45 protein-coding genes and 2 tRNA genes (2 of these 47 only partly in view) are annotated in these 57671 nt (G+C 35.1%); 22 read left to right on the top strand and 25 right to left on the bottom strand.

Annotation, left to right across the window (positions count from 1 at the left end; translation table 11 throughout):
* The 4 genes from guaB to R1X58_RS01110 form a co-directional block, all read left to right on the top strand.
* On the top strand, positions 1-207 hold the end of the coding sequence (gene guaB, locus R1X58_RS01125; protein WP_240571400.1) for an IMP dehydrogenase. 1266 nt of this gene lie to the left of the window's left edge; 207 of the gene's 1473 nt are visible here — the last part of the coding sequence; its start codon lies beyond the left edge, outside the window; the stop codon is at positions 205-207.
* A 181-nt stretch (positions 208-388) separates the two neighbouring features.
* A complete protein-coding gene (locus R1X58_RS01120; RefSeq protein WP_240571397.1) occupies positions 389-2767 on the top strand; it encodes a TonB-dependent receptor in 2379 nt (792 codons plus the stop codon).
* Between the two features lie 71 nt (positions 2768-2838).
* Entirely contained in the window at positions 2839-3999 is a 1161-nt protein-coding gene (locus R1X58_RS01115; RefSeq protein WP_240571394.1) for a PepSY-associated TM helix domain-containing protein, read from the top strand.
* Between the two features lie 195 nt (positions 4000-4194).
* Entirely contained in the window at positions 4195-4845 is a 651-nt protein-coding gene (locus R1X58_RS01110; protein WP_240571391.1) for a sterol desaturase family protein, read from the top strand.
* Between the two features lies 1 nt (position 4846).
* On the opposite strand, the gene R1X58_RS01105 is transcribed toward R1X58_RS01110, so the two are convergent.
* Complete coding sequence (locus tag R1X58_RS01105) at positions 4847-5083, bottom strand: hypothetical protein (RefSeq protein ID WP_240571388.1); 237 nt, start codon at positions 5081-5083, stop codon at positions 4847-4849.
* A gap of 147 nt (positions 5084-5230) precedes the next feature.
* Between R1X58_RS01105 and R1X58_RS01100 the strand changes: the two genes are divergently transcribed.
* The 9 genes from R1X58_RS01100 to mqo all read left to right on the top strand — a co-directional run bounded on the left by R1X58_RS01100 (position 5231) and on the right by mqo (position 19541).
* Positions 5231-7189, top strand: coding sequence for a peptidylprolyl isomerase (locus tag R1X58_RS01100; RefSeq protein WP_240571385.1), 1959 nt, complete (start codon positions 5231-5233; stop codon positions 7187-7189).
* Between the two features lie 41 nt (positions 7190-7230).
* Positions 7231-8046, top strand: coding sequence for a peptidylprolyl isomerase (locus R1X58_RS01095; protein WP_258225959.1), 816 nt, complete (start codon positions 7231-7233; stop codon positions 8044-8046).
* Positions 8009-9457, top strand: a complete 1449-nt coding sequence (locus R1X58_RS01090) for a peptidylprolyl isomerase (RefSeq protein WP_240571380.1) — start codon at positions 8009-8011, stop codon at positions 9455-9457. The genes R1X58_RS01095 and R1X58_RS01090 overlap by 38 nt, the downstream gene beginning before the upstream one ends.
* A gap of 3 nt (positions 9458-9460) precedes the next feature.
* On the top strand, positions 9461-10414 hold the full coding sequence (locus R1X58_RS01085) for an AAA family ATPase (RefSeq protein ID WP_240571378.1): 954 nt from the start codon (positions 9461-9463) through the stop codon (positions 10412-10414).
* A gap of 13 nt (positions 10415-10427) precedes the next feature.
* On the top strand, positions 10428-11570 hold the full coding sequence (locus R1X58_RS01080) for an acyltransferase family protein (RefSeq protein WP_317293016.1): 1143 nt from the start codon (positions 10428-10430) through the stop codon (positions 11568-11570).
* Positions 11571-11843: 273 nt separating this feature from the next.
* Complete coding sequence (locus R1X58_RS01075; RefSeq protein WP_240572661.1) at positions 11844-14636, top strand: bifunctional aconitate hydratase 2/2-methylisocitrate dehydratase; 2793 nt, start codon at positions 11844-11846, stop codon at positions 14634-14636.
* Between the two features lie 220 nt (positions 14637-14856).
* Complete coding sequence (locus R1X58_RS01070) at positions 14857-17124, top strand: aconitate hydratase (protein WP_240571375.1); 2268 nt, start codon at positions 14857-14859, stop codon at positions 17122-17124.
* A 107-nt stretch (positions 17125-17231) separates the two neighbouring features.
* On the top strand, positions 17232-18005 hold the full coding sequence (gene mazG / locus R1X58_RS01065; RefSeq protein WP_240571372.1) for a nucleoside triphosphate pyrophosphohydrolase: 774 nt from the start codon (positions 17232-17234) through the stop codon (positions 18003-18005).
* Positions 18006-18176: 171 nt separating this feature from the next.
* Positions 18177-19541: a malate dehydrogenase (quinone) gene (gene mqo, locus R1X58_RS01060; protein WP_240571370.1), complete on the top strand. Its 1365-nt coding sequence runs from the start codon at positions 18177-18179 to the stop codon at positions 19539-19541.
* 64 nt (positions 19542-19605) lie between these two features.
* On the opposite strand, the gene R1X58_RS01055 is transcribed toward mqo, so the two are convergent.
* The 12 genes from R1X58_RS01055 to R1X58_RS01000 form a co-directional block, all read right to left on the bottom strand.
* Positions 19606-21579, bottom strand: a complete 1974-nt coding sequence (locus R1X58_RS01055) for a DUF349 domain-containing protein (RefSeq protein ID WP_240571368.1) — start codon at positions 21577-21579, stop codon at positions 19606-19608.
* Between the two features lie 128 nt (positions 21580-21707).
* Positions 21708-22451, bottom strand: coding sequence for a shikimate dehydrogenase family protein (locus tag R1X58_RS01050; protein WP_240571366.1), 744 nt, complete (start codon positions 22449-22451; stop codon positions 21708-21710).
* Positions 22444-23463 carry a DUF368 domain-containing protein gene (locus R1X58_RS01045; protein ID WP_240571364.1) on the bottom strand — a complete coding sequence of 340 codons (1020 nt, stop codon included), beginning with the start codon at positions 23461-23463 and terminating at the stop codon, positions 22444-22446. The genes R1X58_RS01050 and R1X58_RS01045 overlap by 8 nt, the downstream gene beginning before the upstream one ends.
* The gene (locus tag R1X58_RS01040; RefSeq protein WP_240572660.1) at positions 23464-24384 is read right to left on the bottom strand and encodes a DUF368 domain-containing protein; all 921 of its coding nucleotides are present in this window, start codon (positions 24382-24384) and stop codon (positions 23464-23466) included.
* Positions 24385-24435: 51 nt separating this feature from the next.
* On the bottom strand, positions 24436-25824 hold the full coding sequence (locus R1X58_RS01035; protein WP_240571362.1) for a tetratricopeptide repeat protein: 1389 nt from the start codon (positions 25822-25824) through the stop codon (positions 24436-24438).
* Positions 25825-25978: 154 nt separating this feature from the next.
* On the bottom strand, positions 25979-27163 hold the full coding sequence (locus tag R1X58_RS01030) for an aspartate aminotransferase family protein (protein WP_240571361.1): 1185 nt from the start codon (positions 27161-27163) through the stop codon (positions 25979-25981).
* An 8-nt stretch (positions 27164-27171) separates the two neighbouring features.
* Complete coding sequence (locus R1X58_RS01025; protein WP_317293003.1) at positions 27172-29301, bottom strand: OstA-like protein; 2130 nt, start codon at positions 29299-29301, stop codon at positions 27172-27174.
* A gap of 167 nt (positions 29302-29468) precedes the next feature.
* Complete coding sequence (locus R1X58_RS01020) at positions 29469-30701, bottom strand: M48 family metallopeptidase (RefSeq protein WP_240571356.1); 1233 nt, start codon at positions 30699-30701, stop codon at positions 29469-29471.
* 4 nt (positions 30702-30705) lie between these two features.
* Entirely contained in the window at positions 30706-31503 is a 798-nt protein-coding gene (locus tag R1X58_RS01015) for a TrmH family RNA methyltransferase (RefSeq protein WP_240571354.1), read from the bottom strand.
* 73 nt (positions 31504-31576) lie between these two features.
* Positions 31577-32878, bottom strand: coding sequence for an amidohydrolase family protein (locus R1X58_RS01010; protein ID WP_240571351.1), 1302 nt, complete (start codon positions 32876-32878; stop codon positions 31577-31579).
* A gap of 10 nt (positions 32879-32888) precedes the next feature.
* Positions 32889-35858: an amidohydrolase family protein gene (locus tag R1X58_RS01005; RefSeq protein WP_240571348.1), complete on the bottom strand. Its 2970-nt coding sequence runs from the start codon at positions 35856-35858 to the stop codon at positions 32889-32891.
* Between the two features lie 76 nt (positions 35859-35934).
* Positions 35935-37002 (bottom strand): DUF3810 domain-containing protein, encoded by a 1068-nt coding sequence (locus tag R1X58_RS01000; RefSeq protein WP_240571346.1) that lies wholly within the window; start codon positions 37000-37002, stop codon positions 35935-35937.
* Between the two features lie 180 nt (positions 37003-37182).
* Between R1X58_RS01000 and R1X58_RS00995 the strand changes: the two genes are divergently transcribed.
* Positions 37183-38646, top strand: a complete 1464-nt coding sequence (locus tag R1X58_RS00995) for an aminoacyl-histidine dipeptidase (protein WP_240571344.1) — start codon at positions 37183-37185, stop codon at positions 38644-38646.
* 178 nt (positions 38647-38824) lie between these two features.
* Here R1X58_RS00995 and yidD read toward each other — a convergent pair whose 3' ends face one another.
* The 5 genes from yidD to R1X58_RS00970 all read right to left on the bottom strand — a co-directional run bounded on the left by yidD (position 38825) and on the right by R1X58_RS00970 (position 44252).
* Complete coding sequence (yidD, locus tag R1X58_RS00990; RefSeq protein ID WP_240571342.1) at positions 38825-39046, bottom strand: membrane protein insertion efficiency factor YidD; 222 nt, start codon at positions 39044-39046, stop codon at positions 38825-38827.
* A 101-nt stretch (positions 39047-39147) separates the two neighbouring features.
* Positions 39148-40629 (bottom strand): cysteine--tRNA ligase, encoded by a 1482-nt coding sequence (cysS, locus tag R1X58_RS00985; protein ID WP_240571340.1) that lies wholly within the window; start codon positions 40627-40629, stop codon positions 39148-39150.
* A gap of 31 nt (positions 40630-40660) precedes the next feature.
* On the bottom strand, positions 40661-41338 hold the full coding sequence (folE, locus tag R1X58_RS00980) for a GTP cyclohydrolase I FolE (RefSeq protein WP_240571338.1): 678 nt from the start codon (positions 41336-41338) through the stop codon (positions 40661-40663).
* Between the two features lie 219 nt (positions 41339-41557).
* Entirely contained in the window at positions 41558-43075 is a 1518-nt protein-coding gene (locus R1X58_RS00975; protein ID WP_240571336.1) for an OmpP1/FadL family transporter, read from the bottom strand.
* Positions 43076-43103: 28 nt separating this feature from the next.
* Positions 43104-44252, bottom strand: coding sequence for a hypothetical protein (locus R1X58_RS00970; RefSeq protein WP_240572692.1), 1149 nt, complete (start codon positions 44250-44252; stop codon positions 43104-43106).
* Positions 44253-44351: 99 nt separating this feature from the next.
* Between R1X58_RS00970 and proS the strand changes: the two genes are divergently transcribed.
* The 5 genes from proS to R1X58_RS00945 all read left to right on the top strand — a co-directional run bounded on the left by proS (position 44352) and on the right by R1X58_RS00945 (position 47056).
* Complete coding sequence (proS, locus tag R1X58_RS00965; protein ID WP_240571334.1) at positions 44352-45830, top strand: proline--tRNA ligase; 1479 nt, start codon at positions 44352-44354, stop codon at positions 45828-45830.
* A gap of 149 nt (positions 45831-45979) precedes the next feature.
* Positions 45980-46051: transfer RNA gene (locus R1X58_RS00960), tRNA-Glu, on the top strand.
* Positions 46052-46149: 98 nt separating this feature from the next.
* Positions 46150-46221, top strand: a tRNA-Glu gene (locus R1X58_RS00955).
* 27 nt (positions 46222-46248) lie between these two features.
* Complete coding sequence (gene rpsT / locus R1X58_RS00950) at positions 46249-46500, top strand: 30S ribosomal protein S20 (protein ID WP_240571332.1); 252 nt, start codon at positions 46249-46251, stop codon at positions 46498-46500.
* 199 nt (positions 46501-46699) lie between these two features.
* Positions 46700-47056: a hypothetical protein gene (locus R1X58_RS00945; RefSeq protein WP_240571330.1), complete on the top strand. Its 357-nt coding sequence runs from the start codon at positions 46700-46702 to the stop codon at positions 47054-47056.
* A gap of 75 nt (positions 47057-47131) precedes the next feature.
* Here R1X58_RS00945 and rho read toward each other — a convergent pair whose 3' ends face one another.
* Positions 47132-48805 carry a transcription termination factor Rho gene (gene rho, locus R1X58_RS00940; RefSeq protein ID WP_240571328.1) on the bottom strand — a complete coding sequence of 558 codons (1674 nt, stop codon included), beginning with the start codon at positions 48803-48805 and terminating at the stop codon, positions 47132-47134.
* A 198-nt stretch (positions 48806-49003) separates the two neighbouring features.
* Between rho and R1X58_RS00935 the strand changes: the two genes are divergently transcribed.
* Positions 49004-49414 (top strand): DUF4293 domain-containing protein, encoded by a 411-nt coding sequence (locus R1X58_RS00935; protein WP_240571325.1) that lies wholly within the window; start codon positions 49004-49006, stop codon positions 49412-49414.
* Between the two features lie 224 nt (positions 49415-49638).
* Here the strand turns inward: R1X58_RS00935 and R1X58_RS00930 are convergent, their stop codons facing one another.
* The 4 genes from R1X58_RS00930 to R1X58_RS00915 form a co-directional block, all read right to left on the bottom strand.
* Complete coding sequence (locus R1X58_RS00930) at positions 49639-50136, bottom strand: metallophosphoesterase family protein (protein WP_240571323.1); 498 nt, start codon at positions 50134-50136, stop codon at positions 49639-49641.
* Between the two features lie 605 nt (positions 50137-50741).
* Positions 50742-51725, bottom strand: coding sequence for an ABC transporter permease (locus R1X58_RS00925; RefSeq protein ID WP_240571322.1), 984 nt, complete (start codon positions 51723-51725; stop codon positions 50742-50744).
* Between the two features lie 8 nt (positions 51726-51733).
* Positions 51734-52690, bottom strand: coding sequence for an ABC transporter ATP-binding protein (locus R1X58_RS00920; RefSeq protein WP_240571319.1), 957 nt, complete (start codon positions 52688-52690; stop codon positions 51734-51736).
* Positions 52691-52696: 6 nt separating this feature from the next.
* Positions 52697-53566, bottom strand: coding sequence for a COG1470 family protein (locus tag R1X58_RS00915; protein ID WP_240571317.1), 870 nt, complete (start codon positions 53564-53566; stop codon positions 52697-52699).
* A 534-nt stretch (positions 53567-54100) separates the two neighbouring features.
* Between R1X58_RS00915 and truA the strand changes: the two genes are divergently transcribed.
* Positions 54101-54844 (top strand): tRNA pseudouridine(38-40) synthase TruA, encoded by a 744-nt coding sequence (gene truA, locus R1X58_RS00910; RefSeq protein ID WP_240571314.1) that lies wholly within the window; start codon positions 54101-54103, stop codon positions 54842-54844.
* Entirely contained in the window at positions 54844-56613 is a 1770-nt protein-coding gene (locus tag R1X58_RS00905) for an ABC transporter ATP-binding protein (RefSeq protein WP_240571312.1), read from the top strand. Before truA ends, R1X58_RS00905 begins: the two co-directional genes overlap by 1 nt.
* On the opposite strand, the gene R1X58_RS00900 is transcribed toward R1X58_RS00905, so the two are convergent.
* Both R1X58_RS00900 and folP read right to left on the bottom strand, forming a co-directional pair.
* A complete protein-coding gene (locus R1X58_RS00900; protein ID WP_240571311.1) occupies positions 56610-57395 on the bottom strand; it encodes a diadenylate cyclase in 786 nt (261 codons plus the stop codon). The genes R1X58_RS00905 and R1X58_RS00900 overlap by 4 nt on opposite strands.
* 35 nt (positions 57396-57430) lie before the next feature.
* Positions 57431-57671, bottom strand: the 3' end of a protein-coding gene (gene folP, locus R1X58_RS00895) for a dihydropteroate synthase (protein ID WP_240571309.1). 584 nt of this gene lie beyond the right edge of the window; only the last 241 of its 825 coding nucleotides appear in the window; the start codon falls outside the window, past its right edge — the gene reads right to left on this strand; the stop codon is at positions 57431-57433.

Raw genomic sequence — 57671 nt, 5'->3', positions numbered from 1 at the left:
GGACGTGTACCTTACAAAGGTGATTTATACGAAAGTATTCACCAATTTATAGGTGGTTTACGTGCAGGTATGGGATACTGTGGGGCTAAAGATATCGAGACTTTAAAAGAAAAAGGTCAATTTGTAAAAATTACAGCAAGTGGTATTAACGAAAGTCACCCACACGATGTAACAATCACTAAAGAATCACCTAACTACTCAAGATAGTTGAATCGAAATATTTATAGAAAGAACCCGGCAAGTAATTGTCGGGTTTTTTTATGCAATAACATATTGTTGGTTTTCATTTAGTTATGATTTTTATTTGTATTTAGTCTAAATAAGTTTTGTTTTGAAAGATTTGGATGATATATTTGCTTGCAATTTAAAATCAATCTAAATAATAATCATGTTTAATAAATTAAGTTTATTTCTGATTTTGGCAGTACAAATGTCATTTTCACAATCTAAAATAGTAGGAACAATATTTGATTCGAATAAGGATACCGTTGCTTTTGCTAATATTTTATTGTCTGGTACAAACACAGGAACTTCTACAGACAACGCTGGTGTTTTTGAATTTAAGAACCTTTCGGCTGGCTCATATACCATAAAAGTTAGTTTTGTTGGCTATAAGCAAACAACTAAAACTGTAGTGTTAGAAGATAATCAAACTTTAAAGTTGTCTATTACTTTAGAGACCGATTCAGATTTAGAAGAAATTGAACTTTTTGGAAATCGATTCGAGCACCCTGATAAAATTGAAGCCTTAACAAGGTTACCATTGGAACCTTACGAGCAAATTCAGAGTATTTCCATTATATCAGATAAAGTAATTACGCAACAAGGAAATTTAACCATTTCAGATGCTACGAAAAATGTGCCTGGGGTATACACGTTTGCAACTTACGGAAACAAGAGAGAGAGTATGTCTTCTCGTGGATTCAGAGGAATTCCAATATTAAAAAATGGGGTGCGTGTACATTCAGATTTTAGAGGAACCGGAATTTTAACAGATATGCAGGGTGTTGATAATATTCAGGTATTAAAAGGAGCGGCGGCTATTACACAAGGGGTTGCAACCGACTTAGGGAGTCCGGGTGGTGTTATAAACATTGTAACCAAAACGCCTAAATATTATTTTGGTGGTAATGTATCTCAACGTATTGGTAGCTTTGGACAAGCCCGAACAACTTTCGATGTTTACGGTCCTTTAGCAAAAACGGAAAATGTAGCCTTTAGAGTTAATGGGGCATTAGAACGTGCCGATGGTTTTAGAGATGGCATTTCTTCTGATCGTTTTTATATCAATCCATCTTTACAATGGAAAGTAGATAGTAAATCGACCATTACTTTAGAAATGGATTATATGGATGATAGCAGAACACCGGATTTAGGAACGGTAAATTTAGCAGGTAATGATACCAATGCAATTTACGATTTGCCATATGATCAGTTTTTAGGTTATTCAAACGATAAATCATTAACTACAAATAGTACATATTCTGTGCGTTTTGACAGGGCATTAACCGAAAAGTTAACGTTGAAAGCTGCTTATTTTAAATCAGATTTAGATCTTGATGATAAAGGAGCAAGCTTAGGAAGCGTGGTAAATGACGAATTTGGAGATCCCATTTACAATCAACGTAAACGTGGTTATTCAGTTTCTACAAGAAAAGATGCCAATAGCGTTTTGCAATTCGATTTAGTAGGAGATGAATTAAAAACAGGAAGTGTCTCTCATAGTTTTCAGGTTGGATTCGATTATAGAACAACCAAGTATAGTACAAAATCTCAGCGTATAACGACAATAGATACTATAGATGTATTTACTTCAGTAAATCATGTGTTACCCGATAACTTAAACTTTGGAAGTACTAGTTTAGCAGGATCAAAATCAAGAGCTTTAGGTTTTGTAGCACAAGATGTTATTACTTTTAATAATTGGGTAAAAACCTTCTTGGGGCTTCGTTATAGTAAAACACAAACAATTGCAGCAACCGAAACAACTGAGAGCGATGCTATAAATCCTTTAGTTGGTGCTATTTTTACACCAGTTAAAAATGCAAATCTGTTTGTATCCTACACAAACAGTTCTTACCCCAGAACAGGAACTCGTTTAGATGTTAACGGAAATCAGTTAGGTAATGAGCGTTTCGATCAGTTTGAAACAGGGATAAAAACCAATTGGTTAGATAGCCGTTTACGTTTCAACTTTACATTCTTTAAGATAAATAACAAGGATATTAATTTACCGGTTTACGATGAAAACTGGGTAGCAACCGGATATTATCAAAAAGGAGGTAACGACGAAAGAAAAGGCGTAGAGGTTGAGCTTAGCGGGCATATATTAGACAATTTAGAGGTGATAACCGGTTATTCTTATATTGATGCGCAGTACAAGGAACACACATCGTACGTTTATGGTTCGGCGCCTTTAAATACACCTAAGCATACCTTTAATGCTTATGCAAACTATAAGTTTAAAAAGAAATTAGATGGTTTATCTTTGGGAGCAGGAATTTATTACACTGGTGAAAGACCTATTAATGATTGGAGTTCAGGAGCTGTTACTCACGAAGGTATTGTACCAAACCAGGAGCCATTTAATGTTGATGCTTACACACAGGTAAATGCTCAGGTAGCATACAACTTTAATCGCCATTGGAATTTCAGATTTATACTAAACAATATTTTTGACGAAATTGGTTATAACGCCTATAGAACGAGTTATATTAACCAAACCGATCCAAGAAATTTTGCAGGTATGTTAACATATTCATTTTAATTAGTAAATATTTAGTCACTCAGAGTGTAATCTTTTTAAGGTTACACTTTGTGTGTTTATAGCTTTTATGTATGTCAAAAAAAGGAACCTACAGTTTTAGAAAGTTAATTAACGATATTCACTTGTGGTTGGGAATAGCCAGTGGAATTGTTATTTTTTTTGTGTGTTTTAGTGGAACAATTCTTGCATTTGAGCATGAGATTAAAGATGCTTTTTCTTCATCAATAAAAGTTCAACCGAAAGGGGATAGGGTCTCTGTAGAAGAACTTATAAGTTCGTTACGAACATCAAATTTGGGTTTTGTAACTGGGTTAACAATTCCGAGCGATTCAGATGAACCTTATGAGTTTTCAGTAAAGAAGGACTTAAAGGAACGTCGTGGTTCAACAGTATTGGTTAACCCTTATACTTCAGAAATTCATAAAGTAGAAAAATCTGGAGCAGACAACTTTCTAATGGTTATGTTTAAATTGCATAGATGGCTGTTGTTAGATATTAATGTAGGCCGTCCAATTGTAGGCATTGCAACCATTATCTTTTTAATATTATCGGTTTCTGGGTTGGTATTATGGTTTCCTAAAAAAATAAAATGGAAACTGATAAAACAAGGATTTAAAATTAAAACCGATGCGAACTGGAAACGTATCAATCATGATTTGCATAATACTTTAGGGTTTTATTCCTGTATTTTTATCCTTATTATGGCAATAACAGGATTATGCTGGTCTTTTGAAGGTTATAGAGAAGGATTGGGCAATTTGATAGGAGCAAAGATTTTTGATCGTGGTGGAATTGATTACAAAGCAGAAAATAATGAGGGGATAGTTCTAACTATTGATGAAGCTATTGCTAATGCCAACACAATCCTGAACTACGACGGAGAGCTTTCTGTTGGTTTTCCAGATAAGCGTAATTACTATTACCGATTTTCTAAAGTAGCTGATGCCAACTGGTCTCCGGTCGTATCAGATAAATTGTATTTGGATGTTTCGGGAAACGTATTAAAAGTAGAACGGTTTGATGAGAAGCCTTTAAATACACAAATAGCGTCTTTAATACGACCTATTCATACCGGAGAAATCTACGGAACATTTTCTAAGATAATATACTTTTTGGCTTGTTTAATAGGCACCAGTCTACCTGTAACAGGAACAATAATTTGGATTAATAAGTTGAAGAAGAAAAATAAAAGAAAGCAGAAGGTAACTCCGGTTTTACGTAAAGTTGTTTAAAGCTTGAATTAGCTTAGTTTTTATATTAAAGGCTTCTGTTTTTACAGAGGCCTTTTTTTATCCATAATTTTAAGAATCGTTATTTCGTTGATTTTGTTATCTTTAAGAGAGGTAAAATTAAAAGTTATGAAATGAGCTAAAATGATTATTAGCGAATTACATCTGACAGATAAATAATAATAAAAATTTAAACAGATGAAACAACACAGAGTAACCACAGATTTTTCTACCGGTCAGGCACAAATATTTAAAAATCCTTTTTTAGAACGGTTAACTAAAACCAATCCTGCCTCAAACATTGTTATTTATGGTATTACTATTCTACTTCTGGGGTATCTGGCTATAGGTGTTATTGGGCTTTCAGTAATAAGTTTTATAACTTTATTTTGCATCGGTTTTGTTTCCTGGACCTTGGCCGAGTATTTACTTCACAGGTATTTATTTCATTGGTATAACGACTGGAAATGGACAAAACGTTTTCATTTCATAATGCATGGTTCCCATCATGAATATCCAAAAGACAAAGAGCGTTTATTAATGCCTCCAGTTCCAGGACTAATTTTAGCCTCGTTACTTTTCTGTATTTTCTATGTTTTGTTTTGGGTATTTGGGGTTTCAAAATACACTTTCGGGTATTTTCCTGGTTTCTTTTTGGGGTACTTAATGTATTCGTTTGTACACAGAGCTATTCATGTAAAACGACCACCAAAACGATTTAAATACTTATGGCTCCATCATAATTTACATCATTACCAGTATCCAGATAAAGCATATGGTGTATCTAATACATTTTGGGATAAGGTTTTTGGTACTATGCCACCTAAACCAAGGCGCAAAGACGCATAATTTATCCTTGGTAAACTTGTCCTCTGTGTGGTTTCAAAGCATCTCTAAGCGGTTTCATCTTGTCTTCATCAACCACCAGATAGGCAATGGCATGAAATTCATTTACGACTTCAAAACCAGTTAAGATGTTTTCTAATTTTTCAATTTGAACATATTCTTTTAAATGAATATTATGATGTTCGGCTGTTTTATGTGCTGCAGGGCCTCTAAAGTCCCATATTAATTTAAGTCTGCGCATGAATTTTATGCAATAAAAATGAATGCCGAAAGTTAAAAAGATATAATTAAAATAGCACTTAAAATATATCTTTTCAAAGCTTACTTAAAGCAACTTGCATTATAGCATTATATTAGTATTTTTGTTGCTATGGTTTAAATTTTTAATATGAATATAAAGTATATTTTTGTTTTATTCTTCACTTTGTTTTTACCTCAGGTAAAGGCCCAAACATCTAAAGAAGACGTGTTATTTACAGTCGATAGTGAACCCGTTACAGCTTCTGAATTTATAAGGGTTTACAATAAGAATTTAGATTTAGTACAGGATGAATCTCAAAAAGATGTTGACGAGTATTTGAAACTTTTTACCAATTACAAATTAAAGTTAAAAGAAGCCAGAGCTTTAAAGTTAGATGAAAAGCCATCTTACATTCGGGAATTATCGAATTATAAGAAGCAATTGGCAAACAGTTATATTACCGACAATAAGGTAACCGATGAGTTGGTAGAGGAAGCTTACAATAGGGTGTCTTACGACGTAAAGGCCAGTCATATTCTCATTAAATTACCTGAGCATGCCAGTCCGAGTGATACACTTGTAGCTTATAACGATATCATAAAACTTCGGGACCGAGCTTTAGCTGAAGGTTTTGAAAAGGTAAGAGAAGAAGTGCATAACGGACAAACCATTTACGGAGAAGATCTAGATTGGTTTTCTGGTTTTAAAATGGTGTACAAGTTTGAAAACGCGGCTTACAATACACCAGTAGGAGAAATTTCGATGCCGTTTAGAACGCGTTTTGGTTATCATATTGTATCTGTTCAGGATAAACGTAAGTCTAGAGGTGAGCGCACTGTGGCTCATATTATGATTTTCCAAAAAAAGGAAGATGCTAATCAGGAACAATCTGCTGAAAGAATTCAGGATATTTATAAAAAACTACAACAAGGTGAAACTTTTGAAACCTTAGCAAAACAATTTTCAGAAGATAAAAGTACGGCTTCAAATGGTGGACGATTAACACCTATAAGCAGCGGACAGCTTAATTCAAAAGAGTTTGAGGATACGGTATTTGGATTAGAGGAAGTTGGTGATATTTCAGAACCCATAAAAACAGAATACGGTTGGCACATTATAAAATTGTTAAATAAAAAACCAATCGCAAGTTTTGAAGATATGCGTCCGGAACTGGAACAAATGGTTAAGCGTGACGAACGTTCAAAGTTAATTGATGAAGCGTTGTATGCTAAGTTAAGAGCTAAGTACGGCGTATCAGAAGAACAACCTGCTTTACCATATTTTGTAGGACTTTTAAATGACGATTATTATAAATTATCATGGAAGCTTCCTGTCGCTTTTGAGGCGAATAAGCCTTTGGTTAAAATTGGAGATGAACAATTGTTATTTGTTGATTTTGGTAATTTCTTAGTTAAAAATCAACATTACAACAGAAGCGCAGATACTTTTGAAAATATTGTAAATCAAGCTTATGAAAGTTTCTTAAATACTAATTTGGTTAAATATCAGGAAGAGCATTTAGAAGAAGAGGATGAAGATTTTGCGCATATTGTAGGTGAGTATCGCGATGGTTTATTGTTATTCGATTTAATGGAGTCTACCATTTGGGATGCAGCTAAAACAGATTCTTTAGGAGTTAGAAATTTTTATGAATCTCATAAAGCTAAGTATATAGCGCCAGAAAAGATTGATGCTGTTGTAGCGTCTTCAGCCCAACAAAAAACACTTAAGAAAGTATCAAAATTAATAGAACAAGGTATGTCTGTTGAAGATATTAAGGCTTTAGTGAATAGTAATGATAAAATAGATGTTATCTTTACAGAGGAAATTATGGATGCTGGCCATCAGGTGTTACCAGAGAACTTTGAATTTAAAAAAGGGGTGTCTAAAATTTACAAGCACAACGATGCGTTTGTATTAGTGAATGTAAAAGATATAATTCCGGAAACTCAAAGAACATTCGAGGAATCAAAAGGGTTAGTGCTTAGCGATTATCAAACCTATAAGGAGGAACAATGGGTAGCCGAATTGGCTGCAAAATATCCTGTAGAGGTAAACCAGGAGGTTTTAAATCAGGTAAAATCTCAACTAAAACTAAATAAGTAAATCAAGTGCGTTTTAAAAGTCTCTCGATATTAGTGTTGCTTTTGGCAACCTCGTGTCATTTCTTTAAAGAAGTCGATGACCGTATCCCTGTTGCACGAGTTAATGAAAGCTATTTGTATTACGACGATATTAAAGATTTAGTATCTGAAGGTACTTCAAAAGAAGACAGTACTTTAGTGGTTCAGAATTACATTAATCAATGGGCAACGCAACAGTTATTGGTCGATGGAGCAAAGCTTAATTTAAGTGAAGCAACACAAAATAATTTCAACAAGCTGGTTAATCAGTATAAAAACGATTTGTACACCAAAGCTTATGTTGAGGCTTTAGTGGCGAGAAGTATCGATTCTGTGATTTCAAAAGAGGAAGCAGAAACCTATTATAATATAAATAAGGATGCTTTTAAACTGAATGAAGAATTAATTAAGTTTAGATATATTCATATTGATGAAAATATGAATAATTATAAATCTGTAGTTGAGCGGTTTAAACGTTTTAATGATAAAGATAAGCGCGTACTAGACTCCTTGTCTATTCAGTTTAAATCGTATTCACTTAACGATTCCATTTGGATTAAGGCCAGTCAGGTGGTTAAAAAAATTACAGCAATTACCCCGGAAAATAAAGATCAACTGTTAAAAAAATCTAATTTTGTGCAGCTCAAAGATTCATTAGGAGTATATTTGATGCAGGTGAACGATGTGTTATTGCCTAAAGATACGGCACCGTTGGAATATGTAAAACCAACCATCGATCAAATTGTAATCAACAAAAGAAAGCTCGAGCTTATTCGAAAATTAGAAAAAGATATAACTAAAGATGCCATTACAAATAAACAATTCGAAATCTATAAATAATTTGAAACACATATTGGGTTTATGCATAGCATTACTTGGGGCACAGGTAATGGTTGCTCAGGAAATCATTGAAGACGAAGTTAAGGAAGAGGTAAAGGAAGCAGCTCCTGCAAACCAAAATGCTAAAAAAGTAGATGGCGTTGCTGCTGTAGTTGGAGACTATATTTTATTAGATTCAGATGTCGATAAGGCTTATGTGCAATTACAGGCACAGGGTGTAAATACCAAAGATATTGGTCGTTGCGAATTGTTTGGTAAACTTTTAGAAGATAAATTATACGCACATCACGCCATTCAGGATAGTATTGTGGTGTCTGATGCGCAAATCAGACAAAATGTAGATTATCAAATCGAACAGTTTTTACAGTCTACAAATGGTTCTATGGAGGCTTTGTTGAAGTTCTATAATAAAGATGATGAGCAAAGTTTTAGAGATGAGATGTTCGAAATCAATAAAGCGAACATGTTAGCTCAGGAAATGCAGAAAAAGATTGTTGGTGAAATTGAAATTACTCCAGAAGAAGTTCGTGAGTTTTTCAATAAAATTCCAAAAGATCAGCGTCCGACATTTGGTACTGAGTTGAAAGTAGCTCAGATTGTAGCAGAGCCTAAAGTGGCTGAAGAGGAAAGGCAACGTGTAATCAATCGTTTAAAAGAATTTAAAAGAGATATTTTAGAAAACGGATCAAGTTTCCGTTCTAAAGCCGTTTTATATTCAGAAGATCCGGGTTCTGCCAGTAAGGGAGGAAAGTATACCTTGAACAGAAATCAGCCTCGAATGGTTAGAGAGTTCAGACAGGTAGCTTTTGCGCTTCAGGAAGGTGAGATTTCAGAACCTTTTAAAACGGATTATGGTTATCACATTATTTACTGTGAAAAAGTTAGAGGACAGGAACGAGATGTAGCACATATCTTATTAACACCAAAAGTATCAGACGAGGCGATTAAAGAAGCTAAAGAACGTTTGGAAAAAGTAAGACAGCGTATTGTTGATGGCGAGATTTCTTTTGCCGATGCTGCAAGAGAAGCCAGTGATGAAAAAGAAACCAGAGGTGATGGCGGACAGTTAATTAATCCGGCAACACAAGATTATAATTTTGAATTAACCAGAATGGATACCGAGTTATATACTCAGATTCAAAATTTAAAAGATAACGAGGTAAGTTTGGTATATAAAGAAGAAGATCGTACAGGCGGTGTTAAGTTTAAAATACTAATGGTTACCGATAGGATTGATGAGCATGAAGCAAACTATGCCCGCGATTATTTAAAAATAAAACAATTAGCTTTAGACGAAAAGAAAATTGATGCTATTGCTAAATGGCAACAGGAAAAAATCATGGATACTTACATAAAAATTAGTGGTGAGTATAGAGATTGTAACTTTTCTAGTAACTGGTTAAAAAAATAATATATGTCAGATGTTTCCGCTATTGAACAATTTGTAAAGCAGTATAAAGATTTAAAAACCGAAATCGCTAAGATCATTGTTGGTCAGGACGAGGTTGTAAATCAAATATTAATTTCCATTTTTTCTGGCGGACATTCACTTTTAATTGGTGTGCCTGGACTAGCCAAAACTTTAATGGTTAATACCATTGCTCAGGCGTTAGGTTTAGATTTTAAACGTATTCAATTTACGCCTGATTTAATGCCAAGTGATATTTTAGGTAGTGAAATCTTAGATGAAGACCGTCACTTTAAGTTTATTAAAGGTCCTATTTTTTCGAATATTATCTTAGCCGATGAGATAAACAGAACGCCACCAAAAACACAAGCAGCTTTATTGGAAGCTATGCAGGAGCGTGCGGTAACTGTGGCTGGGCATCACTACAAATTAGATTTACCATATTTTGTTTTAGCAACACAAAACCCGATTGAGCAGGAGGGAACGTATCCGTTACCCGAAGCACAGTTAGACCGTTTTATGTTCGCCATTAATTTAGATTACCCAACGTTTGAGGAGGAAGTAGAAGTTGTAAAATCGACAACAACAGACTCTAAAAAGGAAATCAAGGCTTTATTTACTGCAAAGCAGATTATCGATTTCCAGCAATTAATTCGTCGTATTCCTGTTGCCGATAATGTGGTTGAATATGCCGTAACCATGGTTGGGAAAACAAGACCAAATTCAGAATCTGCCATAGATTTAGTTAAAAATTATATCGATTGGGGTGCTGGACCTAGAGCTTCTCAAAATTTAATATTGGCGGCAAAAACCCATGCAGCCATTCACGGTAAATTTTCACCGGATATTGAAAATGTACAGGCTGTGGCTAATGGTATCTTACGTCATAGAATTATCAAGAACTATAAAGCTGAAGCGGAAGGTATTACCGAAGATCAAATCATCAAGAGTTTGTTTTAAAATCTAAATATAGATATCTATTACTATAGATAATAAGCATAGAGTTTTTGGATTAGATGCAATTCGGGCATCAGCCATTTTATTAGTTTTATTTTCACATTCAACAATATTATTATTTCCTAATCAGGATAGTTTACTACTTACTATAATTAGATTTTTCGGGACTATAGGAGTAGATTTGTTTTTTGTTTTAAGTGGATTTCTAATTGGTGGTATCATTTTAAAACAAATAGATTTAGGAAAAACCTCATGGAATGATTTCTTGTATTTTTGGATAAGGCGCTGGTTCAGGACTCTTCCAAATTACTTTTTGGTATTAGCTTTAAATGTGCTTTTATTATTTCTGTTTACTGGTGAAATTTTAAAAGGAATAGGAAACTATTTTTTATTTTTGCAAAACTTCTCAAATCCACAACCCGATTTTTTTACTGAATCCTGGAGTTTGTCCATTGAAGAATATGCTTATATCATAGGGCCACTACTACTGTTTTTAACTTTTAATTCTTTTAAATCGGTTTCAAAAAAGTATTTGTTTATTGGAATTACAGGGTTTGTCATTATTAGCTCAGGAGTTTTAAGGTATCAATTTCATTTAAATCAAAAGATTGATTCGGCTGAGATGTGGAGTAGCGCTTTGAGAAAAGTTGTTATTTACCGAATAGATAGTATTTATTATGGGTTTGTTTTAGTATATGTAATGAAGCAGTTTAAAAGTTATTTTAAGAGATATAATTTACTGTTATTTATGGTGGGAGTTATTTTGTTTTCAGGAATACACGTTTTAATTTACTTCAATAACTTAACACCTGTAAATACTCCTTTGTTTTTTAATGTATTTTACCTGCCATTAATTTCTATTAGTTTACTGTTGTTTTTTCCTTCTATAATAGAAATTGATATTCAAGGCTACGTAAAAATACTTACTACTAAATTAAGTATTATATCTTATGCTCTTTATTTGCTTAATTATTCAGTGGTTTTGTTAAGTATTCAACATATTGGCAGTATTTGTGAAGCTTCAATGATAATTAAAATCATAACTTTGCTGACTTATTGGGGATTGTCTTTTTATTTAAGTCATTTGTTATATACGTATTTCGAAAAACCAATGACGAATTTAAGAGATAAACCATTTTTTAAAAGAATATTGAATTAAGTGTAGTTACCAAAAAAGCATTTTTTTATTGAATTTCATTAAAAAATTTCAAACCATACTTAATAATTATAACACAATAATAATTAAGTATTATTCGGTATTGTATTCCTTGTTTTATTTTTAAAACTTTGTATTAATTCAGTACTTTTGCGAGGCTAAAGAAAAAACTAAGTTAAACGGCTTTAAAACAATATATAGGGGCTGTAATCAGATAATCTGAACTACAGTATAGCGTTTTTAAAGAGCCAAAAAATTGAAATGACTTCTAATAATATGAATATGTACAACGATTACATCAAGGAAATCGAAGAACGAAAAGCTCAGGGACTTCACCCAAAACCAATTGATGGAGCTGATTTATTAAGCGAGATTATTGAACAAATTAAGGATTTGAACAACGCAAATCGTGAAGATTCGCTTAAATTTTTTATTTACAATGTGGTGCCGGGAACTACTGGTGCAGCTGGTGTAAAAGCAAAGTTTTTAAAAGAGATTATTCTTGGTAATGCTGTTGTTGAAGAAATTACTCCAACCTTCGCTTTTGAATTGTTATCGCACATGAAAGGTGGACCTTCTATTGAGGTACTTTTAGATTTAGCTTTAGGAAACGACGAAGCTATCGCTAAGCAAGCTGCTGAAGTTTTAAAAACTCAGGTTTTCTTATATGATGCAGATACTAATCGTTTAGAAGAAGCTTATAAAGGAGGGAATGCTGTTGCTAAAGATTTGTTAGAGAGCTACGCTAAAGCTGAATTCTTTACTAATCTTCCGGAGGTTGACGAAAAAATCGAAATCGTTACGTTTATCGCAGGTACAGGTGATATTTCAACAGATTTGTTATCACCAGGAGCAGATGCGCATTCAAGATCAGATAGAGAATTACACGGTCAGTGTATTTTCGAACACAATAAAGAGATGCAGAATGAATTAACTGCATTAAAACAACAACACCCAGACAAACGCGTGATGTTAATCGCAGAGAAAGGTACCATGGGAGTGGGATCTTCAAGAATGTCTGGTGTGAATAACGTAGCGTTATGGACAGGTATTCAGGCGAGTCCGTATGTGCCGTTTATTAATATCGCTCCAATCATTGCCGGAACAAATGGTATTTCTCCAATTTTCTTAACAACTGTTGGGGTAACTGGTGGTATTGGTATCGACCTTAAAAACTGGGTTAAGAAAACCGATGAAGCTGGTAATACCGTTTTAGATGAAAATGGAGATCCTGTTTTAGAACAAGCGTATTCTGTTGAAACAGGAACGGTACTTACAATTAATACAAAAGAGAAAAAATTATACAACGGCGACGTTGAATTAAAAGATATTTCTACTGCATTAACACCGCAAAAAGTGGAGTTCATTAAGGCTGGTGGTTCTTATGCTGTCGTTTTTGGTAAAAAATTACAAACTATTGCAGCAGGTATTTTAGGTATTGAGGCGCCAACGGTTTATGCACCTTCTAAAGAAATTTCTGTTGAAGGACAAGGTTTAACTGCTGTAGAGAAAATTTTCAACAAAAATGCTGTTGGAACAACGCCAGGTAAAACATTACATGCGGGTTCAGATGTTCGTGTTGAAGTAAATATTGTAGGATCTCAGGATACTACTGGATTAATGACGTCTCAGGAATTAGAAGCGATGGCGGCTACAGTTATTTCTCCAATAGTTGATGGTGCTTACCAATCGGGATGTCACACGGCTTCTGTTTGGGATAACAAGTCAAAAGCGAACATTCCTAAATTAATGAAGTTTATGAATGACTTCGGATTAATCACAGCGCGCGATCCTAAAGGAGAATACCACGCCATGACCGACGTTATTCACAAAGTATTAAACGATATTACAATCGACGACTGGGCCATCATCATTGGTGGTGACTCACATACACGTATGTCTAAAGGTGTGGCTTTCGGTGCCGATTCAGGAACTGTGGCGTTAGCTTTAGCAACGGGTGAAGCAACGATGCCAATTCCGCAGTCGGTAAAAGTGACCTTCAAAGGTGAAATGAAACCTTATATGGATTTCCGTGATGTGGTACACGCAACACAACAACAAATGTTAAAGCAATTTGGTGGTGAAAACGTATTCCAAGGTCGTGTAATTGAAGTGCACATAGGTACCTTAACATCAGATCAGGCCTTTACATTTACCGATTGGACGGCTGAAATGAAAGCCAAAGCATCTATCTGTATTTCAGAAGATGAAACCTTAATCGAATCGTTAGAAATCGCAAGAGATCGTATCCAAATCATGATTGATAAAGGTATGGATAATGCAAAACAAGTGCTTCAAGGACTTATTGATAAAGCAAATGCAAGAATTGAGGAAATTAAATCTGGAGAGAAACCAGCTTTACGTCCTGATGCTAACGCGAATTATTTTGCTGAAGTAGTTATCGATTTAGATGAAATCGTTGAGCCAATGATCGCCGATCCAGACGTAAACAACGATGACGTTTCTAAGCGTTATACACACGATACGATTCGTCCGTTATCTTTCTACGGCGGTACTAAGCAGGTAGATTTAGGTTTCGTAGGATCTTGTATGGTTCACAAAGGCGATATGAAGATTTTAGCTCAGATGTTAAAAAATATCGAAGCGCAACAAGGGAAAGTTGAATTTAAAGCGCCTCTAGTAGTTGCACCTCCAACATATAACATTGTTGATGAGTTAAAAGCTGAAGGTGACTGGGAAGTATTACAAAAATATTCAGGATTTGAATTCGATGATAATGAACCAAAAGGTTTAGCTCGTACTAAATACGAAAACATGCTTTACTTAGAGCGTCCGGGTTGTAACTTATGTATGGGTAACCAAGAGAAAGCTGAACCGGGAGATACTGTAATGGCAACATCAACTCGTTTATTCCAAGGTCGTGTGGTTAAGGATTCAGGAGAGAAAAAAGGAGAATCTTTATTATCATCTACTCCGGTAGTGGTATTATCTACAATTTTAGGTAGAACACCAAATATTGAAGAGTATCAAGCGGCTGTTGAGGGTATTGTTTTAACGAAGTTTAAACCACCTCACAAACAATTGAGTACTGCTGCGGTAGCATACTAAATAAAGGATAATTAGATATTTCAGAATATCTCAAAAATAAGTAGAAAAGGAGCCTGGATTTTATTCAGGCTCTTTTTTTATGGATTTTTAGGGGAAAATTTTCGTATTTCAGCTTTCTAAAATCAGTATAAATAGGCTAATATTTAGTTAATTAGTAAGTCCTGTCGCGATATTTTTAATAAATTAGAGGGAATTTAAACAATTTAAATAAAGAAAAAATATGGCATTTGATATTGAAATGATTAAAGGCGTTTATTCCCGAATGGCCGAGCGTGTTGATGCTGCTCGTAAAGTGGTGGGTAAACCTTTAACGCTTTCTGAGAAAATATTGTATAATCACCTATGGGATGGGAATCCAACCACCGCATTTACAAGAGGTAAAGATTATGTCGATTTCGCTCCAGATAGAATCGCATGTCAGGATGCAACTGCGCAAATGGCGTTACTACAATTTATGCAAGCCGGAAAAAGTAAAGTTGCTGTGCCTACAACCGTACATTGTGATCACTTAATTCAAGCCAAAGATGGAGCTGCAGCCGATTTAAGACAAGCGAATAGTGTGAGTAGTGAAGTATTTAATTTTTTGGAATCTGTTTCAAATAAATATGGCATTGGTTTTTGGAAACCGGGTGCAGGAATCATTCATCAGGTGGTTTTAGAAAATTATGCATTTCCTGGCGGAATGATGATTGGTACCGATTCACATACTGTTAATGCAGGCGGATTAGGAATGGTCGCTATTGGTGTTGGTGGTGCCGATGCCGTTGATGTTATGGCAGGTATGGCTTGGGAGCTTAAATTCCCTAAGCTTATTGGTGTGAAATTAACCGGTAAATTATCCGGGTGGACAGCACCGAAAGATGTGATTTTAAAAGTGGCTGAAATTCTTACCGTAAAAGGAGGGACAGGAGCTATCGTTGAATATTTCGGACCAGGAGCAACTGCCATGTCGTGTACCGGTAAAGGAACCATTTGTAATATGGGCGCCGAAATTGGTGCAACGACATCTACTTTTGGTTACGATGAATCTATGGAGCGTTATCTACGTTCTACCGAAAGAGCCGATGTTGCTGATGCAGCTAACAAAGTTAAAGAATACTTGACTGCCGACCCAGAAGTTTATGCCAATCCAGAGCAGTATTTCGATCAGGTGATTGAAATTAACTTATCGGAATTAAATCCGTTATTAAATGGACCTTTCACACCAGATTTATCAACTCCTGCAGGAAAAGAAATGGGAGAGAAGGCCAAAGCTAATGATTGGCCAATTGTGGTCGAGTGGGGCTTAATAGGGTCTTGTACCAATTCTTCGTATGAAGATTTATCGCGTGCCTCATCAATTGCTCAACAAGCCATTGATAAGGGTGTTAAAATGAAAGCTGAATTAGGTATTAATCCAGGGTCAGAGCAAGTGAGATACACGGCAGAACGCGATGGTATTCTTGAAGTTTTTGAAAAATTAGACGCTAAAATTTTTACGAATGCCTGCGGACCATGTATAGGGCAGTGGGCACGTTACAGCGATCCGAAAAATGCACCAAAAAACAGTATCGTGCATTCATTCAACCGAAACTTTGCCAAACGTGCCGATGGTAACCCGAATACGCATGCTTTTGTAGCTTCACCCGAATTAACAGCCGCGATTGCTATTGCGGGTCGATTGGATTTTAATCCGATGACCGATAAATTAATCAACGAAGAAGGAGAAGAAGTCATGTTCGATGAGCCAACAGGATGGGAGTTACCACCAAAAGGTTTCGAAGTTAAAGATAATGGCTATATCGAACCTGAGGCAGATGGTAGTCATGTTCAGGTGATTGTAGATCCAAAATCTGAAAGATTACAATTATTAACGCCATTCACGCCAATTGGTGATGATATTAAAGGCGCCAAATTATTAATAAAAGCCTTCGGAAAATGTACAACTGACCATATTTCTATGGCGGGTCCTTGGTTACGTTTCCGTGGTCATTTAGATAATATTTCTAATAACTGTTTAATTGGTGCCGTAAACGCTTATAACCAACAAACAAACTTTGTTAAAAATCAATTAACGGGTGAGTATGGTGGAGTACCAGATGTACAACGTCAGTATAAAAAAGAAGGTATTAAGACGATAGTTGTTGGCGATCATAATTATGGTGAAGGGTCTTCTAGAGAACACGCAGCCATGGAACCAAGACATTTAGGTGTAGCCGCGGTTATTGTGAAGTCGTTTGCGCGTATTCACGAAACAAACCTTAAAAAGCAAGGGATGTTAGGTTTGACATTTGCAAATGAATCAGATTACGATTTAATTCAGGAGGATGATACTTTTAACTTCTTAGATTTAAATGAATTTGCTCCAGATAAGCAGTTGACCTTAGAAGTTGTTCATGCAAATGGTAGTAAAGATGTCATTAAATTGAATCACACTTATAATGAAGCACAAATTGCCTGGTATAAAGCAGGTTCAGCATTAAATTTAATTGCTGCAGAAAATGCTTAATCTTTAAAGAATATACAAATAAAAAATCCAGCTAATAAGCTGGATTTTTTATTGCAATAAAGCTTGAAAAACGTATAGAATTGTATTTTTACAAAAAACTTACCTCAATGAATACAAGAGCAGAGCAACTTAAAGCATTTGATAGATTGTTAACCATCATGGATGAGCTTAGAGCACAGTGCCCATGGGATAAAAAGCAAACCATGGAAACGCTTCGTCATTTAACTATAGAAGAAACCTACGAGTTAGGTGATGCCATTTTAGATAACGATTTGGAAGAGGTTAAAAAGGAATTGGGGGATGTGTTGCTTCATATTGTATTTTATTCTAAAATAGGCAGTGAAACCAACGATTTCGATATTGCTGATGTTTGTAATAGTATTTGTGAAAAGTTAATTAATAGACATCCGCATATTTATGGTGATGTAAAAGTTGAAAATGAAGAAGACGTGAAGCGCAACTGGGAAAACCTGAAGCTTAAAGAAGGTAAAAAAAGCGTTCTTGAAGGGGTACCTAACAGTTTGCCAGCTTTAGTTAAAGCTAACAGAATTCAGGAGAAAGTTGCCGGGGTAGGGTTTGATTGGGAAGAGCCGCATCAGGTTTGGGAAAAGGTTGAAGAAGAACTTCAGGAATTAAAAGCTGAAATAGATTCAAATAATCAGGATGCCATTGAAAGTGAATTTGGAGATGTACTTTTTTCAATGGTAAATTATGCTAGATTTTTAAATGTAAACCCTGAAAATGCTTTAGAACGTACCAACAAAAAGTTCTCAAAACGTTTTAAATATTTAGAAGAAAAAGCTCAGGGGTTAAATAAACCGCTTAAAGAAATGACCTTAACCGAGATGGATGTGTTTTGGGAAGAGGCTAAAAAGTTGTAAAACAATTTACTAATATCTTGACTCTGCGTCTATAACCTTAACATATTTCTAATATTAATTGCCAATTATTTCAATACTAAAAAATTAAAAATATTGTTTAGGGTATAGATTTTATATCTTTAAGAAACGATTATCTTTGCAAGCGATTAAAAAAGAAACAAGGTTTCAGAAATGGCTAAAACGATTAAGCACTCCGAGTTTGTTCTCATCGGAGGTGGAATAATGAGTGCCACATTGGCAATCCAACTTTTTGAGAAATTTCCTGGTAAGAAAATAACAATTATTGAAAAGCTGCCTAAAATGGCAGAAGAAAGTTCTGAAGCATGGAATAATGCAGGAACTGGTCATGCAGGTAATTGTGAGTTAAATTATACTCCGGAAAAGAAAGGTGCTGTTAAAAAGGGTTCAATTGATACCACTAAAGCAATAAATATTTCAGAGCAGTTCAACGAAACACTAGGGTTTTGGAAAGATTGTGCCGAAAAAGGATATATCAAAAACCTGTCAAAGTGTATTAACGAAGTACCCCATATCAGTTTTGTTGAAGGCGAAAAGAATGTAGAGTTTTTAGAGAAGCGTTGGTATGCTTTAAAGGAAGTTCCTCATTTTAGAGATATGCAGTTTTCTAAGGAGATTAATGAAATTAAAGAATGGATTCCTCTAATGATGGAGGGGAGAGACGAAAAAGAAATCGTTGCTGCTACCTATTTTGAGAAAGGATATGATGTTAATTTTGGTGAAATAGCCGACCAGTTATTTAACTTTTTAGGAAAACAGGATAATGTTGAGTTGGTAAACAACAGTAACGTTTACAACTTACAGCAAACCGATAATAAACGATGGTTAATTTCGGTTAAAGGACAAAATGTGGGTAAACACTGGAAGATTGTAACTAATTATGTGTTTATTGGTGCTGGAGGTGGTGCTTTGCCTTTATTAGAAAAATCGAATATTAAAGAGGCTAGAGGCTACGGTGGATTCCCAATTAGTGGCTTATGGTTACGCTGTACAAATCCTGAGGTTATTGAAAGACATCAGGCAAAGGTTTATGGTAAAGCTAAAAAAGGCTCACCACCCATGTCTGTACCTCATATGGATACACGCATGATTAATGGCCGTAAAGAATTATTGTTTGGTCCGTTTGCCGGATTTACCACTAAGTTCTTAAAACATGGTTCGATGTTCGACTTACCACGATCGGTAGAGTTTGATAATATAATGAGTCTTCTTGGTGCAGGTTATCAAAATTTACCTTTGGTTAAGTATTTAATTAAGCAGGTAAGTTTAAATTTTAAAGATCGTATGGAAATGCTTAGAGAGTTTTATCCGGAAGCTAACGACGATGATTGGAAAATTGTAGTTGCAGGACAGCGTGTACAGATTATTAAGCGAAACAAAAAAGGTTTTGGTAAGTTAGAATTCGGAACCGAAATTATTGTTTCTAAAGATAAAACAATTGCCGCTTTATTAGGAGCTTCACCAGGAGCATCAACTTCGTATTCTGTAATGAAAAATGTTATTGAAAAATGTTTCTAACATTTAATATATGAAATAAAAAAGCGGCTTTTTAGCCGCTTTTTTTATGTTGTAATTATTTTAGTTAATACAGTTCTTTAATTTTACTCAACTTGGTTTCCCATAGTTCTAAGGCTTCTTTGTGAGTCTTAATATTGTTATGAACTTCTTTAACTAATGGATTATTATCATCAACATTCGTGAAAAACTGTAAGTTGTTTTCCAATTGGTTGATTTGGCTCTTAACTTCATCAATTTTTTTACGAATGAATGAACGTTCGTTGTCTAAATCTCTATTATCATCTTCAGTATTCATATGATCAAGCTTGTTTTCGAACTTAATCATTTCAACTTCGTTTTTATCCATTTCAAGGTTCGATAACAAATCATCTACAGCTTTATTGAATTTACCCTCTATATAGCGCTTATCATTTGGTACACGCCCTATATCTTTCCATTGATTGGTGAACTCTTTAATTTGTTCAATGCCCTTTTCTTTATCTGTAAAAGGTTTTAGGTTTTTTAGGGTATCTAAAAGTTCTAACTTTTTACCAAATGCTTCCAGTCCTTCCTTGTTAGCTGCATTCTTTTTGGCATGTAACTTATCGAAGTAAAAATTACATGCGGTTTTAAATCGTTTCCAGATTTTATCACTGTCTTTACGAGGCACATGACCTATTTTTTTCCAGTCACTTTGAATTTTCTTCATCAACGGGGTGGTAACCTCGTAATCTTCACTGTCTTTATTGTCTTCAGCAATTTTAATTAAATCCAGTTTCTTTTGAAGATTGGTGTACTGTTCTTTCTTAAGGTCTTTGTAGAATCCGTTTTTACTTCGGTTAAACGTTCTTACAGCCTCCTTGAATTTAGCCCAGGTATTTTCATTTTCCTTTATAGGAACTTTACCTGCGTTAAAGAAGGATTCTCTAAGATCTTCAACTTCCTTAATTTTCTTTTGCCAACCGTTATGAGAAGTAATGTTTTCGGCTGTTATGGTTTTAATAGCCTCAATAATATCAAGTTTCGTTTCAAGATTTTTATCGTAAACTTTATCGATTTCTTGGAAATACAGCTGACGTTTATCGTTTATCGTTTTTGTTGCTACCTTAAATTTATTCCAGATATCTTCACGATATTCCCTTTGTACCGGACCTAGTTCTTCTTTCCACATTTTGTGAAGCTCTTGCAACTCTCTAAAGGCACGCATAACATTGTCATCTTTGGCCAGTTCCTCAGCGCGCTCAATAATCTTAAGCTTTTGTTCTAAATTGTGCTTAAAGTCTAAATCACGTAAGTCTCTGTTTAGGTGCAGAAAATCGTAAAACATTTCTACGTGGTGGTGGTAGCTATTCCAGGCATTGTTGTATTTATCTCGAGGAATAGGACCTGTATTTTTCCAGCGCTCCTGAAGTTCTTTAAAGTGCTTGTATGTGGTATTTATATTTTCTTCAACGTTAATTAAACCTTTAAGCTCTTCTATAATTTCAAGTTTATCGGTTAAATTTTGTTTTAGATTTTTTTCAATGTTTTGATAGTATTCGTTACGCTTTCTGCGATAATCGTTGTAAGCTGCTTTGTAACGTTTTTGAACCGGAGAGCTGTAATAAAAGTCTATTTCGTTACCACCTTCATTTAAGAAATCGTCTTTTTTCTCATCTAGAAGCGCTTGAAATTTATCTTTAAACTCATTATTGATAGCTTCAACATGGGTTTTTATAGCCTGTACTTTTTCGGTTCTAAGTAAACGCTCTAACTCGATAGCAAGAGCTTCAAGCGACATGGTGTCGTAAGCTTTAAGCTCAATGGTATGTCTGTCTTTATGACCTTCATCCTCGGCGTCTTCAGCATTAGATTCATCAATTTCATCTAAACCGTGATCATCGCTATCAGACTCTGAAACAGAAGCAGGGACAGTTTTGTCTTCTTCCGTAATTTCAGATTCTTTGGCATCAGTAGTTTCTGTAGATTCTATTGACGTGTTTTCAACTATTTTTTCTTCAGAATGCTCCTCATTCTTACTTAGCTCTTCTTTTCCGTTCAGGTTATTTAAATCAGACATTTTAACAATGTTAGGGTTCGTAATACAGCTTTGTGTGTTTAAAGATACTAACAAGTCTATTATTTACAAATATTTAGAAGGCAAATTATTTGTGTCTGATGTAAGAAATTTTGAAATTTTTAATGAGTTTAAATAGTAACATTCCAGATAGACCATGCTTTTTCAGCTTGAAAAACCAACATGTCTAAGCCGTTTACTGTGGTTGCCTGACGTTCTTTTCCTAATTTTAAAAAGGTGGTTTCTTCCGGATTATAAATTAAATCGAATAAAATATGTTTGTCGGTGATACCGCTGTATGGAATGTCTGGATGATTTTCAATATTTGGAAATGTTCCAAGAGGAGTACAGTTGATAATAAGCTGATGGTCTGCTACAATAGATTCTGTTAACTGATCGTATGTGAATTTAACATGCTCTGAAGCTGTACGTGATACATAGTGATATTTTATACCTAGTTTTTTCAGAGTGTAAGCAATGGCTTTACTTGCGCCACCGGTTCCTAGTATTAAAGCCTTTTTATGACGCTTTTTTAAGTGAGGTTTTAGCGATTTCTTAAATCCGTAACAGTCGGTATTGTAGCCAATAAGTTTTCCTTTTTTAGTAACTTTTATGGTGTTAACGGCTCCAATAGCTTTTGCTTTTTTATTTAGCTTATCCAGAAAAGGAATAACCTCCTCTTTATAAGGAATGGTTACATTCATACCCTTTAAGTCTGGTGTGTTTTTAATGATGTTTTGAAGGTCATCAATCGAAGGAATATCGAAATTTTCGTAAGTTGTATTCGTTATTTCAGCGTCCTCAAACTTCTTTTTGAAGTAAGATCTTGAGAAAGAGTAGGAGATATTTCTACCTAAAAGGCCTAGTTTATTCATTAATTTTTCGTGTTTTTTGTCCGTAATACTCTAAAGCCAGAACGATGGTAATGCCTAAAAAGATATAAGCAATGGCGTAATAGGTTTCTGTATTCAGTTCCGGTATATAGCGTTGATAGTTGGCTACGATTTTAGTTCCTGTAGAATCGAACAAAGGCTTACCGTCTTCGGTAAGTTTGTAAATGGTATGTTTCCACGGCCAAACCACACCAAGAGATCCGACAATAAATCCGATAATAGCAGAAAGAGTAATGCTTTTGTAGCGTTTTAAAATATAGCTTAGCATATGGGAAAAGGTAACTAAACCAGTTATAGACCCTAGGGTAAAAACCGCTAAAACCTTTAACATACGAATGCGTTGCGAATTGTGTATAAAGTCGAAGTTTCCGCTGAAGATGTCTGAAAACGTATCGTATAAGGCATTTACCGAATCGACTAGCAGAAGGACATAATTACCTAATAAAATAAGAATGAAAGACCCTGAAAATCCTGGTAAGGTCATTCCAGAAACACTAATAATCCCACAGAAAAATACAAACCAAAGGTTGTCGTTTTCTTTAGCAGGATTTAAAAAACTAATACCAGCTCCCAATAAAATACCAATGGCTAGAGAGGTGTAGGTGCGGTAATTCCAATCTTTAAAATCTTTGTTGATGTAATAAATGGAGCCGATAATCATTCCAAAAAACACACTCCAGACGTAGAGTTCGTAGTGCTCAATAAGATAATCCAACACTTTTGAAACACTAAAATAGCTAACAATCATTCCCAAGAATAACAGACTAATAAATCGTCCGTTAATGTAATTGTAAAAGCTTTTGTAACGACCGTTAATTAGAAGTTTAAAAGCTTTTCCATTTATCTTTTTTAAGGAATAAATAAATTCCTCGTAAAAGCCAGCTACAAAAGCAACAACACCTCCAGACACGCCAGGTACTTTATTGGCAGCACCCATTCCTAATCCTTTTAGAACCAGAAAAATTTTGTCTTTTAGTGTTCTAGTGCTTTCCATTTATACTTTTTTTGCTCCTACTTTTTCAAGAATAAAAATAGTTAAAAATCCCAGTAACATTAAAGTTATGGCAAAGACAATTTGATTATTCCCTTCAAAAGCAAATGGAGAGATGCTTTCCTGAATTAATGGCGATTTTATGCCTTCGGAATTTGTATGCCATGACAAAGTATTTTTCCAAGGCCATACCTTGTTTAAAGACCCAAAGATAAATCCGGTAAGCAGAGCTAAGGTGATATTGTGATAGTTTTTGAATAACCATTTTAACGCATGACTAAAACTCAACAAACCAATAAGAGCTCCTGAAAAAAAGATAATTAATTTTTTAATATCTACGTCGTGAATGGCATCACTTAAGGTTTTATAAGCGCCTAATATAATTAAAATGAAAGAGCCTGAAATACCCGGAAGAATCATAGCGCAAATGGCAATGGCTCCTGAAAAAAACAGAAACCAATCACTATCGCTATTTTCCATAGCAGGTAATGAGCTAATGTAAAAAGCAATAACAGCACCTACAATAAGAGCTAAAATTACAGAGGCATCCCATTTTGTTACTTGTTTTCCAACAAAATAAATACTCGCTACAATTAAACCAAAAAAGAAAGACCAGATTAAAATAGGTTGATTTTCAAGAAGGTATTTAGCCAGTTTCATAAAAGAAACGTAGCTAATAACAATTCCGCTTAAAAGTGCAAGAATAAAATTACCGTTTACTTCAATCCAAAAGGCTTTAATCCCTTTATTAAAAAGTATTTTAAACAGCGAAAGATTAACGTTGCTAATGGTAGAAATTAACTCTTCGTAAATTCCGGAAATGAAAGCGATAGTACCACCTGAAACACCAGGAACAGCATCGGCTGCACCCATGGCTAAACCTTTAAAAGTAATGATTAAATAATCAATTAAGCGTCGTTGCATATTTTGGTTTTGCATAAAAACCAAAGGTATACATTTTAATTAAACAGACGCTTATTGATTTGTTTTTAGTATGTTTTTAACAAGTATCTTATTGGCAACTTCAGGGAAAAGCTCTTCGATAATAAAAGCGTAATCTTCGTTATGATCTATACCATTTTTCAGATAAAAAATACCTTTATCATTTTCATTTAGAGAAAAATATAAACCAGCTAAACGATATTCTATTTCAGAATTTTCCGGGTAAAATTCTATGGCTTGCTCAAAGTTATAAATAGCAGCTTCAGGTTCGCCAAGTTTAATTAAAATATCACCTCTGGAAAGCCATGTGTTTAATTCGTAATTTCCTAGCTCTAAAGCTTTCTTAAAACCACGTTCAGCTTCTTCTAAATGATTTAATCGATGATTGATTTGCGCATACAACTTCCAGTAAACTACGTTTTCAGAATCTATATTAATGGCTTTATTGATATAGTATAAGGCTTTATCGTAGTTTCTTTTTTTGTTATAAAAACGCGTAATCGCAATCCAACCTTTATCTAATAACGGATCTTCATGAACAGTTTTATAATAATATTGAACCGCTAATTCATCATTTTTAAGTTTTTCATGACAGCTACCAATACGTAGCAACGCAAACGAGGTTGGGTCGTCCAACTCTAAAGTAATGGTATAGTTTTCAATAGCCTCGTTAAAACGTTTCAGTTTTTCTAAAACCTTACCACGTTCTAAATAAGCACCAACAAAGGTGTCATCTGAAATAATGGCGAAATCGTAAGCAGCTAATGCTTTTTTGTAATTTTTAAGATTGTAGTACTGTTTTCCGAGTTGATGCCAGGCAACTTCACAATACGGGTTTTTGTCTAAAAAGATATTAAGGTACTCAATAGCTTCTTCAGATTGATTTAAAAATTCGAAACAATAAATCACGTTATACAGTGCCGAATAATCTTCAAGATCTTCTTCTAAACACTTCATAAAACATTCTTTAGCTTTTTCAAATTCATCAAGAAAAAGGTATTCCATTCCTATAAGCGAATACAAATCTACAACGTCATCGGTCAGTTCTAGGGCTCTTTTAAGCACATCGATAGCTTGCTGATGGTCGTCTTTTTTAGAAAAGATATTGGCTTTCTGGATGTAGATCTCTTCATTCATCGGATCCAGATTATAAAGTTCATTAAGTAGGGTGTCTGCTTCAACAAGTTTGTTTTCAAACACGTAAACTTCAACTTTAAAAAGTCTGAGATTGACCGAGGTAGGATGTTGATCTAGACCAAGTTTGATGGCTTTTTTTGCTAAAGCTATCTTTCCTTGATTTAGATAGTGATGAATGATGTTTTCAAATTCCTCTGAGTCGAAAAACAAAACGTGGTTTGTTTTTAACATCGACTCGAATTTGGTTAGAGGTAAATTGTTGTTTTCATCTTGACTAAACTCCATAGGCACATTTGTAAAGTTCTACTACTATAAATTTAATGTTCTATTTTGACGATTAACGTTCAAGACTTAAATGTTTTTAACAAAGTAATGAACAGTTAAGGAGTTTATTTGAAAAATTAAGTTGTTTGTTGGTATTTAGTCGTTTGTCGATGTTTTAGCTTTCAAGAATTTCGTCTAAAATGGAAATAATTATAGAACATCCTTTCATTATTTCTTCATTTGAAATCGTTAGAGGTGGCGTTATTCTTACTGCCCGACCTTCGAAGAGCAACCAAAAGAGAATTAAACCGGCTTCCTGACTCTTTAAAATAACGGTGTTAGCAATGTCAACAGATTGCATTATTGGGGCAAGCATAAGGCCTTTTCCTCGTACTTCGGTTATTAAAGGATGTACCAGAAGTTTTCGGAAAAGTTGTTCTTTTTCCAAAGCTTCAGTCATCAGGTTGGTTTCTGTAATTTCTTTTAATGTAGCTAAAGCTGCCGCAGCGATCACCGGATGCCCGCCGAAAGTGGTGATGTGTCCCATTTTTGGATTGTCCATCAATAAATCCATATGAGCTGTTGAAGCTGTAAACGCACCAATAGGCATCCCGCCACCAAGACCTTTGCCCATAACTACAATGTCAGGTACACAGTTGTAATTTTCGAAACCAAATAATTTCCCCGTACGACCAATACCCGGTTGAATTTCATCTAAAATAAGAACAGCACCAACTTCATCACAACGTTTTCTAACTTTAGTTAAGTAATCATTTTGTGGCTCTATAAAACCAGCACCTCCTTGAATAGTCTCTAAAATGACTCCGGCAGTTTTATCTGTTATTCTTAAAAGATCTTCTTCATTATTAAATTCAATATATCGAATGCCGGGAAGTAAGGGTCTAAACGCTTGTTTACGTTCTTCGTAGCCCATAACACTCATAGAACCCATGGTGTTACCATGATACGCTTTTTTAGCCGCGATTATTTCACTTCTGCCGGTAATACGTTTGGTAAGTTTAAGCGCACCTTCAATGGCCTCAGTTCCTGAATTGGTTAAATAAGTTTTATCTAATGGATTAGGTAAATGTTCTGCAATTAGTTTACAAAGCTCTACAGGTGCTTTTTGAGCGTATTCCCCATAAACCATAACATGCATATATTTGTCAAGTTGCTCTTTTATGGCATTTACCACTTTAGGATGGTTGTGTCCGAGCGGTGTCGCTGAAACTCCTGAAACAAAATCTAAAAAGGCATTATTATCAGTGTCATAAATATAACTGCCTTTAGCATGAGAAATTTCCATAGCTAATGGAAATGGTGAAGTTTGCGCCTGATATTTTAAGAAGTCTTGTTTCATGCTTTAAATTATTCTTTGATTTCTATAAGTGATGCGTTCCATATGTAAACTTCATCATTTGTTTGAATTTGTCCTAATAAAAATTTGAAATCATGAGTTTTAGTTTGAACTCCCTCCAATTCATATTTTTTCCATTTATTTTCGAGAGTAATATTTACATTAGATAAATCTTTGAATCCTTTTCCGTTATTATTTTTAATTTGTAATCTAAAAACTATTTTTCCTTTACCTTTTAGCCATATTGAGGCTTTAAGTCTTCCTTTTGGTTTGGATATGTCTTGCCAAATAATAGCATTGCTTTTACCTGTATTAACTATTTGACTAGAAGTATTTGTTTGATTTGGAGCATTTGTAATTTCCGGTTTCACAGAAATATTAAACTTTTTCCATTTCGGATTTTCAAAATTATTTGGAAATTCTAAGAGATTATCTAGGTTATTCCCTAAAAAATCCTGACTATTACCAGCCATATTAATTCGCTGCATCATCTCTTCGTTAAAGAAGTCGTCTTCGGGAATGTAATCGTCAAGACCTTGTATTTTTGGAAGAACTAAAGGTTCATCTTCTTTAAATAAATCTTCAACAGATTTTGGTCTTTCATCTTCACGCCAGTCAAAGCCTTTTAAACGTTTGTCTTTGTCAAGGTATTTGGATTCTGGAGGCAGGGTTCCGTCAACTTGGTTGAAACGGGTGTATTCTTCAATATCACCATTGGCAAAAAGAATAGAAATACTTCCGGATTTAGCCTTGTCAATACCAACCAATTCTTGCTTATCATTACGAACATAGAAAATAGATTGTGCGTTTTTGGTAATATCAACTGTTCGTAACTGATTTTCTTCATCAAATAAACCTAACAATTTTAATCCGTTTATTTGATTATATCCATCATCGGTAAGGGTGTCTTTACTAATGATAAACGCATTGTTGAAAACAAGAAGAGAATCTAATTTTTCAGTTTTTGTATTTGAAAATAGATGTATTGTATCACCTGTCATCTGGCTTTCGGCATTCCACATGATAGGTTTTTTTATGGTAGAAAACTTATCAGTAGTAGCTAAACGGTTTAGATTTATAAGTTGTGTTAAACCTGTTTTTTGATTGGAGTGTATAGAGTCTGCTTTACCACTTAAATCCGTTTTAAAGATTTTAGCTTTATAATAGGCTCTTAAAATACGTTCATCGGGTTTGCCTGTAACCATAATTTTATCGGCGTGCATGTAGATGGAATCGTTTTCCTGTTTAGTAACTGCTAAAGCGCGTTTTGTAATGAAAATAGAATCTTTCTCTTTAAAAACTTCAGCATAATGACCTTTAACAATGGTTTTGTTTATAGTATCGGTTACTTTAATATTGTTTGTGGCTGAAGCGAAACTTATGTTGTTGTCAAAATATAAGCTATCACCTTCTATAATACGATTATCATAATCGATTCTTGAATTTTTAACAGCAAAACCGGTTTTGTTTTTGGTATCGTAAAACCCTTTTTCGCAATACGTTTTGCTGGTTTCGGTTACAATAGTCGATGGTCCATATAAATATGCTTTCCCCGTGTCGGAATAAAAATCGAAGTAATTTGAATTTATTACGGCGTCTTCATTTGTTAAAACGACATTTTCTGTAAAACGATATTTTTTTTGTTGCATTAAATAACGACCAATTTGACTGGTAATGGTTCCTGAAGTGTCCTTTACAACGGTGCCGCCACTTTTGTAAAAAGCTTCCTGATTGATTCTGTCGAAATATAAAGTGTCGCTTGAAATAGTAGAATTGGGGTCTTTTAAAACCACGTCACCACTGGCAAAAGCCAGCTGTGAAATACCACTGTATTCAATATATTTAGAAGACATATTAATGGTGTCTCCCTGAATCATTTTTACATTTCCGTAGGCTTCAATAAAATTTTCAGCACTGTAGTGAATCGCTTTATCACACCACATTTCAATACTTCCATGAGCAATATGTACTTGCTGAGCATCGTCTCTGGTTAAAAGTTTCGCTCCAGGATAGTTTTCTTCGTCAACATTAAGTCTACCGGAATATTTGATTTCTATTTTTTTCTTTTCTTGAGCGGAAATATTACCAATTATAATTAGGCACAAGACAAGTAAATAGTATAAGGGGTTTAATTTTTTCAAGATTAAAAAGTTTGTAGCAAAAATAACGATATTTCTAAAGTTTAATTGTTTTGACACAAAAAACGCTCCAAAATTAATTAAGAGAATTAATAAGATATAAACAGACTGCTTTTTATGAGGTTTTATTCACGTTATAGTTAAAATTATTTTCGAATTTTTTAAAAAATCTAATTTCTTAAGTTCTGAATACGTTGTAAAAGTGTTGGGTGCGAATAGTGCATAAACACATACGCCGGATGTGGTGTTAAATTACTTAAACTGTTTTTTGATAGTTTTTTTAACGACGTAATTAAAGGTTCGCCTTTATAAGTTGTTTTTGCGTAATCATCGGCTTGGTATTCAAACTTACGTGAAAACACATTCATAATTAATCCTGTAATTTCTGAAATAGGTGAATACAACATCCCGAAGGCTATTAAACCAATGTGAAAGCTCGGCATGTCTACTCCTAAGGCATTTGAAAGTAACGGATTTGAAATGAAAAGCGATAACACATAAAGCATAACTCCGGTAAGTAAAACTGAAGATACTAAATTGAAAATAATGTGTTTCTTTTTGTAGTGTCCTACTTCATGAGCCAAAACCGCAACAATTTCTTCATCATCCAAATCATTAATCAAGGTGTCATAAAGGGTTACACGTTTTTCACTTCCAAACCCTGAAAAATAGGCGTTGGCTTTGGTGCTGCGTTTTGAGCCGTCAATAACAAAAATCTTATCGAGTTTAAATCCTACCGTATTGGCATAAGCTGAAATTTTATCGCGTAAATCGCCAGCATCTAAAGGGGTTTGCTTATTAAATAGGGGCACTATAAGTTTGGAATAAAACATATTCATAAATATTGTAAAAACAGTAACCAGTCCCCAGGCATATAACCAGAAATATTCACCTGAAAATTGATAAAACCAAATGATTAAAGCTAGAATACCTCCACCAACAATAGCCATCATGAACCAACCTTTTATTTTGTCAAGTATAAAAGTTTTAAGAGTAGTTTTATTAAAACCGAATTGTTCTTCAATAACAAAGGTGCTGTAATATGAAAATGGCGTGGTTAAAATGTCGCTTCCAATCATGATAATTCCGAAGAAAATTAAAGCAATTATAATCGGATTTTCACTATAGATTCTGGCCATGTTATCAACCCATGCAAAGCCATCTAACAATAGAAACCCCAAGGTTAAAACAATAGAAAATGTTGAGGTTATAATGCCAAATTTATATTTGGTAGACTTATAGCTTTGTGATTTTTTGTATTCAGCTTCATCGTAAACATCTTGCAAATCTTTAGGTAAAGCATCATTAAAATGTTTTGCGTTAAGCGCATCAAGAATTTTATCGACAATAAAATTGACAATAATTATGGCTATAATAATATAAAATAGAGTAGTGGAAGTCATGTTTTTATTTGAAATTTCTTTGGCGTTTGGCTTCAAAAATCAGGATGCCGGCAGCAACCGACACGTTCATAGAATCGATTTCACCTTGCATGGGAATGATGATGTTTCGGGTTGAATGTTTTAGCCAGGTATCGCTTAATCCAGTCGCTTCGGTACCAACAACAATAGCGGTTGGTTTGGTGAAATCCTGCGTATGATAATCAACTGAAGCTTGCAGCGCAGCGCAGTAAATATTAATATTTTGAGAACTTAAAAAAGAGATGATTTCTTCGGTTGTTCCGGTTGCAATCTGGTTTGTAAACACACAACCAACACTTGAACGGATAATGTTCGGGTTGTATAAGTCGGTTTTGGGATTGGCAATAATTACAGCATCGGCATTGGCTGCGTCGGCTGTTCTTAATAGGGCACCAATATTTCCTGGCTTTTCAGGTGCTTCGGCAACTAAAATTAAAGGCGTTTTGGTGTTGAATTTCAAATTTTCAAACTGATGTGTTTTACATTTTGCAACAGCTAAAACCCCTTCTGTCGTGTCGCGATAGGCTAACTTTTCGTAAACCTCTTTTGAGATTTCAATGCGATTGGTGTTTAAATGAACAACATTATTGAGTTGAGTTTCAGAAATTAAATCCGGGTAAAATAATATGGTGTCAAGTTGATAGCCGCCTTTTACTGCCAATGAAATTTCACGAACACCTTCAATTAAAAACAGTCCCGATTTTTTACGTTCACGAGATTTATCTTTTAGTTGAACTAATTGCTTTATATACGAATTCTGTATGCTTGTTATTTGTTTGCTCATATGGAGGACAAAAATACGTATTTAAAAAGACTTGAAGTAAATAAAAAAGCGAGCTAAACTGCTCGCTTTTTTATTATTTGGTTTTAAGTTTTTCTGAATACCGTTTCCAAAGTTCGGTTTGGTGCGTTTCTAAACTAATTTGTCTGCCATCAATAAAGGCATGAGAAATAGCATTTGTTTTCATATCAAGTGCATCGCCTTCCGAAATAAATAATGTAGCACTTTTCCCTTTTTCTAAAGAACCATAATCGGTATCAATCCGTAAAACTTTTGCTGCATTTAGAGTTATTAATTGTAAAGCCTGTTCCTGAGATAAACCGTAAGTAACTGTAGTTCCTGCATAAAAAGGTAGGTTTCTTGAACTCATACGTTCCATATCACCACTGCTGTCCAAACAAACCGTTATACCTTGATTAACCAATAAACGCGCTGTTTTGTAGGGTAGATTATAATCATCGTCGTCGCTATCAGGAAGCGAGTGCACGCGATTTAAAACCACAGGAATGTTGTTTTCTTTTAAAATATCAATAGTCTTATAAGCTTCTTTTCCACCAACAATTACGACATTGTTTAATTGAAAGGTTTTACAAAAGTTAACAGCATCAATAATGCCTTTTTCTTCATTAACATGGATGAACAATTTTTGATTTCCATTAAAAAGACCCTCCATAGAAGCAAAAGGTAGATTAGTCGGTTTTTTATCGCCCTTATTATAGGCTATTGCGTTTTGAAAATAAGTTTCAATTTCTTTAATCTGTTCGTTGTAGTTTTCATTCGCTGAAATTCCTGTACGGGTATTTGAAAAGAAGGCATGAGAAGCTGAAAAATTACTAGGCCAGTTCAGATGAAGCGCATCATTAACTTTAATAGCAGCGTCTTCCCAGTTCCAGGCATCAAATTGAACGACAGATGATGTTCCTGACATACGTCCGCCTTGCGGGGTAATTTGCCCGATAAGTACGCCGTTAGGTCTTAAACTTTCAACAATTTTAGATTCGGCATTATAGGCAATTAAACTTCTAATGTGGGGGTTCCAGGCTCCCATTTCTTTTTCATCATCTGACGCTTTTACAGCATCGATTTCTACCAACCCAAGAGTGGAGTTTGGTAAAATAAAACCAGGATAAACATGTTTACCATTAGCATTAATAACATCGATGTTGGTTAAATTTAGTTTTACTACATCGCCATTAACAATGTTTGTAATTCTCCCGTCACTTAATATAATAACACTGTTTTCAATAACAGTGCCATTACCGATATGAGCCTTTGCTCCCAGGATAGCAATGTCCTTTGTTTGTTTTGGAGCAGGTGTTTGTTGTGCAAATGCGTTAAGGCAACAAACAAAAGCTATGTATGATAAGAATGTTTTCATCTTTATATTATTAAATCTCATTTTCAATAGAATCGCAGTGTAAGTGTTTGTGTTCTTTCTTTTTAACAGGTTGCGTTTTATCACCTTTGTTTTTAGATTGAAGCATCATATTAATCAACTGGTTTTTCTCTGTTTTAATGGCTTCACGCATCTTTTTGTCTTGCTCAATATCGAAATAGGTAACACCTTCTATAATTGTTTTTTCAGCTTTAGCGTAAATACTTAAAGGATTGTGAGACCATAAAACGACATCAGCATCTTTACCAACCTTTATGCTTCCAACACGATCATCGAGATGTAACAATTTGGCAGGGTTTAAAGTCACAAACTTCCAGGCATCTTCTTCACTAACTCCACCATATTTAATGGTTTTTGCAGCTTCCTGATTTAGTCTGCGAGACATTTCGGCATCGTCACTATTTATAGCAACCGTAACACCAGCATTGTGCATAATGCTCGCATTGTACGGAATAGCGTCGTTAACTTCGAATTTATAAGCCCACCAATCGCTAAATGTCGATCCGCCAACGCCATGCTCAACCATTTTATCGGCTACCTTATAGCCTTCAAGAATATGGGTAAATGTATTAATGTTGAAGTTGAATTTTTCGGCGACTTTCATGAGCATATTAATTTCGCTTTGTACATAGGAGTGACATGAAATAAAGCGTTCTTTGTTTAGAATTTCAGCTAAAACCTCCAATTCTAAGTCTGTTTTATAAGGTTTTCCGCTTTTCTTTAAAGCATCGTATTCCTTAGCTCGGGTAAAGTAATCGATATATACCTGTTCAACCCCCATACGTGTTTGCGGGAATCTGCCACCACTCCAGTTAGACTGCTTGACATTTTCACCAAGGGCAAATTTTATGAATTTAGGGGTGTTGTCGTAGATTAAATTATCTGCCGATTCTCCCCATTTTAGTTTGATGATAGCCGAACGTCCACCAATAGGGTTCGCCGAACCATGTAGTATTTGAATGGAGGTAACGCCGCCGGCAAGGTTTCGGTAAATATTAACATCGGTTTCATTAATAACATCTTCGATGGTAACTTCGGCAGATGAGTTTTGTCCAGCTTCATTAATTGCGGCAGCGGCAATATGAGAGTGCTCGTCTATAATTCCAGCTGTTAAATGCTTACCAGTGGCGTCGATTACTGTGGCTTTTCCATTGGATAGGTTTTTACCTATTTTAGAAATTTTACCGTCTTTGATTAGTACATCGGTGTTTTCTAAAATACCATCTTTTTCGTTTGTCCAAACCGTAGCATTTTTAAATAACATGGTTTCTGCCCGTGGTATTTCGGCGAAACCGTAGGCTTTATTTGGGTAGGTAATAGGTAAAAGAATGTTTGTGTCTTTTGTTTCGGTTTCCGATTTGGAATCTTCAGCTTCTTTTTCTTCAGCCGTAATTTTTAAAGGAAATTCACTGCCGTTTGGTAGAATATACTTTCCTCTTAACACGCGATCCTTTTCAGTTAAAGCAGTTATTCTTATAAACTCCTGTTTGGTAGAATCTTTTGATGCGATTGCAATATTAACCCAGTCATCTTTGTAAGTCAGGTTGGCATTTAGCTTTTGTTCACCTTGTTTAACTTCAATTTTAGGTTTACTCAATTCACCTGAAATAGACATGCTATAGTTCTCATTTGCTAAAGTTACTTTGTAATCACCTTTTATATCCTTTTTATTGATGTCTTCAAATGTTGTTTTATTGCCCTGTACCCAGTTTTCGTAAATGGTGGTCTTTTTGTCGAAGATATCACCTGAGGTTACAATAAAATTCGCCAGATGCCCTTTTTCGAGAGAACCAATAAGTTGTTCTTTTCCTAAAAGTTGCGCCGGAATCATAGTTAAGGCTTCCAGAGCTTTTTCTTTAGAAAGCCCCGCTTCAATTACTTTTAGTAAGTTTTCCCTAAATTCTTTTAGAGATTTTGAACTGTGTGTAGTAAATGCAAAGATAATATCATTCTCAGATAATATTTTAGGATTTGAGGGTCTTTGATTCCAGGCTTTCATATCTCCCAAAGTTAATGCCGAAGATAAAAACGGATCTTCCACATCGTAAGCATCAGGGAAATTTAATGGTAAGATAAGTTTGGCTTGAGAGGCTTTAATATCGGCAACGCGCTCATATTCATCACCACCGCCTAACATCACGTATTGCACCCCATAAGCATCACCAACTTTATCAGCTCGCATAATGTTGGCTCGACTTCCCGCATCAAAAAACTGAATCAGATTTTTATTGTCATTAAAGGCTTCTAGTGATAAGTCTTTGGTATCTATATGGCCACCAGCATACCAGTCGGCATCAATAAATACTTGTCTTAATAAAGCCATGCTTCCCATTAAAGAAGTAGGATAGGCTTGTTGAGATGTTATACTTTTACTAAAAGAGGAATATTGTCCTGAATTTTCATCTATAATACGGTATTGGTTGCCTTGCTCATTATTCAATGCAATCAATACGCCTGTACCTCTAACAATACCATCAGGAATATGTGTGTTTACAACTCCAAACCCGGCTTTTAATAATTCGGTAGCTTCTTTAGTATTGTAATTAAATGCATCTGTCGCATGTTTTTCAGGCATGATATGGTCGTTCCAGTAATAACCTGTACGTGAAGCATCATATTGCCTTGATCTTCTACTTGAAGCAGAAGATGCGTTTGGAACTTCAATTCCGAAAGAAGAAAAGACATCGATAAAAGATGGGTAGATGCTTTTACCTTCAACATCGATAATAATTGAATTTTTTGGAATGGAAACCGATGATCCGGTAGCAACTACTTTTCCATCTTGAATAAGAAGAGTTCCGTTTTCAATAATTTGTGTTGGAGTAACAAAAAGTTTGGCATTGGTTATGGCGGTGTAGTTTTTGTTCACAGTGTGTACGCCATCATTTTTTGGAAAATAATCCTGTGCAAATAGGCTCATTGAAAATACAATGGCCATACTTGCTAAATAATTTTTCAGCATGTGATAGAGGTTAGTTAAGTCTTAAATGTACGAAAAATCGAATTTTATTGAATAATGTTCAGAAAATTTTAACTTTTCATAAAGATTTTTCATTGAAGTAATTGCTCAGCAACGCTACCACATAACTGTAACTTTCCATGCCTTTGCTTTGTTGGTTGGCTTTTAAATAGTTACTGTAAAAGATTTTGAAAAAGGGTTCTAACGGATTGGCATGAGCTTCCCAGAAGTCGCGGGTTTCTTTGTAGTTTTTTAAAATACCCTCATTAACATCGGCAACTAAGTCGTCGTAAAGACATTCATCTCGAAAATAGACTTCGTTTAAGCAATAGCGTAATCCAAAAGTAAAGCCGGCATAATTAAAGTAAATATCATCATGATTAATAGCCGCTAAACAACCTATAAAATTGGCTTCGTTTTCAGCAGCATAGCCCAACTGGTGAGCAATTTCATGAGAAGATGTTGTTGGTATTTTAATGGTTGGAATAATGGCGTCAACTTGAGCCTCGTTGGTTAACGGATTTAAATAACCACTAAAACCCATATATGTTAGCGGGTAACTAAATAGCGACTTTTTTACACTTTTTGGATGGTATTCCAAATGTGGAAATATGATTTTTAAGTTTTCATAACCTATTGGCGCCATATTAAGAATTTCTGTTTTGCTATAGGGGACGGTAACTTTAATAGTATCGTTATTGGTGATTTTTAAATGCAGCTCGTTCGATTTTTTAATGAGCTTTTCGGTAACAGCGACCAATTGTTCTGTAGTATAATCGCGATTTAGGTTTAAGTTTTTATGAAGCGGTAATCGGTGGTAATTTAATCCCCAGCATAAATGAAACAAAAAGAAAATAACAGACAGAGCTACAGTTACATCAATCACCCAATTCAGACTATCTTTCCAAATACGGGTTTTTTTTAAATACAGCCATCTTAATATATAGATTATGGCAAAAGCATAGATTAAATCGCCGAACGAAAAAGGTAACCAACCCAGCGTATATCGAAACAGCTTCGAAATTATTGGATACAGTCCATTACTGTAATAGGTTTCAACAAATTCAGGATACTTGCCCAGTAGCTTAACAAACAGATATTGCGGAATAATAAGCAGGGCAATAATGGTCTTTTTCTTTATCAGCATATTTCAAAAATAATAAAAATAAGTACCCGATGGTCGGTGTTTATCCGTTAAGGTTTCTTCCTGCTGTTCGTTATATCTTTTTTTGTCATGCTTCTAAAAAAAGGATGCCACTTCCATCAGGAGTAGCGACTTAAATCTGTGGGTTTTTGCTACCTTTGCAAGTACTAAAACTATATAAAAATGAGTTCAGAAATAAGACAACTTCAACCCCAACAATTGTGGAATAAATTCGCCGATTTAAACGAAGTACCACGTCCTTCAAAAAAAGAGGAACGTGTTATAGCGTTTATGAAAAGTTTCGGTGAAAACTTAGGTTTAGAAACAGTAGTTGATGCTGTTGGGAATGTCATCATAAAGAAGCCTGCAACTGTGGGTATGGAAGATAAAACAACCGTAGTGATGCAGTCGCATTTAGATATGGTTCATCAAAAAAATAACGATACCGTTTTCGATTTCGATTCTCAGGGTATTGATATGTATATTGATGGCGATTGGGTACGCGCAAAAGGAACAACCCTTGGTGCAGACAATGGGTTAGGTGTGGCAACGATTATGGCTATTTTAGAAAGCACCGATATTGCTCATCCTGCCATAGAAGCTTTATTTACCATTGATGAAGAAACTGGAATGACTGGAGCGATGGGCTTAAAAGGCGGATTGCTTTCAGGTGGTATTTTATTGAATTTAGATACCGAAGAAGATGATGAGATTGGTGTAGGTTGCGCCGGAGGAATCGATGTTACGGCAACCAGAACTTATGAGGAAGAAGAAACACCGGAATTTAAAATTGGATTCGAGATAAAAGTAAAAGGGTTGCAAGGAGGACATTCAGGAATGCAGATTCATGAAGGTCTTGGTAATGCCAACAAAATTATGAACCGCATGTTATTTGACGGTTTCGAAAATTATGGATTACGTATTTCGCAAGTAGAAGGAGGAAGTTTACGTAATGCCATTCCTCGCGAGAGTGTTGCTGTCGTGGCTATCGATGCCATTCATGAAGAAGCATTTGTATTAGAAACTAAGATTTTAGCAGATGTTATTAAGAATGAGTTAAAAACCATGGAACCAGATTTAGAAATTTTAGTTTCTAAATGTGAGACGCCAGAGAAAATTATGGATTTAGGTATTCAGGAAGGGTTTACCAGAGCACTTTATGCTGCACATAATGGTGTTTACCGTATGAGTGCCGATATTCCTAATTTGGTGGAAACATCAAATAATATAGCTAAGGTTATTATTAAAAATGGAAATATTCACGTAGGATGTTTAACGCGATCTTCGGTTGAGAGTTCAAAAATGGATTTAGCGAATACCTTAAGAGCGACATTTGAATTAACGGGTTGTGAAGTTGAGTTTTCAGGCGATTATCCTGGTTGGGCGCCAAATATGGATTCTGCCATTTTAAAAGTAATGACTAAGTTATATGAAGATTTAAACGGAGAACAAGCACATGTTGCCGCTTGCCATGCCGGATTAGAATGTGGTATTCTTGGACAAAATTACCCTGAAATGGATATGATTAGTTTTGGTCCTAATATTAAGGGAGCACACAGTCCAGATGAGCGTGCACAGATTTCTTCAGTTCAAAAATACTGGGCATTTGTTCTTGAAATACTTAAGAACATTCCGAGTAAAAATTAATTAAAATGTATTTTATCGAATAAATTTGCGTTTAATCGATAGGTTTTGCATATTTGTTTAGTGAAAAGCATTTTTTGAATGAAACATAAAGTAAGCCCCAAATGGCCTCTAAAAAGAAACATTCGGAATAATGCTTTTTATTTTTTTACTAAGAGAGATTTGAAATACTAAGATTGAATTAAGGTACAGGGTCGTAACCTGAACCTCCCCAAGGGTGACAACTAAAAATGCGCTTTATTGCCATCCATCCACCTTTAAACAAACCATATTTTTGTAAAGCTTCTTTGCTGTAATGCGAACAGGTAGGCGTGTATCTACAGGTTGCTGGTGTTAGCGGAGAAATAAAGGTTTGATAAATCTTTATTAGAAATAGAAACGGTACAACAAGTAGTTTTTTCATGCTTTTGTTAACCTGAACTTGTTTCAGGTTCTTTTGTTAGTTCGAGCGGAGTTGAGAACTTTTAGTTAGTGAATTCTCAACTCCGCTTTAACTAACAATATTTAATTTACGGAAAACGTTGTGCCGTCTTTACCGTCTTTTAGTTGAATTCCAGCGTTTGCCAATTCATCACGAATTTGATCAGACAAAGCAAAATCTCTATTCGCTCTGGCTTCTTGTCTTAATTTTATTAAAATATCTACAGCCGCCGATAATTTATCGGTACCCGATTCCTTTTTAGTCACGTTTTCAAGCCCTAAAATATCAAAAGTAAAGATGTTAATCGTTTCTTTTAATAATTCTAAATCAGTTTCGGTTAAGGTTTCTACACCTTCTTTAATCTGATTAATATATTTTACAGCTTCAAATAAATGCGCAATAACAATAGGAGAATTGAAATCGTCATTCATAGCATCATAACAAGCTTGTTTCCATGCACTGATATCTATTGTTGAGGTTTTAGAAGCTTGCAGGCTATCTAATTGATTAATAGCATCCATTAACCTGTAAAATCCTTTTTCGCTTGCTAATAACCCATCATCGGTTAAGTCTAAAACACTTCTGTATGATGATTGAGCGATGAAGAAACGAATCACACTTGGCGCGTAAGCCTTACTGAAAAATTTGTTGTTTCCGGATAATAATTCATCCGGATTCACTGTGTTTCCAGTAGTTTTAGACATACGTTGTCCGTTTAATTCCAGCATATTGGCATGCATCCAGTAGTTTACTGGCGATTCTCCTTTAGCGGCTTCATTTTGAGCAATTTCACATTCGTGGTGCGGGAATTTTAAATCCATTCCTCCACCATGAATATCAAATTTATCACCTAAATATTTAGTGCTCATGGCTGTACATTCTAAATGCCAACCCGGGAAACCGTCTCCCCAAGGCGAAGGCCAGCGCATAATGTGTTGCGGTTCGGCTTTTTTCCAAAGGGCAAAATCCTGCGGATTCTTTTTATCGCTTTGTCCGTCTAATTCACGGGTGTTGTGAATTAAATCGTCCAGTTTTCGTTTACTTAATTTTCCGTACTCATGACTTTCATTAAACTTATATACATCGAAATATACCGATCCGTTTACTTCGTAAGCAAAACCATTATCGATAATACTTTTTATAAGTTCAATTTGTTCAATAATATGTCCTGTTGCTGTAGGCTCAATGCTTGGCGGCAGGAAATTAAAGATGTTTAGAATGTTATGAAAATCTACAGTGTAGCGTTGTACTACTTCCATAGGTTCAATTTGTTCTAAACGTGCTTTTTTAGTGATTTTATCTTCACCAGCATCGGCATCATTTTCTAAGTGACCAGCATCGGTAATATTCCTTACATAGCGAACTTTATAACCTAAATGCTTTAGATATCTGAATATCATATCGAAAGACATAAAGGTTCTTACATTTCCTAAATGCACGTTGCTGTAAACCGTGGGTCCACATACATACATACCCACGTGGCCTTCGTTTATAGGTTTAAAAAGTTCTTTTTTACCAGTAAGAGAATTATATATTTTTATGTGTTGATCTTGAAAAAGTTGCATTGATGTTGGGTTGATAAGCAATTAGTTTAACTTAAAACTTAGTGTCTAATTTTATGTAATCTAAAAATTCTCTGCGCACAGATTCTTCTTTGAATTTACCACCAAATTCTGAGGTTACGGTACTACTTTCAATATCGCGAATACCTCTTGAGTTTACACATAAGTGTTTTGCATCTACAACGCAGGCAACATCGTCTGTACCTAAAACTTCCTGAAGTTCTTTAACAATTTGAATCGTTAAACGTTCCTGTACTTGTGGACGTTTAGCGTAGTAATCTACAATTCGATTCATTTTAGATAAACCAACAACCGAACCGTTCGAGATATAAGCAATATGCGCTTTACCAACGATAGGTAATAAGTGGTGTTCGCAGGTTGAATACACTGTGATGTTTTTTTCAACAAGCATTTCACCGTATTTGTATTTATTGTCGAAAGTTGAAGCACTTGGCTTTCTTTTTGGATCTAAACCTCCAAAAATTTCTTTAACAAACATTTTGGCAACACGGTTTGGCGTACCGCTTAAACTGTCGTCTGTTAAATCAAGACCCAATGTTTCCATGATGTGACGAACATCGTCTTTAATAATTTCTATTTTTTCTTCATTAGAAAGTTTAAAAGCATCACCTCTTAATGGGGTGTCTGATGAAGTTCCAATGTGGTCGTCTCCTAAAGATTCAAATTCTTCTAAGTTATTCTCAATTTTCATCTGTTCATTTCATTGTTGTTTAGTTGAATGATTGTCATATCATTAACTAAAAAAATCACTTTAAGTTTGCAAAGATAAGCAAAACTGTTTTGTTATGATTTGTATTATTACACAATTAATTTAAAGAGTAGGTCTGATTTTTTATGTATTAATTACATAAAAATGAAAAAAGCTTGAATTTATTAATCCAAGCTTTTTAAAATATTGTTTGGTTTCGTTTTACAAGTTGAAACTTAACGAGAACGTAACGTTCGAATTCGTTTGATCTATTGATGCAGAATCTATCAAGCCAACATTATATAAGGGCGTTTCGAACGAGCGTTGCGACTGATCGAAAGTGACATCAAATTTCGTGTTTCCAAAGCTATAACCTAAACCTACTGAGAATCCGTTTAAATCTCCAACAGTAACACCATCGGCATACGGACTTTCTTCATAGCGGTAACCACCACGTAAACTTAATTGTTTTATACGGTATTCTCCACCAATGCGGTAAGTAGAAGCGGAGGTTAAAATATTATTCATGACAGTGTTTTGCTCTGCAAAGAAACTATCAGATGTAGGTTTAAATTTTGTATTGCTGTAATCTTTAATAGAGTAATCAAAACTGATTAAGCCTTGACTTCCAAAAATATAAGCTAAACTTCCTGTGAATTTACCAGGAGTTTGAATTCTGTATTGCGGGTAAACATTAATGATGGATGGAATATAGTCAACATCGGGATCTGCAAGATTGGTATTGATATATTGTGTTGTTTCTTCTCTAATGGTATACCAGGTAGGAGAGTCGTACGTTGCACCAACTCTAAATTCTTGTGAAAGTTTTAAAATACCACCTAACTGAAATGAAAAACCATTTCCTGTGGTAGATAAGGTATTGTCGAAATCGATAAACTCGATGTCTCCACCATTGTTATTGTCCTCCATTAAGCTGGTTACACGATCATAATCTATAAAGTGTGAATTTAAGTTAAGGCCTAAATATAACTTGTCCTGGTACTGCGTGGCAAAGTTGAAGGATATTTTACCGTTGTATCCGGTTGAAATGTAAGCGTAATCGTGAGCAAAGTTTCCGGTTGCCACGTTTGCTATATATTCGGTGTTGTCGTCGCTATCAGTTACCGGATCTAAAATATAAGCCTGATAACCCAAAAAAGCTTGTTGATGCGCAAACCCGTATTTACCACCGATAGCTTGATAGGCTTCTTCAATATATCTGTCGTTAAGTGAAATCTCTACAAGTCTTACTCCATCGGCGTAATCGTAAAAATAACTTGCAATGGAGTTGCTAAATTGACCATCATCATTGGTGTTTGTGCCAATAGCATTCCATACATTTTCATGATTGTTGGTTTTCTCATAAGCCACACCTAAAGAAAACTTGCGCCAAGGTGAATTATTTCTTGCAGCGAATACAAACGAAGCACCTCCCTGATTTAAGTCAAACTTGGAATTATTGACTTTGTTAAACCCGTTGAAATATTGCGTTTCATTTTTTACATCGGCGTTTGATAATGAAAACGAAACATGACTCGCATTAAATACTGCCGAACTGGCGGGGTTTAAGCTAACGGCACTCATGTCGCCACCTAAGGCACCAAAGGCCCCGCTTAAGGCTCTGAAACGCGCTGTTCCTTGAATTTCACTTTGTGAATAACGGAGAGCATCACTAATATCCTGAGCATTTAGTGTGCATGCCGATAGTATACCTATAAATAACAGGTTTAACTTTTTCATAGTTTAATTTTTCTTTTTTTTATGCTTTTTATCCTCTTCGTCCTCCACTTGAAGATCTTGAACTTCCGCCACCACTGCTGGAACGACTACTGCTTCCAGAAGACGATCTCATACTTGAGCCTGAACTGGAACTTGATCCTGAACTGTAACTTCTACTAGGAGTGTAAGATGAGTTACTACTTCCTGATGATCTTCTAGAGTAATTACTATTATTACTGTTTGAAGGTGAATAGGTTCTCGAGCTTGTTCTTCTGCTTGAAGATGCTCTGGATGTTGAGTTTGTTGATGGCGTGTAAGTCGAAGTTGAGCGTCTTTGTGAGCTACTTGTATAATTACGTGAACTATTAGTTGTATTGTAATTTCTTCTGTCGGCACTCACACCATTGGTATTTATAGTGCTTCTTCTAGTAGTATACTTTGAAGTTCTATCGGAACTTGTGTAACTGGTTCTTCTATTTATGGTAGAATTTGTAGCTCTGTTAGCATATGTGCCTCTTCGGCTTGCGCTATAAGCAACATTTCTTCTGTCGTAAATACCATTGTTGCCCCAGTAACCACCATAATATGTGTTGTAACCATAATATCTGCCATAAGGAGTGCCATAGTAGCCTACATATCCATAGCGCCAAGGATATCCCCAGCCATAATAACCACCATACCAGAAAGGATCGCAATAACCCCAGCTGTTCCAACCCCAGCCCCAATTCCAGTTGTTGTAACCGTAATTCCAGCCGTAGTTCCAGCCCCAATTGTTCCAACCCCAGTTGTTCCAATATGGGTCACCCCAATAGCCATATCCTGTATTGAAGTTAATAGTTACACTGCTGTTTTCCTGTCCCCAGCCACCATATCCTTGGTAGTCATTGGCCTGAGCATCATCTTCAGTGTACCCCGATGTTTCATAATCATCGATATCGGTAAAAATTTCTCCACTGGAAACCATATAATCAGCTTCCATAGATTTATTTTTAAAGTAATTAGAGTAGTAATTGTTTTTAGAATTTTCCTTAGGCACTTCAACAACAGCTTCCTCGTAGCGATCGTATTGTTCTGTGCTTCCGTAAATCCCATCATTAGCGCCAACATATTGATAAGAACCACATGAAGACAAGCCAATTGCCAAGCCTATAACGGCTAAAATTGGCATTTTCTTGGTTAAGTAGTTGTGAAATAGCATATCATTAGATTTTTATTGTTGAACATAACAAAAATAGTTAGTTTTGCTGAACTATTTTTATATTTAACATAATCACAATATTTGTGCCAAAATACTAATATGAGTAAAAAACTTACCAGTAGATCAGAAGATTATTCAAAATGGTACAACGAACTTGTTGTAAAGGCTGATTTAGCGGAGAATTCAGCAGTTAGAGGATGTATGGTTATTAAGCCATACGGATATGCCATTTGGGAAAAAATGCAGGCGGAATTAGACCGAATGTTTAAAGAAACTGGTCATCAAAATGCCTATTTCCCGTTGTTCGTTCCTAAAAGTTTGTTTGAAGCTGAAGAAAAGAATGCTGAGGGATTTGCAAAAGAGTGTGCTGTAGTCACACACTATAGATTACAAAACGACCCTGATAAACCAGGTAAATTGAGAGTTGACCCTGAAGCAAAGTTAGAGGAAGAATTAGTGGTACGCCCAACTTCTGAAGCTATTATTTGGAATACTTATCGAAGCTGGATTCAGTCGTATAGAGATTTACCCATATTAATTAACCAGTGGGCTAATGTGGTGCGTTGGGAAATGCGTACGCGTTTATTTTTACGTACGGCAGAGTTTTTATGGCAGGAAGGACATACAGCGCATGAAACAAAAGCAGAAGCATTAACGGAAGCAAAAACTATGAATAATGTTTATGCAACGTTTGTGGAGAACTTTATGGCTATTCCAGTGGTTCAAGGGGTAAAAACCGAAAGCGAACGTTTTGCTGGGGCAGAGGAGACTTATTGTATTGAAGCTTTAATGCAGGATGGAAAGGCATTACAGGCAGGAACGTCTCACTTCTTAGGTCAGAACTTCGCAAAAGCTTTTGATGTGAAGTACGCGAGCAAAGAAGGTAAACAGGATTATGTTTGGGCAACCTCTTGGGGAGTTTCTACGCGTTTAATGGGAGCTTTAATTATGACACACAGTGATGATAATGGTTTGGTGTTGCCTCCAACATTGGCGCCTAACCAGGTTGTTATTGTTCCTATTTATAAAAGTGACGAAGATTTAGATAAGATTACTGAAGTAGCCAATACTATAATGAGTAATTTAAGAGCTAAAGGTATTTCTGTAAAGTTCGATAATAGAACCACACAACGTCCGGGAGCTAAATTTGCACAGCACGAATTACAAGGAGTGCCATTACGTATTGCTATTGGTCCAAAAGATTTGGAAAACGGAACGGTGGAGTTAGCTCGTCGTGATACATTAACTAAGTCTGTAGTTGCTATAGATGATTTAACTACGACTGTTGATGATTTATTAAAAGAGATTCAGGAGACTTTATTTAATAAAGCGTTAGAATTTAGAAATAGTCACATCACAGAGGTGGAAACATTCGAAGAGTTTAAGGATGTTTTAGAAAATAAGACAGGATTTATCTCTGCGCACTGGGATGGCTCAAATGAGACCGAAGAAAAGATAAAAGAGCTTACAAAAGCGACTATTAGATGTATTCCTTTGGAAATGAAAGAAGAAGAAGGTGTGTGTGTGTATTCTGGTAAGCCTTCTAAAGGTCGGGTATTATTTGCAAAAGCATATTAATTGAAATTTTTTTAAAAAAAGTTTGAAAAGGTATTGCAGCATTCAGAAAAAGGTGTAATTTTGCAACCGCAATCGAGAAAATTGCTAGTTATTTGAAAAGTATCGCAAGTTTGAAGTAGTAAAAATGTTTACGCTTTTTAAGATACCATGGCCCGTTCGTCTATCGGCTAGGACGCCAGGTTTTCATCCTGGTAAGAGGGGTTCGATTCCCCTACGGGCTACTATTTTTCTCGAAAAAAAAGTACATTAATTTATTGAAAAGAAGTTGTGAGTGTAAGAAATAAGTTTTACATTTGCGCTCTCGAAAAACAATAATAATGGCCCGTTCGTCTATCGGCTAGGACGCCAGGTTTTCATCCTGGTAAGAGGGGTTCGATTCCCCTACGGGCTACAATATTTTAATAATATACAAAAGAAAATGGCAAATCATAAGTCAGCATTAAAAAGAATAAGAAGTAACGAAGCTAAGCGTTTAATCAATAAGTATCAGCACAAAACAACTCGTAATGCTATTAAGAAATTACGTGAGTTAACTGATAAAACTGAAGCTGAGGCTTTATTTCCTTCAGTAGTATCTATGTTAGATAAATTAGCTAAGAAAAACATTATTCACGCTAATAAAGCTGCTAACCTTAAATCTGGTTTAGCTAAGCACGTAGCTGCGCTTTAATAGCTTGATCCCATAATAAATATTTGAAAAAGCTTCTCTTTTCTAGAGGAGCTTTTTTTTTATATCTAACCGAAATTTATTTAGAATTTGGGTTAAAATAAATTGGCAAAATGATTAGAATTTATGCCAAATTTGGTTTTAATGCTCTAAATTTGCAAAACATAAGAAGTTAATTATTCATTTTTATTAATAGTACCCTTTGGAAAATACAGCAGCAATAAAGTTAATTGATAAGATTGTAAGTGATCTGGATCAAACAGGAATCAATACCGATACGTTAATTGATGATATTAAAACATTAAGAGGTTATGCCTTAGAAGAGCAAATTCCTTTAGTTGTAAAAGTATTAAGACTAACTTACGAGCATATTGAGGAAAACGAATCATTCTTAATCCCTATGCCGGAAGATGAAGACGATGAATTTGAAGTAGAAGCTGAAGTAGAGAATGCTCCGGTAGAGAGTTTAAAATACGTGATTTCTTTAATGAGAAATCTTGATAATAAAATTAACATTAACGATTTAAAGACGTACAGAGATTCATTAAACAATTTCTAATTTAAAAGTTCTTTATAAAACATAAAAAAGCCTTTCTGAAAAGAAAGGCTTTTTGTTTATTATCAATTTAAGTTTTTATCCGTTCATTGAGATTAAAAACTCTTCGTTGTTTCTGGTTTGTTTCACACGATCGTTAATGAATTCCATCGCTTCAACAGGGTTCATATCGGCAAGATACTTACGCATTACCCACATACGTTGAATTGTAGCTTCATCTAATAATAAATCGTCGCGACGTGTACTTGAAGACGTCAGGTCGATAGCAGGGAAAATTCTACGGTTAGCAATTTTTCTATCTAACTGTAGCTCCATGTTACCGGTTCCTTTAAATTCTTCGAAGATTACCTCGTCCATTTTAGAACCTGTTTCTGTTAACGCCGTAGCAATAATGGTTAACGAACCACCATTTTCAATATTTCTGGCCGCACCAAAGAAACGTTTTGGTTTATGTAAAGCGTTAGCATCAACACCACCACTTAATATTTTACCAGAGGCTGGTTGTACCGTATTGTAAGCACGCGCTAAACGCGTAATAGAATCTAAAAGAATTACCACATCATGACCACATTCTACCAAACGCTTTGCTTTTTCAAGAACGATGTCGGCAATTTTTACGTGTTCATGCGCTTCTTTATCAAACGTAGACGAAATAACCTCACCACGTACATTACGTTGCATATCGGTAACCTCCTCAGGACGCTCATCAATAAGTAAAATCATTAAATATACTTCTGGGTGGTTAGCTGCAATGGCGTTGGCCACATCTTTAAGTAACATGGTTTTACCAGTTTTAGGTTGCGATACAATCATACCACGTTGTCCTTTACCAATAGGCGAGAACAAGTCCATAATTCTGGTAGAAATCGTACTTTGCTTTTCAGCAATATTGAATTTCTCTTTAGGGAATAATGGCGTTAAGTGTTCGAAAGCTACACGGTCTCTTACCACTTCTGGTTTCTGACCATTTATGCGGTTTACTTTAATTAACGGGAAATATTTTTCACCTTCTTTAGGTGGTCTAACATTTCCTAAAACAGTATCTCCTTTCTTTAACCCGAATAAACGAATTTGCGATTGCGATACGTAAATATCGTCAGGAGACGATAAGTAGTTGTAATCCGATGAACGTAAAAATCCGTACCCATCCTGCATAATATCTAAAACACCCTCACTCTCAATAATAGCATCAAACTCAAAATCAGGTTCGCGGTAACGGTTTCTGTTATCCTTGTTACCGGCATCAACAGTATTCCCGTTGTTATCTCTGTTTTTTTGATTTTTGTGTTGATTTTGTTTGTGCTGATTGTCCTTTTTCTGGTTTTGCTGTTTATGCTGGTGCTCTTTCTGGCGATCTTGCTGCGGGTTATTTGGTTTCGCAGGCTTATCGTTTTTAGCCTCAGGCTTAGCTTCAGTCGGAGCCGGAGCCGGACTCTCAGTTTTTGAAGTTTCAGCCGTAGGTTGCTCAACTTCGGTTTTAGTTTCGTTTTTTACAGGTGCCGGTTTTGGTCGTTGTACACGCTGTCTTGGTTTTTTTACTTCTTTTTTTGGGGCTTCGTTGGTTTTTGGTTCAGCTGTTTCAGAAGAATCAACGACAGCTTTTACTGCTTTTGGGTCGGCAGCCTGATGGTCTAGTATCTGGTATACTAAATCCATTTTTTTTAATGAACGATACTTAGGAATGTTCAATTTTTTAGCAATCTCCTGTAAATCAGAGAGCTTTTTTTCGTTTAATTGAGAAATTTCAAACATTGATGTTTAATATAATACGTTTAAGAATTTTAACTTTTGAGTAATTCTGAAAAAAAAATGATTTTATTCTGAAGAATTAACAACCTGTTAATGCGGCTGTTGAGAATTGTTAATGCAATTATACGACTTTATTTTAATTTTTAGTAGTAAAATTTTAAAAGAAACTATTATTTTTGCCTTCGAGTTTTAAAAAAGCACATGTTACAACGTATACAATCTATATATCTTTTAGCCGCCGCAGGCGTATCTGCAGGGCTAATATTTGTATTCCATTTATGGGTTACAAATAACGATGTTGTGGTGTATGCAAAAGACGATATTAAGTACTTAGCTATGTTTGTAGCTTCGGCAGCTTTATCGTTGGTAACCATATTTAAGTATAAAAACAGGAAGTCTCAATTTATGTTGGGGCGACTTAACATCATATTAAACTTTATTTTACTAGGATTTTTTGTGTATCAATCTCTAAATGTATCTGGAGAAACTAGCGTTTCTGAGAAAGGTATTGGGATGCTTCTTCCTATCATTTCTATCGTATTTCTGGCTTTAGCCAATAAGGCCATCAAAAAGGATGAAGATCTCGTAAAATCTGTAGATCGATTGCGTTAAAACCTAACATCTTAGTAGTATTAGTGCGTTAGCCCAAGGTGAAGATCTTGGGCTTTTTTTTGTTTCTATTTTTGGCGTTACCCTTCGGGTCGGGCTTTACGCGCTACACGGTAGCTCGCTGCAAATATGAAATATTCACGATTTCCGAATTACGAAATATAAATAAATGAGTAATCCCTAACGCGAATAAAAGTTAAAATTAGTAGGATTAGCCAGCAACTAAACTAATACCTATTTTCAAATTCAATCACTTCCAGATTATCAATTTTACCTTTGTCTATGGTAAAACGTAGCATGGTACGTATTTTATGAAACCCGTGTTTACCAACTGCTCCAGGATTCATGTGTAACAAATTTAATTTTTTATCGGGCATCACTTTTAAAATGTGAGAATGCCCACAGATAAACAATTTTGGGGGATTGGCTTTTATCGCTTCACGCACTCGCATGTTATACGCATTAGGATAGCCGCCAATATGGGTCATCCAAACATCAACACCTTCACACATAAACCGGTTGTTTTCTGGGAACTCGGTACGAATTTCCGAGTTGTCAATGTTACCGTAAACTCCACGTAGTGGTTTTAAGGCTTTAATGGCATCGGTGACTTGTAAGTCGCCAATATCACCTGCATGCCAGACCTCGTCTGCTTGCCTAACGTGGTTTAAAATATGCTCGTCTATATAACTGTGCGTGTCTGAAAGTAACAGGATTTTGGTCATGTGGCGAATGCTAAATTGGGTGTAAAAGTAACAGTTTTAAATTGTTTAAAAGTATTAATGAACGTTAATAAGTTTGTTTTAAGTTGTAGGAAAATTGATAATTGGTTTTGTTTAAAGGAAGTTGGGATTTAACTGGTTCTACTACTAATAAAAGCCATCAGTATTTACCTTCCTATGTTAGACTAGATATGAAGATGAGATATTTTTTTTGATTTTAAAATAAATAAACAGGTAAAGTAACTAGTTACTTTACCTGTTTGTATAAACACTCAACTATAATTTAGATACGCTTTTCTTGTCGAAGACGAATCATTATGAAATTCATATTCTTGACTTACAAGCATCTTGTTAAAGAGATTCTCATTAACTGTAACTGGAATTTTTAGGTAAGGGAACTTTATTTGATATGATTTCCCTTTTTTTCCTATCAATTTAATTTTTAAAGGTTTTGTTTCCATAAGTAAAATCTTTTAAAAGGTTAAATCGAAAAATCAAGTTATTATTTATTGAGCAAAATTTATTCCAAAATAAAATGGAGTTAATTTGGTTAAAACCAGCAATAAACTCTATCGGTTTTCTGAAAAAATGTCATTTGTTCTGAAAAACTAACATTTAATCTCTTTTCTCATAAAGAAATAATAAGCCAAAGCAAAACAGGCAATAGTTACAGATATTAAGCCACTAACTTGAGGCCAAACAATTAAAAGGCTGTCTCGAATTGGTAATGAATTAGGAATTGCTCCAGCCATTTGTTCCATACTCATAGGGCCTAGACTTCTTACTTTCGGCATTAAAAGTGTTGTAGTAGCATCAGTATATAATTGATTAGGGGCCATATGAAACAACATTTCAATCCATGAATATGGACTAGAAGAAAACATGTTTGATTTTGGAATTATCACTTTAGCAATCACTTTAATGATCATATTGTAGAATATCGTAAAAAATAACCAAAGACCTATTGCGGCTATTGCCGCTGTAGCGGCTTGTTTAAATCTAATTGAAAATATAATAGATAGACTAAACCAGAATTCAACATAAAATACACATATAATAATGTAACTAAGTATTCTTACTACTTCTTCAAACTCAATGGGCACACCTGTTATAAGTAAACCTCCACCAATCATGAGAAGAGATAGGGTTAAAAACATAGTACTTATAAGAATGGTGACACTAATAAACTTGGATAATAATAGGTTATCTCTGTAAATAGGTTGGGCCATTACTCTAATTAGTGTTCCGTTTTGTTGTTCCGAATTGATAGCATTAAATCCTAGGCTTATGCCTAATAATGGCCCTAAAAAACTAATAAATACATGAAAAGGAGGCAAACTACCATCGGTTATGGTTAATAGTTTAAGATATATCAATAAATGATCGGGGTCTTTAGTATTAGAAATGGCCGAATTTAAATTGCTTATTGCGATATACATAGACGCAAAGAATGTAAAAACAATAATCATTAGTAAAATAATGAACTGCCAACTTCTAATGTGATCAGAAATCTCCTTTCTAACCATGGCCCAAATTGGAACACTCTTGTTTAATGATTTACTAAATGAGAAATCAGTATAAGATATTGCCATAATTGTTGTTATACGTTTAAGTGTTGGTTTTCAAAATATTTTTGATAGATATCTTCCAATCCATAGGTTTTTTGATGAACGCCAATAATGTTATAATTCCTCTCAACCAAAAACCTTACAATGCTTGGAGTTAAAGTCTTATTACAGTTAATATAAATTTGACTATTTTCTTTGTAGATATGTTCAACTTTTGCTAGTTCCTGTAATGCCAGTTCTTCCTCCTGGGTTAATTTTACAGGTTCGCTAAGAGTAATGTTAACTTGATGCGATGTTTGTGAGAAGAGTTGTTCAGATAATTGTTCAATGTTTCCTTGTGCTAATAATTTTCCTTTTACAAAAATCCCTACACGATCGCATATTTTTTGAACCTGATTTAAATGGTGAGAAGACAGTAAAACAGTAAGTCCATGCTTGCGACTTAATGTTTTAATTAGTTTTAAGAAGCCTTGAACGCCACTGGGGTCTATTCCAAGTGTGGGTTCATCCATAATGATAACTTCAGGTTCTTTAATTAAAACATCTGCCAGACCCAAACGCTGTTTCATACCTCTTGAATATGCAGCCGTTTTGGTATTAAGAGCATTATCCAAGCCTACAGTTTTCATAGTGCTTATAGCCGATTTCTCGGCTTCCAATCTGGAAAGCCCATTTAATTGCCCTATATAAACTAAATTTTCAAGTCCGGTCATATGATCATAAAAGCCTACATTGTCCGGCATATAACCTACTTTACTTTTTACATTTATAGGACTGGATATTGAGTTGTGTCCACAAACTTTAGCAATTCCTGATGTAGGTTCAATTAGCCCTAGCATCATTAGAATAGTCGTTGTTTTTCCGGCTCCGTTAGGTCCGAGTAAACCAAAAATTTCCCCTTTATGAATATTAAGGTCTAAATGATCTACTACATTAATAGAACCATAGCGTTTTGTGAGCCCTTTGAGTTCTATAATTGATGTTTTCATGACGTATTATCTTCTTCCGTATTTGCGAATCAAAATATAAACAACAAGAATAGCTATTAATATAATTATAGCTCCAAGTAATCCAGAAGCCAAGGAAGTCACAACTGATATTCTGAATACAGCTTCATCTTTTGTATTAGTATTTTTTGCCGTAAACGTGGTCATGTAATCGCCAGCAATAGTTTTGTCTGGTACGGTTAAGGTAACTGTTACATTTTCTGTTTCGCCGGGAGAAAGTTTATCAATCTTTGAAGGTTTAAATACCGCACTCCATTTTGGAGGTGTTTTACTATTCAGTTCAATATCGGTTAAACTTAAAGATCCGGTATTTTTAACGGTTAACTGGATTTCTTTTTTTTCTCCTTCAGTTATTTTATCACTCAATCTACCTGTGGAAGTGGTCATTTTCAATTCATAGGCTCCGCTTACAACAGCTTCTAAATTTAAACTTAGAGATTCTTGTGTTGATTTTGCAATTACAGGAACTTCATATTTCTTAGGTTTCGCTTCATACGATGGGTAGAATTCTAAGTTAATTATTTCCTTCTTACCACGATCGACCTTAATGGAAGTGACTTGTTTTCCTTTGGCTTTAAAAATCGCTTTCCAACCTTCAGGAACCTTAGCTGTTAGTTGGTAAATTTGATCTTCAGTTGCGTTATTTTCAAGTGTTGTGGTATAGCGAAATACCTGACCGACCGAAGTTTCTATATTAATTAAATCGGAAGAGAAAGTAGATTTTAAACCATCATCCTTTAATGGCTGTCTTTGGGCATTTAAGTTTGAAAAGATTCCAGAAACAATAAAAAAAAGAAATGTGATTGATGTGTAGAAACACTTAGAAGTGTTTAGTCTAGATAAATAATTGAATAACATAACAAAAACAAAATAATTATTATTAAAAAATGAAATTGATTAATCTATTAATTATAAAATGCTTTATATACAGGCTATTTTTATTTAGTGCATGAAATTAATATTTGACAAAAAAATATAAAAAGGAGGAAATAATTTTGTGAAAATTTTAACAATTATATTTGTGTTTGTTTAATTTGAAAGCAGATTTTTTATTAGATAGTGTAATGTTTTAGGTCTGTTTATACTTTATGATTAAATTAAATTTCCTCAAAAGGATAAATTATGATACAAAGTGACTTTTAGAATTTAAGTTAGTTGCTATTTAACAGAGTTATTGATTATTCATGCATTTTTATTTCATTTTGGAAATCGTGAATGCTTCGCGTTAGGGATAGTAGCGGCTAGCTTTTGCATAAGCAAAACTAATAGCGTATAGCCCGACCCGAGGGGTAAGGCCCAAACCCATCTTTTAATATAGAATTAAGACGGTGGTTTTCGCCGGAATACCAAAACTGTCTATCTTTGCTATTTCAACAAAACGATTAAAGCAATTTGAGGTATTTTATAGAGCTATCGTACAATGGTAGTGCATATCATGGTTGGCAAAACCAACCAACGGCAATTTCGGTTCAGGAAGTGATTGAGAAGGGCTTAAGTACGCTTTTAAAAACACCTATCGCTATTGTTGGTGCCGGCCGCACTGACACCGGTGTACATGCCACACAGATGTTCGCTCATTTTGATACCGATATTGAAATTGATGAAGCGCATTTAATGTATAAGCTCAATGCGTTTTTACCTAAAGATGTGGCGATACACGAGATTTTTAAGGTAAAACCCGAGGCTCATGCCCGTTTCGATGCGTTAAGTCGAGCGTATTTGTATCGCATTACATTAAAAAAGAATGTGTTTAATGTCGATGCAGCATATTATATAAAGCAAGAACTAGATGTTGAAAAAATGCAGAAAGCTTGTACCATTTTATTCGACTATAAAGACTTTCAGTGTTTTTCGAAAGTGAATACCGATGTAAAAACATATAATTGTGATATTATGAAAGCGGAGTGGTTTTTTAAAGACGACGAGCTTCATTTTGTAATTAAAGCCGACAGGTTTTTGCGAAATATGGTACGTGCCATTGTAGGTACCATGGTCAACATTGGTTTGGGTAAAATTGCTGTAGACGATTTACATACCATAATAAAATCTAAAGACAGGAGTGAGGCCGGCTATTCGGTTCCGGGTCACGCCTTGTATTTAACCGAAGTGGCTTATAATAACGATATAAGACTGTAATGAGTAAAACAAAAGAAAATATATTCGACGTTGTATTGTTTAAACGTCTGTTTCAATACATAAAGCCATATAAGGTAGTCTTTGTGGTACTTATAATTTTAGTTGTATTGTTGGCTGTTTTAAGTGCCGCAACGCCATACATAACTAAATACGCCATAGATAATAGTATTGAGGTAAAAATACCTGAGACATTTTTGTACTACATACTGGCTATGTTTGGGGTGTTAATACTGCAAACTGTGTTTCAGTTGGCCTTTATTTACTATGCGGCCTGGTTGGGACAAAATCTGGTTGAAGATGTGCGAGTGAAATTATTTAATCACCTGCTAAAATTCAAGATGAAGTATTACGATAATTCATCGGTAGGGGTGTTAATTACCAGAGCCGTAACCGATATGGAACGTATTGCCGATATATTCGGACAGGGACTGTTCATGATTTTTAGGGATTTACTGGCTATGGTGGTTGTGTTTGGGGTAATGGTTTATATCAACTGGCGCTTAAGTTTAATTGTTTTTGTGATGCTTCCTGTGCTTATGTATGCGACACGTATTTTTCAAAAATACATGAAGGTGGCTTTTGAAGAGGTTAGAAATGAAGTATCTAATCTGAATTCATTTGTTCAGGAACGTTTAACCGGAATGAAAATTCTACAACTGTTCACACGTGAAGATGTAGAGTATAAAAACTTCATGGAGATTAATGAACGTCACAAAAAGGGCTGGTTAAAAACCGTTTGGTACAACTCGATATTTTTTCCGTTGGCCGATTTGGTGTCTTCGGTATGTATTGGGGCGGTAGCCTGGTATGGCGGATTAAGCATTGTGTTAGAAAATCATGAAGTATCGCAGGGCGATTTAATTGCGTTTATCATGTTTATCCCGATGCTCTTCAGACCTTTACGTCAGATAGCCGATAAGTTTAACACCCTGCAAATGGGTATGGTGGCTGCAACTCGTGTATTTAAAGTAATAGATACCACTTCGCAAATTGATGATAACGGAACCATAGTAGCGGATCATTTTAAAGGAGATATTGCATTTAAAAATGTCGTGTTTAGTTATGTTGATGACGAAGAAGTATTGAAAGGCATTTCATTTGATGTGAAAGCAGGTGAAACCATCGCTATTGTTGGAGCAACCGGAGCAGGTAAGTCAACCATCATTAATTTATTAAATCGTTTTTATGAAATTAAAGACGGCTTGATTGCCATTGATGGCGTAGATATTAAAGAGGTGACTTTAGCCTCGTTACGTACGCAAATAGCTGTTGTATTGCAGGATGTGTTTTTATTTGCCGATACGATTTTAAATAATATTACTTTAAATAATCCGGAAATTACTGAGGCTCAAGTTGAAGCGGCGGCTAAAGAAATTGGTGTTCATGATTTTATAACCAGTTTACCGGGCGGTTATCATTATAATGTTAAAGAACGCGGGGTGATGTTATCCTCTGGGCAACGTCAGTTAATTTCGTTTTTAAGAGCTTATGTAACCAATCCGAGTATTTTGGTGTTAGATGAAGCTACATCTTCGGTAGATTCGTATTCAGAGCAATTGATTCAAAATGCGACGGATAAAATAACCAAAGGCAGAACCTCGATTGTTATTGCTCACCGTTTAGCAACCATTAAAAAAGCTGATAAAATTTTAGTGATGGATGCCGGTGAAATTGTAGAACAGGGTACACATGACGAATTGCTTCAAAAAGCAAACGGGTATTACAAAAACTTATATGAAGTTCAGTTTTTAAAGGAGGAAGTCGTTTAAGCTAAATCTTCTTTAATAAGTGATTTCAGGGTTTCAGTATTATCGAATACAATAAATTCGCCGTCTTTAAAATAGGAGATTTGTCCGGTTTCTTCACTAACAACCAAAGCCAGGGCATCGGTTCTTTCAGTAACACCAATGGCAGCTCGGTGACGTAAACCAAATCGTTTTGGAACCGTTTTTTCATTGTTTAATGGTAGAATTACACGGGTAGCTTTCACAATGTTGTTGCTTACAATAATGGCACCATCGTGTAACGGACTGTTCTTGAAAAAGATACTTTCAATAATTGGCTGGGTCACTTTTATATTCATTTCATCGCCCGTAGAACTCAAAAAATCAAGATTGTTGTTGCGTTCAAAAACAATTAAAGCTCCGGTACGCGATTGCCCCATTTTAGTGCAGGCCGATAAAATAGCATCGACATTAGTCTCATCGATAGATTCGGTTTTTAAAAAGCTAAATTGCTTAAAAAAACTACGACGACGTTTAAAATTTGTTGATCCTACCATAAGCAGAAACTTTCTGATTTCAGGTTGAAAGACAACAATAAGAGCAATAATCCCCACTTTCATAAATCCTCCAAAAATGCCGGAGAGCAATTCCATGTTAAGGAATTCGGTAAGGCGCCATACCAGATAAGTAATGATGATTCCAATAAAAATATTGATGGCAACAGTACCTTTAATAAGTTTATAAACATAATAGAGTAGCAGGGCTACTAAAAACACGTCTATAATGTCGACAACAGAAAATTTTAGAAGGTCATTAAATATATCCAAGGCGAATGGGTTTTGGTAAATTTAGTAAAATAAGATTAATTATTTAAGGCTTCCATTAGCTTAACACATTCCATGGCTTCCTTAACATCATGAACACGTAAAATAGCAGCGCCTTTCTGTAAAGCGACGGTATTTAAAATGCTTGTGCCGTTTAACGCTTCCTGTGGATTGGTGTCGAGGTATTTGTAAATCATCGATTTTCTGGATACACCTACAAGTAAGGCTTTATCGAGCATTTTAAAAAGCTCTAGGTGTTTCATTAGCTCATAATTCTGC

Source organism: Aestuariibaculum lutulentum (assembly GCF_032926325.1).
GTDB classification, from domain to species: domain Bacteria; phylum Bacteroidota; class Bacteroidia; order Flavobacteriales; family Flavobacteriaceae; genus Aestuariibaculum; species Aestuariibaculum lutulentum.
This window is presented reverse-complemented; position numbering and strand designations above follow the sequence as displayed.

What these genes read in the sequence shown, in the direction of transcription:
- R1X58_RS01120 (WP_240571397.1), top strand. Translation starts at nt 389, where the DNA reads ATGTTTAATAAATTAAGTTTATTTCTGATTTTGGCAGTACAAATGTCA.
- R1X58_RS01115 (WP_240571394.1), top strand. Translation starts at nt 2,839, where the DNA reads ATGTCAAAAAAAGGAACCTACAGTTTTAGAAAGTTAATTAACGATATT.
- R1X58_RS01110 (WP_240571391.1), top strand. Translation starts at nt 4,195, where the DNA reads ATGAAACAACACAGAGTAACCACAGATTTTTCTACCGGTCAGGCACAA.
- R1X58_RS01105 (WP_240571388.1), bottom strand. Translation starts at nt 5,083, where the DNA reads ATGCGCAGACTTAAATTAATATGGGACTTTAGAGGCCCTGCAGCACAT.
- R1X58_RS01100 (WP_240571385.1), top strand. Translation starts at nt 5,231, where the DNA reads ATGAATATAAAGTATATTTTTGTTTTATTCTTCACTTTGTTTTTACCT.
- R1X58_RS01090 (WP_240571380.1), top strand. Translation starts at nt 8,009, where the DNA reads ATGCCATTACAAATAAACAATTCGAAATCTATAAATAATTTGAAACAC.
- R1X58_RS01085 (WP_240571378.1), top strand. Translation starts at nt 9,461, where the DNA reads ATGTCAGATGTTTCCGCTATTGAACAATTTGTAAAGCAGTATAAAGAT.
- R1X58_RS01075 (WP_240572661.1), top strand. Translation starts at nt 11,844, where the DNA reads ATGAATATGTACAACGATTACATCAAGGAAATCGAAGAACGAAAAGCT.
- R1X58_RS01070 (WP_240571375.1), top strand. Translation starts at nt 14,857, where the DNA reads ATGGCATTTGATATTGAAATGATTAAAGGCGTTTATTCCCGAATGGCC.
- mazG (WP_240571372.1), top strand. Translation starts at nt 17,232, where the DNA reads ATGAATACAAGAGCAGAGCAACTTAAAGCATTTGATAGATTGTTAACC.
- mqo (WP_240571370.1), top strand. Translation starts at nt 18,177, where the DNA reads ATGGCTAAAACGATTAAGCACTCCGAGTTTGTTCTCATCGGAGGTGGA.
- R1X58_RS01055 (WP_240571368.1), bottom strand. Translation starts at nt 21,579, where the DNA reads ATGTCTGATTTAAATAACCTGAACGGAAAAGAAGAGCTAAGTAAGAAT.
- R1X58_RS01050 (WP_240571366.1), bottom strand. Translation starts at nt 22,451, where the DNA reads ATGAATAAACTAGGCCTTTTAGGTAGAAATATCTCCTACTCTTTCTCA.
- R1X58_RS01045 (WP_240571364.1), bottom strand. Translation starts at nt 23,463, where the DNA reads ATGGAAAGCACTAGAACACTAAAAGACAAAATTTTTCTGGTTCTAAAA.
- R1X58_RS01040 (WP_240572660.1), bottom strand. Translation starts at nt 24,384, where the DNA reads ATGCAACGACGCTTAATTGATTATTTAATCATTACTTTTAAAGGTTTA.
- R1X58_RS01035 (WP_240571362.1), bottom strand. Translation starts at nt 25,824, where the DNA reads ATGGAGTTTAGTCAAGATGAAAACAACAATTTACCTCTAACCAAATTC.
- R1X58_RS01030 (WP_240571361.1), bottom strand. Translation starts at nt 27,163, where the DNA reads ATGAAACAAGACTTCTTAAAATATCAGGCGCAAACTTCACCATTTCCA.
- R1X58_RS01020 (WP_240571356.1), bottom strand. Translation starts at nt 30,701, where the DNA reads ATGACTTCCACTACTCTATTTTATATTATTATAGCCATAATTATTGTC.
- R1X58_RS01015 (WP_240571354.1), bottom strand. Translation starts at nt 31,503, where the DNA reads ATGAGCAAACAAATAACAAGCATACAGAATTCGTATATAAAGCAATTA.
- R1X58_RS01010 (WP_240571351.1), bottom strand. Translation starts at nt 32,878, where the DNA reads ATGAAAACATTCTTATCATACATAGCTTTTGTTTGTTGCCTTAACGCA.
- R1X58_RS01005 (WP_240571348.1), bottom strand. Translation starts at nt 35,858, where the DNA reads ATGCTGAAAAATTATTTAGCAAGTATGGCCATTGTATTTTCAATGAGC.
- R1X58_RS01000 (WP_240571346.1), bottom strand. Translation starts at nt 37,002, where the DNA reads ATGCTGATAAAGAAAAAGACCATTATTGCCCTGCTTATTATTCCGCAA.
- R1X58_RS00995 (WP_240571344.1), top strand. Translation starts at nt 37,183, where the DNA reads ATGAGTTCAGAAATAAGACAACTTCAACCCCAACAATTGTGGAATAAA.
- yidD (WP_240571342.1), bottom strand. Translation starts at nt 39,046, where the DNA reads ATGAAAAAACTACTTGTTGTACCGTTTCTATTTCTAATAAAGATTTAT.
- cysS (WP_240571340.1), bottom strand. Translation starts at nt 40,629, where the DNA reads ATGCAACTTTTTCAAGATCAACACATAAAAATATATAATTCTCTTACT.
- folE (WP_240571338.1), bottom strand. Translation starts at nt 41,338, where the DNA reads ATGAAAATTGAGAATAACTTAGAAGAATTTGAATCTTTAGGAGACGAC.
- R1X58_RS00975 (WP_240571336.1), bottom strand. Translation starts at nt 43,075, where the DNA reads ATGAAAAAGTTAAACCTGTTATTTATAGGTATACTATCGGCATGCACA.
- R1X58_RS00970 (WP_240572692.1), bottom strand. Translation starts at nt 44,252, where the DNA reads ATGCTATTTCACAACTACTTAACCAAGAAAATGCCAATTTTAGCCGTT.
- proS (WP_240571334.1), top strand. Translation starts at nt 44,352, where the DNA reads ATGAGTAAAAAACTTACCAGTAGATCAGAAGATTATTCAAAATGGTAC.
- rpsT (WP_240571332.1), top strand. Translation starts at nt 46,249, where the DNA reads ATGGCAAATCATAAGTCAGCATTAAAAAGAATAAGAAGTAACGAAGCT.
- rho (WP_240571328.1), bottom strand. Translation starts at nt 48,805, where the DNA reads ATGTTTGAAATTTCTCAATTAAACGAAAAAAAGCTCTCTGATTTACAG.
- R1X58_RS00935 (WP_240571325.1), top strand. Translation starts at nt 49,004, where the DNA reads ATGTTACAACGTATACAATCTATATATCTTTTAGCCGCCGCAGGCGTA.
- R1X58_RS00930 (WP_240571323.1), bottom strand. Translation starts at nt 50,136, where the DNA reads ATGACCAAAATCCTGTTACTTTCAGACACGCACAGTTATATAGACGAG.
- R1X58_RS00925 (WP_240571322.1), bottom strand. Translation starts at nt 51,725, where the DNA reads ATGGCAATATCTTATACTGATTTCTCATTTAGTAAATCATTAAACAAG.
- R1X58_RS00920 (WP_240571319.1), bottom strand. Translation starts at nt 52,690, where the DNA reads ATGAAAACATCAATTATAGAACTCAAAGGGCTCACAAAACGCTATGGT.
- R1X58_RS00915 (WP_240571317.1), bottom strand. Translation starts at nt 53,566, where the DNA reads ATGTTATTCAATTATTTATCTAGACTAAACACTTCTAAGTGTTTCTAC.
- R1X58_RS00905 (WP_240571312.1), top strand. Translation starts at nt 54,844, where the DNA reads ATGAGTAAAACAAAAGAAAATATATTCGACGTTGTATTGTTTAAACGT.